58 protein-coding genes (2 of these 58 only partly in view) are annotated in these 54,603 nt (G+C 66.1%); 14 read left to right on the plus strand and 44 right to left on the minus strand.

Annotation, left to right across the window (positions count from 1 at the left end; all coding sequences use genetic code 11):
- From EYB42_RS09840 to EYB42_RS09865, 6 genes are all read right to left on the minus strand, one after another.
- Window positions 1-214 carry the 5' portion of a hypothetical protein gene (locus EYB42_RS09840; protein WP_135449929.1) on the minus strand. The gene continues 887 nt to the left of window position 1, outside the view, so 214 of the gene's 1,101 nt are visible here — the first part of the coding sequence; the start codon lies at window positions 212-214; its stop codon lies beyond the left edge, outside the window.
- A 61-nt stretch (window positions 215-275) separates the two neighbouring features.
- Complete coding sequence (locus EYB42_RS09845) at window positions 276-1,571, minus strand: homoserine dehydrogenase (RefSeq protein WP_135449930.1); 1,296 nt, start codon at window positions 1,569-1,571, stop codon at window positions 276-278.
- A gap of 67 nt (window positions 1,572-1,638) precedes the next feature.
- Window positions 1,639-1,869 (minus strand): hypothetical protein, encoded by a 231-nt coding sequence (locus tag EYB42_RS09850; RefSeq protein ID WP_240784075.1) that lies wholly within the window; start codon window positions 1,867-1,869, stop codon window positions 1,639-1,641.
- 68 nt (window positions 1,870-1,937) lie between these two features.
- Complete coding sequence (locus tag EYB42_RS09855; protein ID WP_135449931.1) at window positions 1,938-2,522, minus strand: hypothetical protein; 585 nt, start codon at window positions 2,520-2,522, stop codon at window positions 1,938-1,940.
- A 7-nt stretch (window positions 2,523-2,529) separates the two neighbouring features.
- Window positions 2,530-3,084 carry a TadE/TadG family type IV pilus assembly protein gene (locus EYB42_RS09860; protein WP_135449932.1) on the minus strand — a complete coding sequence of 185 codons (555 nt, stop codon included), beginning with the start codon at window positions 3,082-3,084 and terminating at the stop codon, window positions 2,530-2,532.
- On the minus strand, window positions 3,081-4,853 hold the full coding sequence (locus tag EYB42_RS09865) for a Tad domain-containing protein (RefSeq protein ID WP_167850983.1): 1,773 nt from the start codon (window positions 4,851-4,853) through the stop codon (window positions 3,081-3,083). The genes EYB42_RS09860 and EYB42_RS09865 overlap by 4 nt, the downstream gene beginning before the upstream one ends.
- Before the next feature lie 442 nt (window positions 4,854-5,295).
- On the opposite strand from EYB42_RS09865, the gene EYB42_RS09870 reads away from it, so the two are divergent.
- From EYB42_RS09870 to EYB42_RS09900, 7 genes are all read left to right on the plus strand, one after another.
- On the plus strand, window positions 5,296-6,729 hold the full coding sequence (locus EYB42_RS09870; RefSeq protein WP_135449934.1) for a Glu/Leu/Phe/Val family dehydrogenase: 1,434 nt from the start codon (window positions 5,296-5,298) through the stop codon (window positions 6,727-6,729).
- A gap of 131 nt (window positions 6,730-6,860) precedes the next feature.
- The gene (locus tag EYB42_RS09875; RefSeq protein ID WP_240784086.1) at window positions 6,861-7,883 is read left to right on the plus strand and encodes a glycosyltransferase family 8 protein; all 1,023 of its coding nucleotides are present in this window, start codon (window positions 6,861-6,863) and stop codon (window positions 7,881-7,883) included.
- 138 nt (window positions 7,884-8,021) lie between these two features.
- Window positions 8,022-9,272, plus strand: coding sequence for a sarcosine oxidase subunit beta family protein (locus tag EYB42_RS09880; protein ID WP_135449936.1), 1,251 nt, complete (start codon window positions 8,022-8,024; stop codon window positions 9,270-9,272).
- 173 nt (window positions 9,273-9,445) lie between these two features.
- Window positions 9,446-9,709 (plus strand): sarcosine oxidase subunit delta, encoded by a 264-nt coding sequence (locus tag EYB42_RS09885; protein ID WP_135449937.1) that lies wholly within the window; start codon window positions 9,446-9,448, stop codon window positions 9,707-9,709.
- Window positions 9,706-12,618, plus strand: coding sequence for a sarcosine oxidase subunit alpha family protein (locus EYB42_RS09890; RefSeq protein ID WP_135449938.1), 2,913 nt, complete (start codon window positions 9,706-9,708; stop codon window positions 12,616-12,618). Before EYB42_RS09885 ends, EYB42_RS09890 begins: the two co-directional genes overlap by 4 nt.
- Window positions 12,611-13,156: a sarcosine oxidase subunit gamma gene (locus tag EYB42_RS09895; protein WP_135449939.1), complete on the plus strand. Its 546-nt coding sequence runs from the start codon at window positions 12,611-12,613 to the stop codon at window positions 13,154-13,156. Before EYB42_RS09890 ends, EYB42_RS09895 begins: the two co-directional genes overlap by 8 nt.
- Window positions 13,157-13,250: 94 nt before the next feature.
- Window positions 13,251-14,438: a DegT/DnrJ/EryC1/StrS family aminotransferase gene (locus tag EYB42_RS09900; protein ID WP_135449940.1), complete on the plus strand. Its 1,188-nt coding sequence runs from the start codon at window positions 13,251-13,253 to the stop codon at window positions 14,436-14,438.
- A 92-nt stretch (window positions 14,439-14,530) separates the two neighbouring features.
- Here the strand turns inward: EYB42_RS09900 and EYB42_RS09905 are convergent, their stop codons facing one another.
- From EYB42_RS09905 to phaC, 4 genes are all read right to left on the minus strand, one after another.
- Window positions 14,531-15,469, minus strand: coding sequence for a LysR family transcriptional regulator (locus EYB42_RS09905; protein ID WP_135449941.1), 939 nt, complete (start codon window positions 15,467-15,469; stop codon window positions 14,531-14,533).
- Window positions 15,470-15,472: 3 nt separating this feature from the next.
- Window positions 15,473-16,024 (minus strand): polyhydroxyalkanoate synthesis repressor PhaR, encoded by a 552-nt coding sequence (phaR, locus tag EYB42_RS09910; protein WP_135449942.1) that lies wholly within the window; start codon window positions 16,022-16,024, stop codon window positions 15,473-15,475.
- Between the two features lie 123 nt (window positions 16,025-16,147).
- Window positions 16,148-16,597: a Phasin gene (locus tag EYB42_RS09915; protein ID WP_135449943.1), complete on the minus strand. Its 450-nt coding sequence runs from the start codon at window positions 16,595-16,597 to the stop codon at window positions 16,148-16,150.
- Window positions 16,598-16,752: 155 nt separating this feature from the next.
- Window positions 16,753-18,558: a class I poly(R)-hydroxyalkanoic acid synthase gene (gene phaC, locus EYB42_RS09920; protein WP_135449944.1), complete on the minus strand. Its 1,806-nt coding sequence runs from the start codon at window positions 18,556-18,558 to the stop codon at window positions 16,753-16,755.
- Window positions 18,559-18,654: 96 nt separating this feature from the next.
- Here phaC and phaZ point away from each other — a divergent pair, with 96 nt between their 5' ends.
- Window positions 18,655-19,923: a polyhydroxyalkanoate depolymerase gene (gene phaZ, locus EYB42_RS09925; protein ID WP_135449945.1), complete on the plus strand. Its 1,269-nt coding sequence runs from the start codon at window positions 18,655-18,657 to the stop codon at window positions 19,921-19,923.
- Window positions 19,924-20,482: 559 nt separating this feature from the next.
- Here phaZ and EYB42_RS09930 read toward each other — a convergent pair.
- The gene (locus EYB42_RS09930; protein WP_135449946.1) at window positions 20,483-21,232 is read right to left on the minus strand and encodes an alpha/beta hydrolase; all 750 of its coding nucleotides are present in this window, start codon (window positions 21,230-21,232) and stop codon (window positions 20,483-20,485) included.
- Window positions 21,233-21,393: 161 nt separating this feature from the next.
- On the opposite strand from EYB42_RS09930, the gene thrS reads away from it, so the two are divergent.
- Together thrS and EYB42_RS09940 are read left to right on the plus strand one after the other, a co-directional pair.
- Entirely contained in the window at window positions 21,394-23,340 is a 1,947-nt protein-coding gene (gene thrS / locus EYB42_RS09935) for a threonine--tRNA ligase (RefSeq protein WP_135449947.1), read from the plus strand.
- Window positions 23,341-23,551: 211 nt separating this feature from the next.
- A complete protein-coding gene (locus tag EYB42_RS09940; protein ID WP_135449948.1) occupies window positions 23,552-23,758 on the plus strand; it encodes a cold-shock protein in 207 nt (68 codons plus the stop codon).
- Between the two features lie 11 nt (window positions 23,759-23,769).
- Here the strand turns inward: EYB42_RS09940 and EYB42_RS09945 are convergent, their stop codons facing one another.
- From EYB42_RS09945 to EYB42_RS09950, 3 genes are all read right to left on the minus strand, one after another.
- Complete coding sequence (locus EYB42_RS09945) at window positions 23,770-24,102, minus strand: arsenate reductase family protein (protein WP_135449949.1); 333 nt, start codon at window positions 24,100-24,102, stop codon at window positions 23,770-23,772.
- 350 nt (window positions 24,103-24,452) lie between these two features.
- Entirely contained in the window at window positions 24,453-24,575 is a 123-nt protein-coding gene (locus EYB42_RS17725; RefSeq protein WP_256371625.1) for a hypothetical protein, read from the minus strand.
- Between the two features lie 251 nt (window positions 24,576-24,826).
- A complete protein-coding gene (locus tag EYB42_RS09950; RefSeq protein WP_135449950.1) occupies window positions 24,827-25,972 on the minus strand; it encodes an alpha-D-ribose 1-methylphosphonate 5-triphosphate diphosphatase in 1,146 nt (381 codons plus the stop codon).
- A 104-nt stretch (window positions 25,973-26,076) separates the two neighbouring features.
- Between EYB42_RS09950 and EYB42_RS09955 the strand changes: the two genes are divergently transcribed.
- Window positions 26,077-26,748 carry a DUF1045 domain-containing protein gene (locus tag EYB42_RS09955; RefSeq protein WP_346763306.1) on the plus strand — a complete coding sequence of 224 codons (672 nt, stop codon included), beginning with the start codon at window positions 26,077-26,079 and terminating at the stop codon, window positions 26,746-26,748.
- Here the strand turns inward: EYB42_RS09955 and phnN are convergent.
- From phnN to EYB42_RS09975, 4 genes are read right to left on the minus strand one after another with little or no spacing between them, the layout of a single operon-like run.
- Window positions 26,730-27,254: a phosphonate metabolism protein/1,5-bisphosphokinase (PRPP-forming) PhnN gene (gene phnN / locus EYB42_RS09960; RefSeq protein WP_135449952.1), complete on the minus strand. Its 525-nt coding sequence runs from the start codon at window positions 27,252-27,254 to the stop codon at window positions 26,730-26,732. The two genes, EYB42_RS09955 and phnN, sit on opposite strands and share 19 nt — an antisense overlap.
- On the minus strand, window positions 27,251-27,934 hold the full coding sequence (gene phnL, locus EYB42_RS09965; RefSeq protein ID WP_135449953.1) for a phosphonate C-P lyase system protein PhnL: 684 nt from the start codon (window positions 27,932-27,934) through the stop codon (window positions 27,251-27,253). Before phnL ends, phnN begins: the two co-directional genes overlap by 4 nt.
- 4 nt (window positions 27,935-27,938) lie before the next feature.
- A complete protein-coding gene (phnK, locus tag EYB42_RS09970) occupies window positions 27,939-28,700 on the minus strand; it encodes a phosphonate C-P lyase system protein PhnK (RefSeq protein WP_135450029.1) in 762 nt (253 codons plus the stop codon).
- A gap of 20 nt (window positions 28,701-28,720) precedes the next feature.
- The gene (locus tag EYB42_RS09975; RefSeq protein ID WP_135449954.1) at window positions 28,721-29,677 is read right to left on the minus strand and encodes an alpha-D-ribose 1-methylphosphonate 5-phosphate C-P-lyase PhnJ; all 957 of its coding nucleotides are present in this window, start codon (window positions 29,675-29,677) and stop codon (window positions 28,721-28,723) included.
- 44 nt (window positions 29,678-29,721) lie between these two features.
- Between EYB42_RS09975 and EYB42_RS09980 the strand changes: the two genes are divergently transcribed.
- Window positions 29,722-29,937 carry a hypothetical protein gene (locus tag EYB42_RS09980; protein ID WP_135449955.1) on the plus strand — a complete coding sequence of 72 codons (216 nt, stop codon included), beginning with the start codon at window positions 29,722-29,724 and terminating at the stop codon, window positions 29,935-29,937.
- A 2-nt stretch (window positions 29,938-29,939) separates the two neighbouring features.
- Here the strand turns inward: EYB42_RS09980 and EYB42_RS09985 are convergent, their stop codons facing one another.
- Genes EYB42_RS09985 through phnG form a run of 3 tightly spaced genes read right to left on the minus strand, consistent with a single transcriptional unit; the run spans window position 29,940 to window position 32,133 of the window.
- Window positions 29,940-31,112 (minus strand): carbon-phosphorus lyase complex subunit PhnI, encoded by a 1,173-nt coding sequence (locus EYB42_RS09985; RefSeq protein WP_135449956.1) that lies wholly within the window; start codon window positions 31,110-31,112, stop codon window positions 29,940-29,942.
- The gene (phnH, locus tag EYB42_RS09990; RefSeq protein WP_135449957.1) at window positions 31,112-31,693 is read right to left on the minus strand and encodes a phosphonate C-P lyase system protein PhnH; all 582 of its coding nucleotides are present in this window, start codon (window positions 31,691-31,693) and stop codon (window positions 31,112-31,114) included. Before phnH ends, EYB42_RS09985 begins: the two co-directional genes overlap by 1 nt.
- A complete protein-coding gene (phnG, locus tag EYB42_RS09995) occupies window positions 31,690-32,133 on the minus strand; it encodes a phosphonate C-P lyase system protein PhnG (protein WP_135449958.1) in 444 nt (147 codons plus the stop codon). Before phnG ends, phnH begins: the two co-directional genes overlap by 4 nt.
- Window positions 32,134-32,251: 118 nt before the next feature.
- On the opposite strand from phnG, the gene phnF reads away from it, so the two are divergent.
- Window positions 32,252-32,968 carry a phosphonate metabolism transcriptional regulator PhnF gene (gene phnF, locus EYB42_RS10000; RefSeq protein ID WP_135449959.1) on the plus strand — a complete coding sequence of 239 codons (717 nt, stop codon included), beginning with the start codon at window positions 32,252-32,254 and terminating at the stop codon, window positions 32,966-32,968.
- On the opposite strand, the gene EYB42_RS10005 is transcribed toward phnF, so the two are convergent.
- From EYB42_RS10005 to EYB42_RS10080, 16 genes are all read right to left on the minus strand, one after another.
- Complete coding sequence (locus EYB42_RS10005) at window positions 32,959-33,627, minus strand: LbetaH domain-containing protein (RefSeq protein ID WP_135449960.1); 669 nt, start codon at window positions 33,625-33,627, stop codon at window positions 32,959-32,961. The two genes, phnF and EYB42_RS10005, sit on opposite strands and share 10 nt — an antisense overlap.
- Before the next feature lie 172 nt (window positions 33,628-33,799).
- Entirely contained in the window at window positions 33,800-35,128 is a 1,329-nt protein-coding gene (gene phnE, locus EYB42_RS10010; protein ID WP_135449961.1) for a phosphonate ABC transporter, permease protein PhnE, read from the minus strand.
- Between the two features lie 185 nt (window positions 35,129-35,313).
- Window positions 35,314-36,192 (minus strand): phosphonate ABC transporter, permease protein PhnE, encoded by an 879-nt coding sequence (gene phnE / locus EYB42_RS10015; RefSeq protein ID WP_135449962.1) that lies wholly within the window; start codon window positions 36,190-36,192, stop codon window positions 35,314-35,316.
- Between the two features lie 63 nt (window positions 36,193-36,255).
- The gene (gene phnD, locus EYB42_RS10020; RefSeq protein ID WP_135449963.1) at window positions 36,256-37,152 is read right to left on the minus strand and encodes a phosphonate ABC transporter substrate-binding protein; all 897 of its coding nucleotides are present in this window, start codon (window positions 37,150-37,152) and stop codon (window positions 36,256-36,258) included.
- 37 nt (window positions 37,153-37,189) lie between these two features.
- Window positions 37,190-38,008, minus strand: a complete 819-nt coding sequence (phnC, locus tag EYB42_RS10025; RefSeq protein ID WP_135449964.1) for a phosphonate ABC transporter ATP-binding protein — start codon at window positions 38,006-38,008, stop codon at window positions 37,190-37,192.
- 109 nt (window positions 38,009-38,117) lie between these two features.
- Window positions 38,118-39,056 carry a lysophospholipid acyltransferase family protein gene (locus EYB42_RS10030; protein ID WP_135449965.1) on the minus strand — a complete coding sequence of 313 codons (939 nt, stop codon included), beginning with the start codon at window positions 39,054-39,056 and terminating at the stop codon, window positions 38,118-38,120.
- 15 nt (window positions 39,057-39,071) lie between these two features.
- Entirely contained in the window at window positions 39,072-40,307 is a 1,236-nt protein-coding gene (locus tag EYB42_RS10035) for an alpha-D-ribose 1-methylphosphonate 5-triphosphate diphosphatase (RefSeq protein ID WP_135449966.1), read from the minus strand.
- Window positions 40,304-40,972, minus strand: a complete 669-nt coding sequence (locus tag EYB42_RS10040; RefSeq protein ID WP_240784076.1) for a class I SAM-dependent methyltransferase — start codon at window positions 40,970-40,972, stop codon at window positions 40,304-40,306. The genes EYB42_RS10035 and EYB42_RS10040 overlap by 4 nt, the downstream gene beginning before the upstream one ends.
- Window positions 40,969-41,772: a phosphonate ABC transporter, permease protein PhnE gene (phnE, locus tag EYB42_RS10045; RefSeq protein ID WP_135449967.1), complete on the minus strand. Its 804-nt coding sequence runs from the start codon at window positions 41,770-41,772 to the stop codon at window positions 40,969-40,971. The genes EYB42_RS10040 and phnE (EYB42_RS10045) overlap by 4 nt, the downstream gene beginning before the upstream one ends.
- Window positions 41,769-42,542, minus strand: a complete 774-nt coding sequence (locus EYB42_RS10050) for a phosphonate ABC transporter ATP-binding protein (protein ID WP_240784077.1) — start codon at window positions 42,540-42,542, stop codon at window positions 41,769-41,771. The genes phnE (EYB42_RS10045) and EYB42_RS10050 overlap by 4 nt, the downstream gene beginning before the upstream one ends.
- A 37-nt stretch (window positions 42,543-42,579) precedes the next feature.
- Complete coding sequence (locus EYB42_RS10055; protein ID WP_135449969.1) at window positions 42,580-43,443, minus strand: PhnD/SsuA/transferrin family substrate-binding protein; 864 nt, start codon at window positions 43,441-43,443, stop codon at window positions 42,580-42,582.
- 101 nt (window positions 43,444-43,544) lie between these two features.
- Window positions 43,545-45,257: a cation:proton antiporter gene (locus EYB42_RS10060; RefSeq protein WP_135449970.1), complete on the minus strand. Its 1,713-nt coding sequence runs from the start codon at window positions 45,255-45,257 to the stop codon at window positions 43,545-43,547.
- Window positions 45,258-45,618: 361 nt separating this feature from the next.
- Window positions 45,619-46,674 (minus strand): hydrogenase expression/formation protein HypE, encoded by a 1,056-nt coding sequence (gene hypE / locus EYB42_RS10065; RefSeq protein ID WP_135449971.1) that lies wholly within the window; start codon window positions 46,672-46,674, stop codon window positions 45,619-45,621.
- Window positions 46,671-47,807: a hydrogenase formation protein HypD gene (gene hypD, locus EYB42_RS10070; RefSeq protein ID WP_135449972.1), complete on the minus strand. Its 1,137-nt coding sequence runs from the start codon at window positions 47,805-47,807 to the stop codon at window positions 46,671-46,673. The genes hypE and hypD overlap by 4 nt, the downstream gene beginning before the upstream one ends.
- A complete protein-coding gene (locus EYB42_RS10075; RefSeq protein WP_135450031.1) occupies window positions 47,804-48,085 on the minus strand; it encodes a HypC/HybG/HupF family hydrogenase formation chaperone in 282 nt (93 codons plus the stop codon). Before EYB42_RS10075 ends, hypD begins: the two co-directional genes overlap by 4 nt.
- 4 nt (window positions 48,086-48,089) lie before the next feature.
- Window positions 48,090-49,568: a sigma-54-dependent transcriptional regulator gene (locus tag EYB42_RS10080; RefSeq protein WP_135449973.1), complete on the minus strand. Its 1,479-nt coding sequence runs from the start codon at window positions 49,566-49,568 to the stop codon at window positions 48,090-48,092.
- 77 nt (window positions 49,569-49,645) lie between these two features.
- Here EYB42_RS10080 and EYB42_RS10085 point away from each other — a divergent pair, with 77 nt between their 5' ends.
- A complete protein-coding gene (locus EYB42_RS10085; protein ID WP_135449974.1) occupies window positions 49,646-50,110 on the plus strand; it encodes a hypothetical protein in 465 nt (154 codons plus the stop codon).
- 14 nt (window positions 50,111-50,124) lie between these two features.
- Here EYB42_RS10085 and hypB read toward each other — a convergent pair whose 3' ends face one another.
- From hypB to EYB42_RS10120, 7 genes are all read right to left on the minus strand, one after another.
- The gene (gene hypB / locus EYB42_RS10090; protein WP_135449975.1) at window positions 50,125-51,009 is read right to left on the minus strand and encodes a hydrogenase nickel incorporation protein HypB; all 885 of its coding nucleotides are present in this window, start codon (window positions 51,007-51,009) and stop codon (window positions 50,125-50,127) included.
- Window positions 51,009-51,350, minus strand: coding sequence for a hydrogenase maturation nickel metallochaperone HypA/HybF (locus EYB42_RS10095; RefSeq protein WP_135449976.1), 342 nt, complete (start codon window positions 51,348-51,350; stop codon window positions 51,009-51,011). The genes hypB and EYB42_RS10095 overlap by 1 nt, the downstream gene beginning before the upstream one ends.
- Window positions 51,343-52,230 carry a HupK protein gene (locus EYB42_RS10100; RefSeq protein WP_135449977.1) on the minus strand — a complete coding sequence of 296 codons (888 nt, stop codon included), beginning with the start codon at window positions 52,228-52,230 and terminating at the stop codon, window positions 51,343-51,345. The genes EYB42_RS10095 and EYB42_RS10100 overlap by 8 nt, the downstream gene beginning before the upstream one ends.
- Window positions 52,231-52,360: 130 nt before the next feature.
- Window positions 52,361-53,128 (minus strand): [NiFe]-hydrogenase assembly chaperone HybE, encoded by a 768-nt coding sequence (gene hybE, locus EYB42_RS10105; protein ID WP_135449978.1) that lies wholly within the window; start codon window positions 53,126-53,128, stop codon window positions 52,361-52,363.
- A complete protein-coding gene (locus EYB42_RS10110; protein ID WP_135449979.1) occupies window positions 53,125-53,958 on the minus strand; it encodes a hydrogenase expression/formation protein in 834 nt (277 codons plus the stop codon). Before EYB42_RS10110 ends, hybE begins: the two co-directional genes overlap by 4 nt.
- Before the next feature lie 8 nt (window positions 53,959-53,966).
- Complete coding sequence (locus tag EYB42_RS10115) at window positions 53,967-54,383, minus strand: thioredoxin domain-containing protein (protein WP_135449980.1); 417 nt, start codon at window positions 54,381-54,383, stop codon at window positions 53,967-53,969.
- 6 nt (window positions 54,384-54,389) lie between these two features.
- Window positions 54,390-54,603, minus strand: the 3' portion of a protein-coding gene (locus tag EYB42_RS10120) for a HypC/HybG/HupF family hydrogenase formation chaperone (protein ID WP_135449981.1). It continues 107 nt past the right edge of the window; only the last 214 of its 321 coding nucleotides appear in the window; its start codon lies off the right edge, out of view; the stop codon is at window positions 54,390-54,392.

The raw sequence follows: 54,603 nt of genomic DNA on the forward strand, positions 1-54,603 counted from the left end.
GGGGCGGCACCCATATCAGCGCCAGCGGCAGGGTGACGAGAGCGGCCGCATTGCCCGCTTCGGCCAGATCGCGCAGGGTGGCGACGGCGGCGGGGTCGTCGGCGGCCAGCAGCGTGGTCAGTGCGGCCCGGAAGGCCGGATCGTCGGCGCCGCCCAGCATCTCCGCCTGGACCGGGGCGGCGAGCAGGGCAAGGGCGGCAAGGCAGCGCAGCATGGGGACCCCCCGGACATCGAAAGACCGAAGGGTCCCGCGCGGGCCGGGGTCTGTCAAGCGGTCAGACTTCCTCGATCCGGATCGCCACCGGATTGCCGACCAGCACGCCGGTCGCGGCGAACCGGCTGGTGGCATGGGCCACATCGGCGGGCGCGGCCTTGTGGGTGACGATGAGAACGACAGCATCCTCAGCCCGGTCGCCGGGGCGGTGCAGCTGGCGCATCTGGTCGATCGAGATCCCGGCCTCGCCAAGACAGGTGGCGATCTTGGCGAGTGCCCCGGGTTTGTCGAGCAGCGTCATGCGCAGGTAATAGGGCGCGGGCGTCGCGGCGCTGGCCGGAACCGGTTCGGTCAACTGTGCGGCAGGCACGCCGAAGGTCGGCAGGCGCAGTCCTCGGGCGATGTCGATCACGTCGGCCATCACCGCGCTTGCGGTCGGGCCCATGCCGGCACCGGGACCGCGCAGGACGATCTGGCCCACACTGTCGCCTTCCAGCACCACCATGTTGGTGCCGCCCTGCAACTGGCCGAGCGGGCTGTCGGCCGGCACGAGGCAGGGGGTCATCCGCTGCTCCAGCCCCCGACCGGTCATCTGGGCCACGCCCAGAAGCTTGATCCGGTAGCCCATGTCCTCGGCCAGGCGGATATCGTCGATCGAGACATTGCCGATACCTTCCAGTTCCACCGCGCCGAAGGCGACGCGGGTGCCGAAAGCGATCGCTGAGAGAAGCGACAGCTTGTGCCCGGCGTCGATGCCGCCCACGTCCAGGTTCGGGTCTGCCTCCAGATAGCCCAGTTGGCGCGCTTCCTCGAACACTGCATCGTACGGCAGCCCGGCAGACTGCATCCGGGTAAGGATATAGTTGCAGGTGCCGTTCATCACGCCCATCACCCGCCTGATGCGGTTGGCGGCCAGCCCTTCGGTCAGCGCCTTGATCACCGGAATGCCGCCCGCGACCGCGGCCTCGAACCGCAGGACGCGACCAGCGGCCTCGGCCGCTTCGGCCAGCGCCTGGCCGTGATGGGCCAGCAGCGCCTTGTTGGCGGTCACGACATCCTTGCCTGCGGCGATGGCCGCCTCGGTCGCAGCTCTTGCAGCCCCCTCGTGGCCGCCCATCACCTCGACGAACACATCCACGTCCGGGCGGCGGGCCAGCGCCACGGGATCGGTTTCCCAGGCATAGGCCGACAGGTCCGCATCGCGGTTCTTCTTCGGGTCGCGCGCCGATACGGCGGTAATGATCACCGGGCGTCCTGCGCGCGCGGCGATCAGGTCAGCCTGAGACTGGACAATCCTGACGACGCCAATACCGACGGTTCCCAGACCGGCAAGGCCAAGACGCAGGGGGGCGGACATGGGAAGGACCTCGGGCTTTTGACGGACCCCCGTCTGTTAGCCGGAAGCCGGGCGGGGTGCAACGCCGTCAAGGCGCGTCAAGAGCCGCGGCCCGCGCCTTCAGACTTGCTGCCCGCGCGGAAAGATCCTGAGCCGGGTCGATCAAGCCGGTATCGGCCTGCGCCAGAAGCTGGTCGATGGGAAGGATGGCGGGATAGGGGCCGGGCGCACCGGACTGCGCCGCGACCTCGGGGAATGGTGCGCATGCTGCTGCGGCAAGGCCGGTCGCACAGACCAGGGATCGGAATGGCATGGGCATGAGCATCGTCCGCATTGCATCCGACGATACAGAAGGCCCGGGCACAAGGAAAGCGCCCAGGCGCTGCCTCAGCTGGTGCAGGCGGGTGCGCCCTCAAGGCAGATGCGCCGCCAGTTCCGCGGCCGGGTCACGATGAACTGCGTGAAGGTCTGGTCCGACACGCCGGGCGTGAAGTTCAGCACCCCGGTGTCGAACCGCGGCCGGTAATCGACCCAGGTTTCGACGATGATGACCGATTCGAGATCGGCCAGAACCGGAATTCGTGGTCGAAGCGTCTGGATCGTCGTCTGGGTATGTGCCGGCACCTTGCCGCCGGGTGAGCGCGAGAACAGAAGTTCATATCGGTCGTCGCGGGCATTGTACTCGATGCTGGTGATTCTGAGCCGCGAGTCGGGAACGCCCGGTGTCAGGAATTGCAGCACGTTGCTCAGCCCGTCGACGAACTGCGTGTTGACCACCCCCTGCCGCGACAGAAGATCGGAAATGGAATAGGCAGCCTTCTGGCTGACGTTGATCGTGCGAAACACGTCCCAGTACACCACCAGCGCGATGAAGCCCCAGATCAGCATGGGAAGCAGGATCAGTGCCTCGGCCAGAAGAGCGCCACTTTCATCCCTGGCGAAGGCGCGAATGCTGTTGCGCAGACGGGTCATGCTGGCGTCATCCCGGTTCGTTGACAAAGACGGACGTGGCAAGCAAGGCATAGTTGCCGTCGCCTTCCCCATCGGCGATCAGGGATGCCCCGACGGCAGTGGTGGGAAACATCGGCCGCTCTTTCAGGCAGATGCGCAGCAGCATGATGTCGTTATCCGCACCATAGGTAAATTCGGTGTCGCTCGGCTCTGGCGCCAGGGGGTCTATCGGTGCGCTGCGGTCCACGCAGTGGCGCGGCGGGGCGACCATGGCGAAATTCGCGGTGTTGATCGGCTGCATCCAGATGCGCATGGAATCGACGCATTGCTGCACCGAATTGACCAGCGCGCTGGTCTGGCAGATCCGCCGCTTCAGCTCGGCATGCGTCAGCCCGTCAAGCCTGCCCAGGCGTATGTCGCGCACCACGATGTCCACGCTGCGTTCCAGCATGACATAGCGGGCCATGTACAGGCTGCTTTCGACCGACGCCATGAAGATGATCAGGACGACCGGTACCACGAAGACGAACTCGATCGTTGCGGTGCCGCGTTCGTCTGCCAGGAAACGCGCGAGGCGGTTCATTGTGTCAGCCTCAGGGCAGAGATGTCGGTGGCGATGGCGCGGAAGGCGGCCAAAAGCGTGTCGCCATCGGTGGCGTTGAAGTAATAGCTTTCCTTTGGCGAGGAGGAACAGCCTCTGATTGCTGCCTGGCCTTCCGGCGGGGCATTGAACGCAATTCCATAGATCTCGATACCGGCATTGCGTGCCGCCGTGCAGTTGGTCTGCAACAGTGAATCCATCGTCGTTTCGTTGGTGTAGAAGGTGTCGCGGAAGACGTTGCGCACCGTTGTAGCATTGCTGGTCCCGCTCACATTCGAGCGCATGTAGAGCTGACGCACCACATAATCGAGGCGGAGATCCAGCCAGACCTCGCTCCAGTCAAGTTGGCGCACGGCACCGCTGCCGGTCCATGTGGGCGATGCCACCCAGGCCACCCGGCCGGCGCTGGAGGTGCTGCTGCAGCTGGTATCCGAGTTCGGCTTGAGGTGCGGCACGAAATAGGTGTTGGAGCCGGCACAGGCCGGGCGGGTTCCGCCCTGCAATCCCGGGCCGCCAGTCCAGAAACGGATCGCATAGCGCCCATCCGCGCCGCGCCAGATCGGCGATGGGCCTGACTTGTAGGCATCGACGATACGGGTGCTGGTCACATGGTCGCCGTCGGTCATCAGGATGATGATCTTGCGAGTCTCCCTCGCGCTGTTGTCCGCGGGCCGGCCCTGCACCGAAGCATCGCCAATGGCGGTGTAGATGGGCCGCGCGGTTTCGTCGATCAGAGCCGTGGCCCAGCGCATCCCCGTCACGATGTAGGTGTTCCCCGCTGCCTGCAGCTGCTGGATCCGGTTGATCACGGCGGCGCCGTTCTTCGTCGGCAACATGACATGGTTGTAGGTCGATTCATCGAACGGAGTGCTCGGCACATCGTTCAGTGTCGTGCAGATGCGGTAGCCCGCCCGGATGTCCGGGCGCACCACGTTGGCGTTCGAACTGAGCGTCGGGTCGATGAAGTTCGTCGTGGTGGTCGTCGTGCCGGTCGTGTCGGCGACAGACGCCATGGGCATCGGTGTCGTGCGCGACAGCGCGGTCTGGTTGTAGGTAGAGGTCGGCAGCTCGATGCAGTTGATGTTCGGAACGCCCTGGTTCGCCACGCCACCCCAGTGCGACAGGTTCGTTACCGTGAACTGCGCGCGCAGGTCGGCAGGCAGGTTCACCTGCATGTTGTAAGGCACCAGTCCGATCGAGACGCTGTTCTGGCTGTCGTTTTCCTTGACCACATTCACGAAGTCGGTCGCTGCGCTGCGCAGGGCCTGGATCTTCGACCAGGACGCCTCGTTCTGCGGCGTCTTGGGGTCGTCCTTCATACCTGCGGATCCGGTCATCGACCCTGTGATGTCTAGCGCGAGCATCACCTCGATGTCGTTCACGCCCTGGGTCGCCTCGGACACGGTCGAGCTTTCCAGGTATTCGTTATCGGAAAAGATGCCCATGAAGAAGTTGTAGGACCGCACCCTTGCCGAAACCGTCACCCGCCGCAGCCCGGCATCGGCGATGGCTGCTGTCGTCGGGTCGCTGAACCGGACCATTTCGAGATCGGCGCCGAGGCCGGCCTTGCCGAACCAGTCATCCACCACCTCTCGCGGCGTGCGCGTCTGCGTGAGACTGGCGGCCGCAAGGGCTGCCCTGTCCATCGTCTGCTGCAGCGCGACGCGCCGGGTCTCGAAGCGCATGACATCCACGGCAATCCCGCCGAAGATGATCATGAGAACGAAGATGAGCAGGAAGAAATACGACATCGAGCCGCGCTCATCCTCCCGAAAGCGGAGCAGCCCTGTGCAGTGACGATTGCGGACCAATGCGGAAGTCGGTTTCGGCATCGTGACACCTATGAAATGGCAGCAGCCCCGCCGGCAGACGGCAGGAAATCCGATAATCATTAAAATCGAAGATCGGGCAGAAGTGTGGCATTTGCCTCGGAAGAAGCCGAAATCTGCAGTTTTCGGAAACAATTCTTCGGGTTTCGCTGACGCTTTTCTCAAGCCGGGCGCAAAGCACGGGCGTCATGCGGGCGTCGGCAAAGCCTGGCGCCCTGATTCGCGCTGGTCGGTAATCGCCCGTCCGCCCCCTTTCGTGGCGACGGCTGGCGATGCGTGTGGAAGCGGGCTTCACAGACGCGGCCAGACCTGTAGGGTGCAACTGCGGCGCCGCGTGGCGCACGGCCAGACATGGAGGCATGGCATGAGGGTATCCGGCGAACCGAGTTTCCGGGAATCCGTCGATCTGATGTTCAACCGCGCGGCGAGATTGCTGGATCTGAGCCCGGGACTGGAACAGAAGATCCGCGTCTGCAACTCGACCTACACCGTGCGTTTCGGGGTGCGGCTGCGGGGAAAGATCGAGACCTTCACCGGCTATCGCTCGGTCCACTCCGAGCATATGGAGCCGGTCAAGGGCGGCATCCGCTATGCCCTCTCGGTCAGCCAGGACGAGGTCGAGGCGCTGGCCGCGCTGATGACCTACAAATGCGCGCTGGTGGAAACGCCGTTCGGCGGATCGAAGGGCGGATTGTGCATCGATCCGCGCCAATGGGACGAACACGAGCTGGAACAGATCACCCGCCGCTTCGCCTATGAGCTGATCAAGCGTGACCTGATCCACCCGGCACAGAACGTGCCGGCCCCCGACATGGGCACGGGTGAGCGCGAGATGGCCTGGATCGCCGACCAGTATGCGCGGATGAACACGACCGACATCAATGCCAAGGCCTGCGTGACTGGCAAGCCGCCGCATGCGGGAGGGATTCAGGGGCGGGTCGAGGCCACGGGCCGCGGCGTGCAGTATGCCATGCGCGAATTCTTCCGCCACATGGACGACATGGCCCGCGCCGGGCTGACGGGAGGGCTGGAAGGCAAACGGGTGATCGTGCAGGGGCTTGGCAACGTGGGCTACCATGCGGCGAAGTTCCTGTCCGAGGAGGACGGCTGCAAGATCATCGCGGTGATCGAGCGCGACGGCGCGATCGTGAACGAGGCGGGCCTGCCCATCGAGGAACTGCGTCAGTGGATGAACGCCAACGGCGGCGCTGTCGCGGGCTTTCCTCGTGGCACGCATGTAGCCGACGGCGCGTCGTTGCTCGAAGCCGCTTGCGACATTCTGATCCCGGCGGCTATGGAGGGGGTCATCAACCTGTCCAACGCCGAGCGCATAAGGGCGCCCCTGATCGTCGAGGCGGCGAACGGCCCCGTCACCTTCGGCGCCGACGAGATCCTGCGTCGCAAGGGCTGTGTCATCATTCCTGACATGTACGCCAATGCCGGGGGCGTGACCGTTTCCTATTTCGAATGGGTCAAGAACCTGTCTCACATCCGCTTTGGCCGGATGCAGCGCCGCGCGGAAGAGGCGCGGAGCCGTCTGCTCGTCGAGGAACTGGAACGGCTCAGCGCCGACAAGGGCCTGGGCTGGACCTTGGCCGAGGATTTCAAGGAGCGCTTCCTGACCGGCTCGGACGAGCTGGCGCTGGTGCGCTCGGGCCTCGACGACACGATGCGCACGGCCTACCAGGCGATGCGCGAGGTCTGGCATTCCAGGCAGGATGTCGAGGACCTGCGGGTCGCGGCCTATATCGTGGCGATCGACCGTGTGGCGAAGACCTATCGGTCGAAGGGGCTTTGACCCGGTTTCGCCAATGCCCGGTTGGGGTGCGTCAGTGACGGCTGCCCAGCGGAATTTGCCGGCTGGTCTTGAAAATCGCGGTAGCAAGGCAATTTGTGGTGTCCACACAGTGTGATCAGGACGGTCGGTTGGTGCGGAACAGTTCTATTGGTGAAGGCGCCGAAGCCGCAGTCGTGGTTTGCTCTGATGCGACGTGGGCTTGGCAGGGCGCTTATGTTTTGTCCCGTTCCATGGCGCTGGACCGTTCTTGCAGGCTGGACCACCACGCCTATCTCGTGGGTGATGTGCCTGACGATCTGATCGAGGTCTTTCCCGAAGGCGTGCAGGTCCATCATCTGCCAGAATATCCTCGCGCCATCCATTACAGCCCCACCACGCATGTGCCTCTTGCCGCAGTACTGCGGCTGTTCGCGCTTGAGGAACTGGCGAAGATCTATCACCGCGTGATCTACCTCGACGGCGACGTCTTCCAGGCTTGGGGTTCGCTGGCCGATCTTCTCGACCTGCCCGAAACTGGCAGGCCGCTGGCTGCGGTGCGCTCCCGGTCGCACTGGCCCGACCGGGAGCGGTTGCGCCACCAAAAGTCGTATGTTGCGGCGCTGAATCCCAAGATTGGCAGCAACTACTTCAACTCCGGTGTGCTGTTGGTTAACGGGCCGGTCTGGACCAGCGGCGGCTATTCCACTGCCGCGCTGGATTTCTTCCAGCAGAACCAAGGACTTTGCCGCTATGTCGACCAGTCGGCCCTTAATGCCGTAATTGAGGGCGACTGGGACAGCCTTTCTCCCGGGTGGAACTGGCAGATGTCCAAGACCAGCTATCCGTTGGTGTCGGGGCGGAGGCCGAGGCTTGTACACTTCACCGGGCCAATCAAGCCTTGGAACGACAGGCTTCGGCTGTTCGATCCGGCAATCTTTGCAGACATGAAGCAATTCTTGCGGAAGCGGGGCGCGGAGCATCTCCTGGACCCGGGGGTTGGTCCTGATGGCTTCACGCTGGAGATGGAGCGGCGTCGAATGCGTGAACTGGCTGTGTTGGTAGAGGATCCGCTAGGCAAGCGGGATAGCATCAAGCGGTTCCTTGATGCCGAGGAGCACATCGATCATGCAGCCGGTATTGCGGCCTATGGTGTCGGTGCCGCCGGGTCGGTCTGATCCGGTCTCCAGAAGCGCGTGATCGGGCGAAATCGGTTGCAACCGACATGTAATGTCGCAGATGGCCAAGGAACTGCTTGCACGGACTTGAATATGCCAGCGGTTCCGGTTTGATGGCCGGAACGGGAGGCAGAAGCGATGCGATATTCCGGGCTGAGGGTCATCACCGAGGGGCTTTTCGGCAACAGGGGCTGGACGCCCGCCTGGCGCGAGCCATCACCCAAGGCAGAGTATGATGTGGTCATCATCGGCGGCGGCGGGCATGGGCTTTCGACGGCCTATTACCTGGCGAAGAACCACGGGATCACCAATGTCGCGGTGCTGGAGAAAGGATATCTCGGCGGCGGGAACGTGGGGCGGAACACGACCATCGTGCGCGCCAACTATTTCCTGCCGGGCAATAGCGAGTTCTACAGCCATTCCCTGAAGCTGTGGGAAGGTCTGGAGGCCGAGCTGAACTACAACGTGATGCATTCGCAGCGCGGTCTCATCAACCTGTTCCATTCCGACGGCCAGCGCGATGCCTTCGTGCGGCGTGGCAATGCGATGATAAACCAGGGCGATGATGCGATCCTTCTGGACCGCGAGGGGGTGCGGGAGCATCTGCCCTACCTCGACTTCGACAACACCCGCTTCCCGATCTATGGCGGCCTGTTGCACCCGCGCGGCGGGTCGGCCAGGCATGACGCCGTGGCCTGGGGCTATGCGCGGGGGGCGGACAAGCGGGGCGTGGACCTGATCCAGAACTGCGAGGTCACGGGCATCGACATCGAGAACGGGGTGGTAAAGGGCGTGCAGACCACGCGCGGGGCGATCCGGGCGAAGAAGGTCGGAATCGTTGTGGCCGGGCGGTCGAGCCAGGTCGCGGCGATGGCGGGGATGCGCCTGCCGATCGAGAGCCATGTGTTGCAGGCTTTCGTGACCGAGGGGCTGAAGCCGGTGATCAACCATGTGGTCAGCTTCGGCATGGGGCATTTCTACATTAGCCAGTCGGACAAGGGCGGGTTGGTGTTCGGGGGAGACCTGGATTTCTACGCCAGCTACGCGGCGCGGGGGAACCTGCCGATGGTCGAGCATGTGATGGAGGCTGGCATGACGCTGATGCCGATGATCGGGCGGGCGAAGGTGCTGCGGTCCTGGGGCGGGATCATGGACATGTCGCCGGATGGCTCGCCCATCATCGACAGGACGCATGTCGAGGGGCTTTATCTCAACTGCGGCTGGAACTACGGCGGGTTCAAGGCGGTGCCGGCGAGCGGATGGTGCATGGCGCATCTGATGGCGACCGATCAGCCGCACGAGGTGGCGCGCAAGTTCCGGCTTGACCGCTTTGCCACGGGCCATCTTCTGGATGAAGAGGGCACCGGCAGCCAGCACAACCTCCATTGAGGGCGGGCGATGCGTGACCAGACGGCAGCCCCCCACCCCCATCCCCTCCCCACCAGGGTGAGGGGAGGCGCCTGGCATAGGGCGTCCGCGGGATCGGGTGCGCTGCGCCTGGCAGAGAGGGCGGATGCCTCTGGCGGGGATATTTGGGAACGGAAGAAGGCGGGGGCCGGCTCATGCGGTTGAGATGTCCGTTGTGCGGTGAACGCGACCGGCGGGAATTCTATTACTACGGGGCAGAGGACTATCTGCACCGCCCGGCCGCAGATGCGGCCCTGGCGGAATGGGACGCCTACCTGCACCTGCGGGACAATCCCGCCGGGGTGACGCGCGACCTGTGGTATCACGAGGCTGGGTGTTCCCAGTGGCTTCTGGTCACCCGGAACACGGTGACGCATGAGATTTCCGGCGTCGAACTGGTGGCGGAGCGCAAGGCATGAGGATCGACGGCAAGGGGCTGATCGACCGGACGAAGCCGGTCCGCTTCCGCTTCGACGGGAAGGATTACGCCGGTTACAAGGGCGACACGCTGGCCTCGGCGCTTCTGGCCAATGATGTTCGGCTGGTCGGGCGGTCGTTCAAGTATCACCGCCCGCGCGGCGTGCTGACCGCGGGGTCGGAGGAGCCGAACGCGCTGGTCGAAGTCATCGGGCCGAAGAACCAGACCCCGAACGTGCGCGCGACGGTGCAGGAGGTGTTCGAGGGGCTGGAGACGCGCAGCCAGAACCGGCTGGGCAGCTTGCGCTTCGATCTGCTGGCGGTGAACGATCTGCTCTGGCCTTTCCTCGGGGCGGGGTTCTACTACAAGACCTTCATGTGGCCGCGCGCCTTCTGGGAAGGGCTTTACGAGCCGCTGATCCGCCGGGCGGCGGGGCTTGGAAGCCTTTCGGGCAGGCACGACGAGGGCACCTACGAGAAGGCTTTTGCCTTCTGCGACGTGCTGGTGATCGGCTCGGGGCCCGCGGGGCTGATGGCGGCGCTGACGGCGGGGCGGGCGGGCGCGGACGTGATCCTGTGCGAGGAAAGCCATGCCTTCGGCGGGCGGATTCTGTCGGACGGAGGCACGATCGGGGGGATGCCGGCGGGCGAGTGGCTGGCGCAGGTCCTGGCCGAGCTGGAGGCCTTGCCGAACGTGCGGCTGATGCTGCGCACCACGGTCACCGGGGCCTACGACCACGGCACCTATGGCGCGCTGGAGCGGGTGGGCCTGCACAAGCCCGCCCGGCCCAACCTGTCGCGCGAATGTTTCTGGCGGATCGTGGCGAAACATGCGGTGCTCGCCGCGGGCGCGCTGGAGCGCCCCGTGGCCTTCCCCGACAACGACCGGCCGGGGATCATGCTGGCCTCGGCCGTGCGGACCTATCTGAACCGCTATGGCGTCAGCCTCGGCAAGCGGGTGACGCTGTTTGCCAACACCGACCAGGCCCGGGCCGTGGCGCGCGAGCTGATGGCGGCTGGGGTGACGGTGGCGGCGATCATCGACCCGCGTCCGGATGCCTTTAGCGTCGAGGACTGTCCGGTCCATGTGGGGGGCGAGGTGATCGGCACCCGCGGGCGGCTGGGGCTGACGGGGATCACGGTCCGCAAGGGGGCCGAGACCTTCGAGATCGAGACCGATTGCCTGGCGATGTCGGGCGGCTGGAACCCGACGCTGCATCTGACCTGCCACATGAACGGCCGCCCGCGCTGGGACGAGGATCTCGCGGCCTTCGTGCCGATGGAGGGCGCGGTGCCGGGTCTGGTCGCGGTTGGTGCGGCGAACGGCAGCATGTCCACCCATGGCGCGCTGGTCACCGGCCACGCGGCGGCGGTGCAGGCAGTGCAGGCGCTGGGCCGCAAGGCACCCGACCTGCCCTTGCCCGAGGCCGAGGATAGGCCCTATGTGCTGAAGGCGCTCTGGGCGGTCGAGGGCAAGGGGCGGGCCTGGCTCGACTTTGCCAATGACGTGACGACGAAGGACGTGAAGCTGGCCGCGCAGGAGGGTTTCCGGTCGGTCGAGCACATGAAGCGCTACACCACGCAGGGCATGGCGCCGGATCAGGGCAAGAACTCGAACGTGGCGGCGCTGGCGGTGCTGGCAGATGCCACCGGGCGTGGCATCCCCGAGACCGGGACCACGACCTTCCGCCCGCCCTACACGCCGGTGTCGATCGCCGCGATGGGGGCGGGGGGGCGGGCCGAAGGGTTCGCGCCGCAACGCTTCCTGACCAGCGACCAGGCCAGCCGCGACCGGGGCGCGCCGATGATCGAGGCGGGGCTTTGGTATCGGCCATCCTACTTCCCGAAGCCCGGCGAGACCACCTGGCGCGAGGCCTGCGACCGCGAGGTGCGCATGGTGCGCGAGGCGGTGGGCGTGGCGGATGTCTCGACGCTGGGCAAGATCGACATCCAGGGCAAGGATGCCGGAAGGTTCCTCGACTTCGTCTATACCAACACCTTCTCGACCCTGCCGGTGGGCCGCGTTCGTTACGGTCTGATGCTGCGCGAGGACGGGCATGTGCTGGATGACGGCACGAGCGCCCGGCTGGGTGAGGATCACTATCTGATGACCACGACCACCGCCGCGGCGGGGCTGGTGATGCGGCATCTGGACTTCGTGCATCAGGCCTTCTGTGCCGACTGGCAGGTGCGCTTCATCAGCGTCACCGAAAGCTGGGCACAGTTCGCCGTGGCCGGGCCGAAGGCGCGGGCGCTGGTGCAGTCCTTCCTGGAGGAGACGGTCGATCTGCCCTTCATGGGGGTGGCGCCGGTCCGCGTCGGTGGGGTCAAGGGGCGGCTCTTCCGCATCTCGTTCAGCGGCGAGGAGGGCTATGAGCTGGCCGTGCCCACCCGCTACGGCGAGGCGCTGTTCCGCGATCTGGTCGCGCGGGCCGAGACCATGGGCGGCGGACCCTACGGGATGGAGGCGCTGAACGTCCTGCGGATCGAAAAGGGCTTCATCACCCATGCCGAGATCCACGGCCGCGTCACCGCGCATGACATCGGCATGGAGAAGATGGTCAGCGCGAAGAAGGACTGCATCGGCAAGGCGGCGGCGCAGAGGCCCGGCCTCTGGGGGCCGGAGCGCGAGCAGCTGGTGGGCCTGAAGGCCAGCGCCCCGATAAGCGCCGGTGCGCATCTCTTCGTGCCGGGAATGGAGATTCACCGCGAAACCGACCAGGGCTATGTCACCAGTGTCTGCTGGTCGCCCACGCTGGGCGCCTGGCTGGCCCTTGCCTTCCTGAAGGACGGGCGCAACCGGCATGGCGAGAAGATCCGGCTGGTCGATCACCTGCGCGGCATCGACGTGATCTGCGAGGTATGCGACCCTGTATTCCACGATCCGGCGGGGGAGAAGCTGCGTGCCTGAACTGATCGCGAAATCGGCCCTGGACGGGCGCCGCCTGACGCTTGGCGGGTTGACGCTGGTGGAACTGGACCCCGGCCCGATCACCTCGGTTGCGCTGTATCCGGGCGGGGCGAAGCTGGCGGCAAAGGGGCTGAAGACCCTGGGTCTGACCTTTCCGCCCCCCAATACCTTCACCGAAAAGAAAGGTGCGCGCATTGTCTGGACCGGGCGCGAGCAAGCCTTCCTGATGGGGGTCGCACCCCCGGCTATCGAGGGAGCGGCGTTGACCGATCAGAGCGACGGCTGGGCAGTGCTTGGGATTTCCGGCGCCGCCGCCGTCGATGTGCTGGCACGGCTGGTGCCGGTGGACCTGCGGTCTTCTGCCTTTCCTGCCGGGCGGGTGGCGCGAACCCAGGTGAACCACATGAATGCCGTGATCCTGCGAACGGGGGATCATGAGCTTGAGATCATGGTCTTCCGGTCCATGGCACGCACCGCCTGGCACGAGTTGGAAGGCACAATATCCATGGTCGCGGCGCGACAGGCGGTGAAAATCTAGGCGGAGAACTGCAGACCGCCGAATTTGTCACTGGCGCGTCATCAATGCGGCGTTTACACCTTTCCTGAACCTGAGTTTCAGAAAAGGTGCACGAATGGCCCCCGACGGTCAGACCCTCGCCCCCAATGTCTTTGACGCCGAACCGATCCCTGAGGCCGCGCGGGCCGAGATCGACCGGCTTCTCGCATCGGGCGACCTGTTCCGCTATACCGCACCGTCGGATGCGCCGGTTGCCCTTTTGGAGCAGGAGTTCGCCGAGCTTCTGGGGGCGCGCTACGCGTTGGCGGTCTCGTCCTGTTCGGCGGCGCTGTTTCTGTCCTTGAAGGCGCTGGACTTGTCTAGGGGCGCGAAGGTGCTGATCCCTGCCTTCACCTTCGCGGCTGTCCCGTCCAGCGTGGTGCATGCCGACTGCGTGCCGGTGCTGGTTGAGGTGGGCGACAACTACCGCGTGGACATGGCGGATTTCGCGGCCAAGCTGCCGGGCGCGGATGCGGTGATGATTTCGCACATGCGAGGGCATACGTCCGACATGGACGCGATCATGGCGCTCTGCGATGCGGCGGGCGTCCCCGTGATCGAGGATGCGGCGCATTCGCTGGGCACGGTCTGGGGCGGGCGCAACATCGGCACCATCGGCAAGGTGGGCTGTTTCAGCTTCCAGTCCTACAAGCTGGTCAACGCGGGCGAGGGCGGGATCCTGATCACCGACGATCCCGAGATCGCGGCGAAGGCGATCATCATGTCGGGCGCCTATGAGACCAACTGGAAGAAGCATCCCGGTCTGACCAATTCCTGCGCGCACTGGCAGAACCGGCTGCCGCTTTACAATCTGCGCATGCAGAACCTGTCGGCGGCGGTGATCCGGCCGCAATTGCCCCTGGTGGCCGAACGCGTGGCCAAGGGCCGGGCCGGGCATGACCGGGTGGCGGCCAAGCTGAACCGATCGGCGCATCTGGCGGTGCCCGAGGCCCTGGGGCCGGAGGAGCGCGCGCCGGATTCGATCCAGTTCAACCTGGTGGGCGGATGGACGGACCAGCAGGCAGTCGATTTCCAGACCGCCGCCAAGGCGCGAGGGGTATCGGTGCAGGTGTTCGGCCTGAGCGAGGGCAACGCCCGTGCCTTCTGGAACTGGCAGTTCCTGGAGGATGTGCCAGAGCTGCCAAAGACCCGCGCGATGCTGATGCGGGCCTGCGACGTGCGCCTGCCGACACGGTTGACCGAGGCCGAGCTGGATTTCATCGCCGCCGCCATCGTGGATGCGGCGGTCGAGATTCGGGGCTAGCGGAAGGCGTCTTGCCCGATGCGCGTCGCCTCACGCGCAAGGCCAGGAGATGACTGACAGGCACTCGGGCACACTTGGGCAGGGGCGGTCGCCTATAGAACCCGTAGCGCCGGGGCGAGCCAGGGATGATCGGCCAGTGCCGGTCCGATGACATGGCCGGCTATCAGCGGCTTCAGCCTTGCGGTGATCTGCGACGGGATGTCCTTCAGGATGCCTGCGCGGGCGGACAGCGACAGCGTCCGGTGCAGCGGCGCAAAGGGCAGGGGGCGAAGCTCCACCCTGTCGCGGAAACCGCGGGCCTGATGCAGGGCCAGGGGCGTCAGGATCGTCCACCCTTCTCCGCCGGCTACCATCGCCAGGATCGCGGCGTAGCTGTCCAGTTCGAACCGATGTGCGGGACGCACCCCGTGCCGCGCCAGATGCGCGGCGATCTGACGGCCCATCAGGTGGCGGGCAGTATAAAGGATCAGCGGCAAATCCTCGACACGGGCGCCGACGGGTGCGACGGCGACGAAGGGTTCCGCCATCAGGGGATGCACCTCGCGCCAGTGGCCCTCGGCTTCGGCATCTGCGGCGATCACCACGTCCAGCGCGCGGGCCTCAAGCTGGTCAAGCAGCCGGTGGCTGGCACCGGTTTCCAGCAGGAACCGGCAGCCCTTCAACTCACGCGACAGTGCGCTGAGCAGGTAGGGCGTCACGTCGCTGTCGAAATCCTCGATCACGCCCAGCCGCAGCGTGGTCATCCCGGCAAGATCGGCCATGGCCAGTTCGGCACGCGCCTCGCTGGCTGCGTTCAGGATGGTCTGGGCGTGGCGGCGGAACATGGCACCGGCAGGCGTGACCGGCATCGGCCGGCCGGAACGGTCCAGCAGGACGGCGCCTAGTGCGGATTCAAGCCCGGAAAGCTGCTGGCTGACGGCCGAAGGCGACACACCCAGACGACGTGCGGCGGCCGAAATCGAACCTTCCTCGGCGGCGGCGACGAAGACTTCGATCCCCCACAGCGTGACGCGGCCCTCAGCCTCGGCCATGGGTCAGAGCTTGGAGAGTTTCTTCTGCAACTCGGCCAGTTGCTTCTTGATCTCGGCAATGTCGTCGGATGCGGCGGTGTCCTCTTCCCTTGCGGGCCCCGACCCGCCCCAGCCGGGCATGCCGCCCATCATCGACTTGAGGAAGGCTTCCTGCTGCTTGCGCATCGCCTCGAAGCCAGGGACGGCGGCCATCGGGTTGGGAAAGGCAGAGAGGTTCTCCATCATCTTGGCCTGGCTGTTCCGCAACATCTCGAAGCTGGCAGCGAGGAACTGCGGCATCACTGCTTGCATGCCGGTGGCATAGCTGCGCACGAGGTCGGTCAGCACGTCCACGGGCAGGACGCTTTCGCCTTTCGATTCATGTTCGGCCACGATCTGTAGCAGGTATTGCCGGGTCAGATCGTCGCCCGTCTTCAGATCGACGATCTGCACCTCGCGTCCGGCGCGGATGAACCCTGCGATGTCTTCCAGCGTGACGTAATCCGATGTCTCGGTGTTGTAGAGCCTGCGGCTGGCGTAACGCTTGATCAGAAGCGGCTTGTCGGTTTCGGCCATCGGTCCCTCCCCGGGGAATTTCGCGGTTGCAGAGAAGTCTAGGGGAGGGAAATTCAAAAAGAAAGGGCGGGCTGGGGTTAACCCGGCCCGCCCGCATCCTGAAGAGATGCTGCCGTTCTGCGATTACTTCGCAGCCGCAGCGGCCTTCTTGGCGGCAGAGGTCACCTCCGCGGTGGCCTTCTTGACGGCGGCGGTCGCATCTTCAGACATGTCCTTGCCGGCGGCCAGCATCAGCTCGACGGTTTCCATCTGAACCTTCTTCGCGACTTCGGCGAAGGCAGCAAGGTTTTCGGCGGTCATCTCGGCCGCGGCCGAGGCGAAGTCGGTCACCGCCTTGGTGTAGTCGGCCGGCTCGGCTTTGGCCTTCGACATGTCGGCAACCTTGGCCAGGGTGTCCTTGGCCCATTTGGCCGAAATTTCGGTCGATTTCTCGGCAGCTTCGATCGCCACTTTCGAAAACTTCTCAGCGAAGGCGGCCTGGGTCTTGAACGCGTTCTGGAACGCCGAGGCGTCAACCGGGAACGAGGCCATCATGTCCTGCACGACTTTGGTGAAATCCGGGGTCTTGGTCATCTGATCACTCCGATCTGGGGGCTTCGGTATCGGGGATGCTACCCCGTCTTGATGACAGAGATATAGATGCTGCGGTGCAGCATTGCAAGTCTTTTTCTGCAATGCAGCAAAACCGCAAGTTGCTGGCGTTAACCCTGCGTAAAGCGGCTGAAATGTCAGCTTGTCGGCTCGAGCACCGGCGTTGCGACCACATAGGTTCCCGGTGCCGGTGCCAGCGAATCGGCTGGTATCCTTGCCTTGACCAGCGGCCCCGAGTGCGCCTTGAGCCATTCGCCCCAGCGCGGCCACCAGCTGCCCTTGTGGAAGGTGGCGCCCTTCAGCCACGCGTCCGGGTCACCTGCCACGGGGGCATCGTTGGTGTAATGGCCATACTTGTCCTTCGAAGGCGGGTTGATGATGCCGGCGATATGGCCCGACTCCGAAAGTATGAAGGTCTTGTCCCCAGAGCCCATCTGCTTGATGCCGTTGAAACTTCCGCGCCAGTGGGCGATGTGATCAGTCTCGCAGGCGACAGCGCAGAGCGGCTGCGTAACGTCGGCAAGGCTGACCGGTTGGCCGAAGACCTTGAACTCGCGCTTTGCAAAGCCATCCTGCTGGCAAAGCCCGCGCAGGTATTCGACGGCCATCTTCGCGGGCAGGTTGGTCCCATCGCCGTTCCAGTACAGCAGGTCGAAGGCAGGCGGCGCCTCGCCCAGCATGTAGGACTTGATCGCCGGCGTGTAGATCAGGTCGTTCGAACGCAGGAAGCTGAAGGTGCGGCTCATGAAGAATTTTGACAGGATGCCGTCACGTTCGGTCTGCCGTTCGATTCCGTCAACGAAATCGTCATTCAGGAAGACGCCCACTTCGCCAGGGTCGGAGAAATCGGTAAGCGTGGTGAGGAAGGTGGCACTTTTGACCGTCTTGTCCCCGGCCTTGTTCAGATGCGCCAGCGTCAGGGCCAGGGTGGTGCCGGCAATGCAGTAGCCGACCGCGTTGATCTGCTTTTCGCCGGTGATGCGCCGGACCTCGGCCATCGCGCGCAGATAGCCATCGCGGATGTAGTCGTCCATTCCGGTCCCGGCGTAGCTCGCGTCGGGATTGACCCAGGAAACGACGAACAGGGTGAAGCCCTGGTCCACGATCCATTTGATCAGCGAATTCGCGGGCTTCAGATCCAGAATGTAGAACTTGTTGATCCAGGGCGGAAAGATCAGCAAGGGCGTCTTGTGGACCTTCTCGGTCGTCGGTTCGTACTGGATAAGCTCCAGCATCCGGTTGCGGTAGACCACGGCGCCCGGAGTGGTCGCGAGATTTTCGCCGACCTTGAACGCCTCGCGGTCAGCCAGCGTCACCAGTAGGTCGCCCTGATTGGCCTCGATGTCGCGCACCAGGTTCTCCAGCCCCTGCACCAGGCTTTCACCGTCGGTCTCGACCGCGCGTTCCAGCGCCTCGGGGTTGGTGCCCAGGAAATTCGTCGGGCTGAACATGTCGACGATCTGTCTGGTGAAATACTCCACCCGGCGGCGGTCCTCGGGCGAAAGCGTCTCCAGGTCGCCCACGGCGGTCGATATTGCCTCGGCGTTCAGCAGATACTGCTGTTTCAGGTAGTTGAAGAAGGGATGCGTGTCCCAGAGCGGATTGCTGAACCGGCGGTCCCTGGGGCCGGGGTCGGGCGGGGCCCTGAACTCGCCCTTGGCAAGGGTCTGCTGCGCCTCGACATAGTGTTTCAGCGTCTTGCCCCAGTAGTTGACCTGATGTTCCACCATCTTGGCGGGGTTCTGCATCATCTCGGCCAGCCAGGCGGCCGCAGCCTTCATGTAGACATCGGGCGCGGGGCCGTGCAGGGCGGGGTCAACATGGCGGCGCCGGGTCAGGGCTGCCGTCAGGCGCTTTGACAGTTCCTCAACCCTGGCCAGGTTGGCATTCAGCCGGGCGGTGCGGGCCTCGGGGCTGTCGGGGGTCTTCTCTTCTGTTGTCATGCCAATGTTTCCCCCCTATCTTCGCCGCCGTGCAGCATTGCGCCACCCTCCCGGGCAGTGCCATGCGACATTTGCCCGCCCTGGCGAGGAGACGCCATGAAGTATATGTACACCTACGACCTGATGGAAAGCGCCCGCAACACGAATGAGTGGCTGGGCGCCTCGGCCCGGGCCTTCGCCAGCTATCCCGCCTTCGCCATGTCGGTGAACCCGATGTTGCCGTTGATGGCTGCCTGGGGCGAAGTGACGGAGCGCACCTTCCGCCGCATGATTGCCAAGCCCGACTGGGGGATCCGGTCGATCGTGGGCCCGGATGGTACCGATCATCTGGTGGACGTGAATCCGATCGTGCAGAAGCCGTTCGGCGATCTGGTGCAGTTCTTTGTGCGCCGCCGGGCACCGATGGCGCGGAAGGTGCTGCTTGTGGCGCCGATGTCGGGGCATTATGCGACGCTTCTTCGGTCCACGGTCGCCAGCCTTCTGCCGGATGCTGACGTCTATGTGACCGACTGGCACAACGCGCGCGACATTCCCGTTTCGGCCGGCAAGTTCGACATCGAGGACTACACGCTTTACCTTGCCGAATTCATCAAGGTGCTGGGCCCCGATACCCATGTCATCGCCGTCTGTCAGCCGGTGCCGCTGACCTTGGCCGCCACAGCCTTTCTGGCTGCCGAACACCCGGAAGCGCAGCCAAAAAGCCTGGTTCTGATCGGTGGACCGGTCGATCCGGATGCTGCTGCCACCGAAGTAACGGATTTCGGCCGCCGGGTCACCATGGGCCAGCTGGAGCATCTGGCAATCCAGCGTGTGGGCTTCAAGTACAAGGGCGCGGGGCGGCTGGTCTATCCGGGGCTGTTGCAGCTGCAAAGCTTCATGGCGATGAATGCCGAGCGCCATTCCAGGGCCTTTGCCGAACAGATCTTCCGCGTTGCGCGCGGTGAAGCCTCGGATCACGATGCGCATAACCGCTTCTACGATGAATATCTGGCCGTGATGGACATGACGGCGGAATTCTACCTGTCCACCGTCGAACGCATCTTCAAGAACCGCGAGATTGCCCGCAACGATTTCGTGGTGGCGGGTCGCAAGGTGTATTTCGATGCTATCACCAACGTGTCGGTGATGACAGTCGAGGGCGCGAATGACGATATTTCCGCGCCTGGTCAATGTGTTGCAGCCTTGGGCCTGCTTACTGGGCTTTCGCAGGACAAGAAGGCCCACCATGTCGAACCGGGCGCCGGCCACTACGGCATATTCGCCGGGAAAAGCTGGCGGTTGAACATCCGCCCCCTGGTGCTGAACTTTATCGACCGCGCAGCGGGCAAGCCGAAGCCGCGCATCGCGCTGGCCTCGGGACAGTAGGTTCGCGCACGGGGGTATTCGGCAGTTCGTTCGCTGCCGGCACGGGTGTCGCTTGCCGCTCGCGAAGCGTGGCGATCAGGTGCAGTCGGACATGACCATGGCCGGCAAGTGCCTGGATGCAAGGATTTCCAGTCGCAGGTTCGCACGGTTCCTGCTTTGCTTTGCTTTGTCAGCGGCCTTCCCAGCAACCTTTACGAAACCCTTCGGCGCAGTTCCAGCTCGGCGCCTGTCCTTGACGCGACAGCAATGTGGCCCGCCCTTCCGGGATCCGCGGCGCAACCCACTGCGGTCGATCGGCAAGAACTAGTCAGGTGGCGTCGCCACGGCTGCTGCGATCTGCGCGGCATCAACTGCCGACCTTCGACCATGAAGTCAAAGGCAGCCGCGCGGAACCGGTCACTTTGGACCGATGGATCAGGATGCTTGGTAATGAACATGATCATGTTGCAGAATTCTGGGAGGTTGGCTGCTTAAGTATTTATTTTCAAAAAAGTAATTATAGAAATGATCAGATGGATCTTCGGACGTGAAATCTCAAAGCATGTTCGATTTATTCAACTCATCCTGATGCTGCCAGAACCTGATCCACCGCTGTCACGATCAGGTCCAGGCATGTGGGAGAGGAAAAACGATGGTCCGCGTCCTTGACCAGCGTAAGGCTCAGGTCGGGGCTGTCGATGTGGTCGAACAGGCGCAACGCCACACCGGGCGGCACGTCGCTGTCGGAGCTGCCCTGCAACAGGCGGACTGGCATCGGCAGGGGCAGCGGCCGGTCCAGCACCAGATTGGCGCGACCGTCCTCGATCAGGCGACGGGTAATCGGGTAGGGGGCATCGGAATAGGCAGATGGGCGGTGAAGAAGCCCGGCTTCCAGCAGACGGGCCCGTTCGGTCGCACCGAATTCTTCGTGCCACATCCGTTCGGTGAAGTCCGGCGCTGCGGCAATGCCCACAAGCCCTGCTACGCGCCGGGGCATGTCGCGGGCGACAAGCAGGGCAATCCAGCCGCCCATTGACGAGCCGACCAGAACCTGCGGCCCTTCGGTCAGCGCCTCGATCACGGCCAAGGCGTCTTCGCGCCAGTCGGTGATTGCCCCATCTTCGAAAGCGCCGCGTGATGCGCCATGGCCGGAATAGTCGAAGCGCAGGAAGGATCTGCCCGTGGCCTCGGCCCAGGCTTGCAGATGAAGAGCCTTGGACCCGGTCATGTCCGATCGGAAACCGCCAAGGAAGACGACACCGGGCCCCTTCCCGGGGGTCTGGTGATAGGCGATGTGGCGGCCTTGCGGGGTGCTGAGAAAGGTTGTCATGGCGCTGATATAGGCGTACTTCGCGGCAAGCGTGAGGCCCCTTTAACGCGCCGGGCAAGGAACTGCACATGACTTGACTTCCCGGAAGCCGCCGGGCAAGAACGCGCGACCTTACCCGCAACCGGGCGTTTCGTAGGCGCCAAACCGACGAGGAGCCGGCCATGAGCCAGATTTCCCTGACATTTCCTGACGGCAACAAGCGCAGCTACGCGGCGGGCGTAACGCCGGCCGAGGTGGCGGCGTCGATCGCCCCCTCGCTGGCCAAGGCGGCAATCTCGGCGCAGGTGAACGGGCGGCACTGGGATCTGCAATGGCCGATCCATGAAGACGCCACGATCAGCCTGAACACGATGAAGGACGAGGGCCCGGCGCTGGAGCTGATCCGGCATGACCTGGCCCACATCATGGCCCGCGCGGTGCAGGAGCTCTGGCCCGAGGTGAAGGTCACCATCGGGCCGGTCCGGGACCAGGGCTGGTTCTACGACTTCGACCGGGAAGAGCCCTTCACGCCCGAGGATCTGGGCGCGATCGAGGCGCGGATGAAGCAGATCATCAACGCGCGCGATCCGGTGCGGACCGAGGTCTGGGACCGCGCCCGCGCCGTCGAATACTACCGGGGCCGGGGCGAGCCCTTCAAGCTGGAGCTTCTGGACCGGATCCCCGAGGGCGAGGACATCCGCATGTACTGGCATGGGGACTGGCAGGACCTGTGTCGGGGGCCGCATCTGCAACACACGGGCCAGGTTCCGGCCGATGCCTTCAAGCTGACGCATGTCGCGGGGGCCTACTGGCTGGGCGACGCGAGCCGTCCCATGCTGCAACGCATCTACGGCGTGGCGTTCCGCAACCGCGACGATCTGAAGGCGCATCTGACGATGCTGGAAGAGGCCGCCAAGCGCGACCACCGCAAGTTGGGGCGCGAGATGGAGTTGTTCCATCTGCAGGAAGAGGCGCCGGGAATGGTCTTCTGGCACCCGAACGGCTGGACGATCTACCGCACGCTGGAAGACTACATGCGCGGCCGGCTGCGGCAGGCGGGTTACAAGGAAATCCGCACCCCTCAGGTCGTGGACCGCATCCTGTGGGAGAAGTCGGGCCACTGGGAGGCCTACCGCGAGAACATGTTCATCGTCGAGGTGGACGAGGAAGGCGCGAAGGAAAAGCGCATCAACGCGCTGAAGCCAATGAACTGCCCTTGCCATGTGCAGGTGTTCAACCAGGGCCTCAAGTCCTACCGCGACCTGCCCTTGCGGCTGGCGGAGTTCGGATCGTGCCACCGCTACGAGTCTTCCGGCTCGATGCACGGGTTGATGCGCGTGCGTGGCTTCACCCAGGACGACGCGCATATCTTCTGCACGGAAGACCAGATCGAGGCCGAATGCGCCGGGTTCATCTCGCTCTTGTCCTCGGTCTATCACGACCTGGGGTTCGAGAAGTTCGACATCAAGCTGTCCACCCGGCCCGATGTGCGGGTGGGCAGCGACGAGATCTGGGACAAGGCCGAAGCCGCGCTGGAAAAGGCGATCCAGTCGCTGGGTCTGCCCTACGAGATCAACCCCGGCGATGGCGCCTTCTACGGTCCGAAGCTGGACTTCAAGCTGACCGATGCCATCGGCCGCGAATGGCAGTGCGGCACCTTCCAGGCCGACTTCAACCTGCCGGTTCGGCTGGGCGCGGAATATGTCGGCGAGGACGGGATGAAGCACCGCCCCGTCATGCTGCACCGCGCGGTGCTGGGGTCGTTCGAGCGGTTCATCGGCATCCTGCTGGAAAACTACGCCGGGAAACTGCCCTTCTGGCTGGCGCCGCGCCAGGTGGTGGTGGCGTCTATCGTCTCGGACGCCGACCCTTTCGTGCATGAGGTAGTGGCGGCGCTGAAGAAGGCAGGGGTCCGGGCCGAGGCGGACGTGCGCAACGAGAAGATCAACTACAAGGTCCGCGAACATTCGGTCGGCAAGGTTCCCGTGATCCTGGCGATTGGGATGCAGGAGGTCGAGGCGCGGACGGTTTCGGTCCGCCGTCTGGGCGAGACGCGGACCGAGACCATGTCGCTGGATCAGGCTGTGGCGACCTTTGGCTTCGAGGCGCTGCCGCCCGCAGCTGCCTGAAGGCCTCTGGCCGGAATTTCAGCACGGACGGGTGGAAGCGCCCCGTCCGACTGAGTCCACTTGCCATGTGGCTTGATTTTCGGCGAATCCTTGGCATCATCGCCTCAGTGACGACAGATTTCCTGGCCGGCTCTCGGATCGAAGCCTTGGAAGACCTGGTGGCACGGCCTGCGGCAATGTCGCCGCAGGGGGTTCTGAGAGGAGAAGCGGAATGCCGACGGGCACCGTGAAATGGTTCAACGCGACGAAGGGCTACGGTTTCATCGCGCCGGATGATGGTGGCAAGGACGTGTTCGTGCACATCTCGGCGGTCGAACGTGCCGGGCTGAAGGGGCTGAACGACAATCAGAAGATCGGCTACGAACTTCAATCCGGCCGCGACGGCAAGATGTCGGCCGGCGACCTGCGCCTGTTGTAAGCCTTGGTGGATCAGCGCGGCCCCAGCATAATGTCGGCGGTCGCGCTGTCCCAGCCCAGAAACCAGCGATCCCCGTCCTGGATGACCGGCCGCTTCATCACGGTCGGTTGTGACATGATCTGCACCTCGGGATCGGATGCCTTCAGGAAATCGTTGAAGCTGCGATATGTGGTGGACTGCCGGTTTACCGCAAGGTCGCCGAATTCCTGCACGATCCGGCTTACCTCGGCCTCGCTGAGCGGGTTGGCCCGAATGTCGCGGAAGGTGACCTCGCGGCCGGCGGCTTCAAGCGCCTTCAGCGCCTTTTTGCAGGTATCGCAGGTCGGGATGCCGTAAAGGATCATGGCGGGGTCTTTCGCTGTGCGTCCGGTTTTGATGCTTGTTTTTCAAGGGCTTGCTAGCATATCCCGAAAGCGCCGGAAAGGGGGAAGGGTGCGCGCTGTTAATGCCGGGCCCGGATTTGTGCACAGGCGACTAGCATGGCGCCGGTCGTTGCCGGCCGACTTCTCGTGTTGCATTCCGATCTTTCTCAAGTGCTTGAGCCTGTTGAAGAAGCCTTCCACGGGCGGTGCGCCGGGGACAGATGTCAATATCGACGGAACGTTGCAACTTTTGCTAGCACGGGGTAGGGGTGTGGCCGCGCCTGGCGCGTGCGGCAATCAGCACAAGGATGGTGCGGGCGTCACAGCATCGATCAGCCATAAACCACATCCCCGGAGGGAAAGTGGTTGGCCATCAGTTCCGCCACACCTGCCTTGTCCCAGGTCCGGCCGGGCGAAAGCGTGATCGGCAGCGGCAGGTCGCAGTGAACGACCATGGCGCTGATCCTGAAGCCGAATCCCCCGACCGGAACGGCCAAATGTCTGATCCGTGCCCGTTTCTGAGCTGCGTCCGGCAGAGGGTGCGGATGACCGAACTGTCGATGAACAGCAAGTGATCACGCGATCTTTCCGAAGGCGCTTCGGGGGGCTGGACCCACAATTCCGTCTTCGCCCCCTGTCGAAGCGGTTGCACGCGCTTGTCGCGGCCCATTTTGCCCGACACCGCTTCTTTCTCCAGGCAGAGGGATCAGCCCACCCGGCAGCCTTGCACCCAGACCCCGCGAACTGCGCCGGCCGGGCCAAGCCGCGTGACCCGGATGACATCCGCCCGCGCGCCCGGCACCAGATGGCCACGGTCCGGCAGGCCTGCCGCATCGGCAGGGGCCGCAGTCACCGTCGCGATGCCACGGGCCGTGTCACCCCAGAGATCACCCAGCATCAAAGCCGCCGACAACAGCGACGAGGGCACATAGTCCGATGACACGATATCCAGAAGGTCCGCCTCGGCCAGCTCCTGCGCGGCCACGTTGCCGGAATGGCTGCCGCCGCGGATCAGGTTCGGCGCGCCCATCATCACCTTGATGCCGTGATCCTGGCAGGCCCGTGCCGCCTCGACCGTTGTCGGGAACTCGGCGAAATGCGCGCCGTGGGCGGCGGATTGCGCTACATGCTCGGGTTCGGTGTCATCATGGCTGGCCAGCACTGCCCCATAGCGGCGGGCGGCTGCGACGGCGGCGGCCTCGTGCGCCGCGCCCAGCCGGTCGCGCAGCGCCTTCTGGGTGGCAACGTGTGCCTCCCAGTCAGCCTCGGAAATCCCGTATTTGCCCACGTAGTATTCCTTCAGCTTCGAGATGTCGCGGAACTGCCGCGCGCCCGGCGTGTGGTCCATCAGGCTGACGATTCCGATGCGGTCATTGGGGCCGAACTTGTCCAGCTCCTCGATCAGGGTTTCGGAACAGACCTCGGCGCGCAGGTGCAGGAAATGGCTGATCCGCAGGACACCCTGTGCCCGCAGGCCCAGGATCTCGTCGGCCAGCGCCCGGGCATATTCGCCGTAGTTCATCTTGGCGTTCGACACGACCGAACCCACACGCAGCGCATCGAAGACCGTGGTGATGCCGACGCTGGCCAGCTCTGCGTCATGGGCGATGATCGCGGCGGCATGGGGCCAGTCCACCTTCGGCCGCGGCTGGATGTGGCGTTCCAGGTTGTCGGTGTGCAGCTCGATCAGGCCGGGCATCACCAGGTCTCTGCTGCAGTCCACCGCACCCGCCGGCACGGCTGCCCCCTCGGCAATGTCGGCAATGCGGCCATCCCGGATGCGGAGCTGTCCCCGCAGGGTCTCGGTCGGCAGGACCAGGGTGGCATTGGCCAGGATCGTCTCGGTCGTCATCTTCTACTCTCTTGTCTTGCGGCCCACGTACGCCTGGCGTCTGCTGACACGGATACGTCACACGGATGTGACATTGCCCCGTTACGCCCGCGCCCATGGACCAGATGAAACGTTTCGCCGTCTATTATACCCCGCGCCCCGGCGCCTTTGCCGACCGCGCGAATGAATGGCTCGGATGGGATCCCGCGACCGGCCAGGCGCTGCCGCAACCCCGGGTGCCCGGCATCGCCGATCCCGCCGCGATCACCGCCGACCCGCGCCGCTACGGCTTTCACGGCACGATCCGCGCCCCCTTCAGGCTGGCCGAGGGCGTGACGCCTGACCTTGCCGCCGCCACCGTCGCCACGCTCGCCGCGCGCCTTGGCCCCGTCACCTGCGAGGGGCTGATTCTCGAAAACCTGCACGGCTTCCTCGCGCTGACGCCGCGGGGCTGCGAGGCCGCGCTTCTGGAACTCGGCGCCGCCGTGGTCGAGGGCACGAACGACCTGCGCGCGCCGCTCAGCGAGGCCGAGATCGCCCGCCGCCGGCCCGAAGCCCTCTCGCCCCGCCAGCGCGAATTGCTGCACCGCTGGGGCTATCCTTACGTGATGGAAGAATTCCGCTTCCACCTGACGCTGACCGACCGTCTGGCCGACCCGGACCCCGCCATGGCGGCGCTGGGGGCGCATTTCGCCGATGTGCTCCCCCGGCCCTTCGAGATTCAGGATCTGTGCCTGTTCGGCGAGGATACGGCGGGCCGGTTCCATCTGCTGCACCGCTATGCCCTGACCGGCTGAAGCGCGGCCAGAAGCCGGGCCACGCCGGCCTCCTGCGAGCCATCGTTGACCACCGTCTCGGCGGCGATGCCCTCCGGCAGGGTGAAGGCCGCCCGGGCCAGCCGCGCGCGGATGTCGGCCTCGCTCTCGCGCCCCCGTGCGGCCAGCCGCGCGGCCAGCACCGCATCGGGCGCGGTGACAAGGATCACCCGCAGGTCGGGAAAGACCCGCACCGCCTCGGGCAGCGCCGCGCGGCTGCCGTTGAAGATCACGTCGCCCGGCCCTGCGACCTGCGCCCTGGGGATGCCGTAGGACAGGCCATGCGCCTCCCACCACAGGGCGAACTCGCCCCGGCCGCGGCGCAGGGCGAACTCCGGCGCCGAGACGCCTTCGAAATCCTCGCCTCCCGCCTCGGCGGGCCGGGTGATGACGCGGCGCACCAGCCGCAGGTCGGGCCGCGCGGCCATCGCGCCCCGGATCAGCGTGTCCTTGCCCGCCCCCGATGGACCGACCACCGCGAAGATCATGCCGCGGCCTTCGGAGTGAACCCGGTCACATCGACCAGCCGGTCGCAGACGCGCGCGCGTGCCGCCTCGTCGTGGAAGATGCCCAGGATCGCCGCGCCGCGCGCCTTGGCTTCCTCGATCAGGCTCAGCACCACCTCACGGTTGGCGGCATCGAGGCTCGCGGTCGGCTCGTCCAGCAGAAGCGCCGGATAGGCATGGGCAAAGCCGCGCGCGATGTTCACCCGCTGCTGCTCGCCGCCCGAGAAGGTGGTGGGCGACAGCGGCCAGAGCCGTTCGGGGATGTTCAGCCGCCGCAGGAGAGACGCCGCCCGCGCGCGCGCCTGATCGGCCGGGGTGCCAAGGGCCAGAAGCGGCTCGGCCACGACTTCCAGCGTGGGGACGCGGGGAACAACGCGCAGGAACTGGCTGACATAGCCCAGCGTTTGGCGGCGCAGCGCGATGATCTGGCGCGGCTCGGCGGTGGCGACGTCAAGGTCGCCCACCATCAGGCGTCCCCCGGCGGCAAGGTAGTTGCCGTAAACCATGCGCATCAGCGTGGACTTGCCCGCGCCGGACTGCCCGGTCAGCCCCACGCATTCGCCGGGGCCGACGCTCAGCGCCGCGCCGGCCATGACCGGGATCACCGCGCCGCCCTGGTTGTGCAGGGTGAAGGACTTCGACAGGTTCTCGATACGGATCATGGGCTTACACCTGAAGGACGGAGGAGACCAGCAGTTGAGTATAGGCGTGCTGCGGGTCGTCCAGCACCTGGTCGGTCAGGCCCTGTTCCACCACCCGGCCCGATTTCATCACCATCAGCCGATGCGCCAGCAGTCGCACCACCGCAAGGTCATGCGTCACGATGATCACCGAAAGGCCGAGGTCGCGCACCAGCCCGCGCAACAGGTCCAGAAGCCGCGCCTGCACGCTGACATCGAGGCCGCCGGTCGGTTCGTCCATGAACACCAGACGCGGCCCCGTCACCAGGTTCCGCGCGATCTGCAACCGCTGCTGCATGCCTCCCGAGAAGGCCGAGGGCCTGTCGTCGATCCGGTCGGCGGCGATCTCGACCCGGCCCAGCCAGTCCGCTGCCTTGCCCCGGATCTCGCCATAGTGCCGCGCGCCGACGGCCATCAGGCGTTCGCCCACATTCCCGCCCGCAGAAACACCCATCCGCAGCCCGTCGCGCGGGTTCTGGTGGACATAGGCCCAGTCGGTGCGGGAAAGCCGGCGACGCTCGGTTTCCGACATCTCTAGCACGTCGCGCCCGTCGTAGGCGATGCGGCCTAGGTCCGGGCGCTGGTGGCCGGCCAGGCAGGACAGAAGGGTGGACTTCCCCGAGCCGCTTTCGCCGACGATCCCCAGCACCTCGCCGGGGTAAAGATCGAAGGAGACATCCGCGCAGCCGATCCTTTGGCCATAGCGTTTCGTCAGCCCCTCGACGCGCAGAAGCGGCTGGTCGGTCATGGTCATGCGCTCCATCAGGGTCATGCCGCGCCCTCCGTCCCGGCGCCCTGCGCGACGCTCTCATGTCGGGCGCATCCCTCCCTCCTCGTGGGGGAGGGATGGGGTGAGGGGGCCACTCCCTCGCCGGAAAGTCGGCCCCGATGCCCCTTCGCCCGCCGCCCGGCGCAGAAATCGGTGTCGGAACAGACGAACATCCGCCCGCCCGTGTCATCAGTGATCACCTCGTCCAGATAGCTGTCCGTCGCGCCGCAAAGGTCGCAGTCATGCGGGGCCTTGGAGGCGGTGAAGGGATGGTCGTCGAAATCGAGGCTCACGACCTCGGTAAAGGGTGGGAGCGCATAGATCCGCTGCTCGCGCCCCGCGCCGAACAGCTGTATCGCCGGGCTGTTGCCAAGCTTGGGGTTGTCGAACTTGGGGATCGGCGAGGGGTCCATGACATAGCGCCCTTCGACCTTGACCGGATAGGCGTAGGATGTGGCGATCTGCCCGTGTCGGGCGATGTCCTCGTAAAGCTTCACATGCATCAGCCCGTATTCTTCCAACTCGTGCATCTTCCGCGTCTCGGTCTCGCGCGGTTCTAGGAACCGCAGGGGTTCGGGGATCGGCACCTGATAGACCAGGATCTGACCTGCCTTCAGAGGGGTTTCCGGGATGCGGTGGCGGGTCTGGATCACCGTCGCCTCGGCGGTGGCCTCGGTCGTGGCCACCCCGGCCGTGCGCTGGAAGAAGCGGCGGATCGACACCGCGTTCGTCGTGTCGTCCGCGCCCTGGTCGATGACCTTGAGCCGGTCCTCGGGGACCAGGCAGGCCGCCGTTACCTGCACCCCGCCCGTCCCCCAGCCGTAGGGCATCGGCATCTCACGGCTGGCAAAGGGGACCTGGTAGCCCGGCACCGCAATCCCCTTCAGGATCGCGCGGCGGATCATCCGTTTGGTCTGTTCGTCAAGATATGCGAAATTGTAGGCCTGATCTGTCACGATATGCTCCTGCAGGGGGGCAAGGCCGGGGAAGGAGGCAGGGAATGCTCTGGATCGCGCTCGCCGCAGCGGTCGGCACGGTTCTTGTCGGTCTGCTGACGATGCGTCAGCCGGCGGTGTCTGGCCGGCAACGGCGCCGCGGCAAGTCGGGCGACGGGGGCGACGGGGGCGCGACAATGGCGGGGGCAGACGATGGCGCCACCTGTGATGCCAGCGCCAGCTGCGATGCCGGCGGAGGCGACGGGGGCGGGGGCGACTAGGGTCATTCCGCCGCCTCCTGCATGGTCTGCGCCTCGGCCCGCAGGCGGCGGACCAGTTCCAGCTCCGCCTGGAAATCGACGTAGTGCGGCAATTTGATGTGTTCGAGGAACCCCGTGGCCTGGATGTTGTCGCAGTGCATCAGGACGAATTCCGCGTCCTGCGCCGGGGCGCCGGTGAAATCCTCGCCCAGTTCCTGCCAGCGGAGCGCGCGGTCCACGAGGCTCATCGCGATGGCCTTGCGTTCCGACTGGCCCATCACCAGCCCGTAACCCCGGGTGAACTGCGGCGGCTCGGTCTTCGAGCCCTTGAACTGGTTCACTGTCTCGCATTCGGTCAGTTCGATCTCGCCGATCTCGACGGCGAAACCCAGTTCCGGGATATCGACCTCCACCGCCACCCGGCCGATGCGCAATTCGCCGACGAAGGCGTGGGTGCGGCCGTAGCCGCGCTGGGTGGAATAGGCGAGGCCGAGCACGAACCCCTCGTCCCCCCGCGCCAGTGCCTGAAGCCGCAGGGCGCGGTCAGCGGGCAATTCCATCGGCTCTCGCGTCAGGTCCGGGGGCGTTGCGTCGGACGGCTGCGCTGCCTCGATCAGCCCGTCACGGTTGAGGAAGCCGGTGACATGGGGCATGTGGGGTGCCCCCCCTCCCCATCCCTCCCCCACCAGGGGGGAGGGAGGCGCGTCTAATCCCGTCCCGCCCTCGGCTTCTGCGCCGGGTGCCTCCCCTCCCCCTTGTGGGGAGGGGACGGGGGTGGGGGGCTCGCCCTCGGCCATCAGCGCGAAATCCAGCAGGCGATGCGTATAGTCGAAGGTCGGCCCCAGCACCTGACCGCCCGGCAGGTCCTTGAACGTGGCGCTGATCCGCCGGTCCACCGCCATCGCGGCCGTGTCCACGGGGCGCGACCCGGCGAGGCGCGGCAGCGTGGTGCGATAGGCGCGGATGAGGAACACCGCCTCGATCAGGTCGCCGCGGGCCTGCTTGATCGCCAGCGCGGCGAGGTCGGGGTCGTAGAGCGAGCCCTCGGCCATGACCCGGTTGACGGCCAGCTTCATCTGCTCGCGGATCTGCGGGATAGTCAGTTCGGGCACCGCGCGGTCGCCCCGGCGTTCCTCGGCCAGCCAGCCATGCGCATTGTCGATGGCGCGTTCGCCACCCTTGACGGCGACATACATCAGATCTTCTCCACGCGGGTGGACCGGGGCAGGCCGGCGATCCGGTCGCCGGCGGCGAACAGGCAGTCGAAGCCCAGCGGGAACAGCGCGCGGTTGGCACGGAAGGCCGCCGTCTCGGGCAGGTTCAGCCAAGTGGCCAGTTCAATGCCGGGGCCGGTCAGGGCGGGGCCGTGGTTGACCAGCCTCTCCATCTCGACGATCAGCGTGGCCGACCGGTCGGGATAATCCGGCTGGCCGATGCGGAACCGGGTGACGGGCTGCAGCGCCTCCCAGGTGCCCAGCGCGAAATCCGCTGCCTCGGCGGCGACCAGCGGCGCGCCAATGTGGAAAGCCACCCAGTCGCGCACCATGGGGCAATCGGCTGCGCCCGCCAGATGCAGCCCCGTCGTCGGATCACAGAGCGTCAGAAGCGCCACCCCCGCCGCGACAGACAGCCGCGCTGGAGGTTCCGCCCCTGCGACGCGGCGAATCGTGCCGGGGCGCGCCATCGCCTCGAGGATCTCGCGGAAGGCGCGGGCGGACTGGACGGGGGCCTCGGCGAACCCGCCTGACAGAGCTTCGGCATGGGGTGCCGTGATCATTTGTCCTCTCCCCGGACCATGGTGAAGAATTCGACCTTCGTCCCCGCAGCCTTTTCCGCGCGCGCAGCGCGGTGTGCCGCTGCCTCGGCCTGCAAGGGGGCGATCACCCGCGCGGTCAAATCCTGCGCCGCGTCGGTCTGCATCAGCGCGTCGATCACGGCCGCGCGGCGGGCGTGGGCCTTGTCGCGGCCCTGCACCCAGGCATGGCCCACCGGCCCGGCCGGCAGCCGCACCGAACAGCGCGTCACCGTCATCTCGCCCAGGTTGAAGGCCGCGCCTGTGCCCCCCGTGCGCCCCCGCACCATGACGGCGCCAATCTCGGGTGACCGCAGCACGTCGTGCGGCGGCAGTTCGGGCATCAGCTCGGCCAGACGGGCGGGGGGCGCCTTGGCCAGTGTCGCAATCCAGGCCCGTCGGGCTTCGGCATCAGGAGAAGGCATGGCGATCTCGACAGATTCAGGGGGTTGTCCAGTGTTCTATACAACTATACAAATTCTAACGCAGACCCGGCCCTTGGCCAACCGGAGATTTGTGAATTTTCCATGACAGGAGGCAGACTTGCCGCGTGACACGATCTGGTCGGCGATTGCCGGCACACTGCGAGCGGAAATCGCGGGCGGGCATTATCCGCCTGGCAGCAGATTGCCGACCGAGGCAGCGCTGTCGGCCCGGTTCGGGGTGAACCGCCATACGGTTCGCCATGCCTTGGCGACGCTGGCGGAAGAGGGGCTGGTACACGCACGTCGGGGGGCAGGGGTCTTCGTGACGGCACGGCCGACCCATTACCGGCTGGGTCGGCGGGTGCGTTTTCACGACAATGTGCTGGCGGCCGGGCAGACCCCTTCGCGGCAGATCACACGCAGCGAGACGCGGCCATGCGATGCAGCCGAAGCACGGGTGCTGTGGCTGAAGCCGGGCGATCCGGTCCTGGTGGTGGAAGGCCTTTCACTGGCAGACGGCCAGCCCCTGGCGGCCTTTCGGTCGGTGTTCCCGGCCGCGCGCTTCCCCGGCCTGGCACAGGCGATCCGGGCCGAGGCTTCGATCACACGGGCGCTGTCGGCCTGCGGGCTGGCAGACTACATGCGGCTCGAGACGCGGATCAGAGCCGAGGCCGCCGACCCGGTTCTGGCGTTGGCCTTGCAGGTGAAGGCCGGTGCCCCTGTGCTGCGCAGTGAAGCAGTGAACGTGGATGCCGAAGGCCGACCGGTCGAGCAGGGGACGACCTGGTTTGCCGGTGATCGGGTGACGCTGACCGTGGCGGCAGATCAGCCCTGATATTTCTCGAGAAATGCCTCGGCCTGCAATTCGCGGAAGTCGGCCAGCGCGGCGCGCAGCCTTTCGTGCGGCCAGTCCCACCAGGCCAGCGCAAGCAACCGGTCGATCACGTCTTGCACAAAACGTTTGCGCATGGGCCTGGCGGGGCAGCCGGCGACGATCGTGAACGGGGACACATCCTTTGTCACAACGGCACCGGCGGCGATGATGGCGCCGATTCCGATCGTCACCTCGGGCTTGACGATCGCCCCATGGCCGATCCAGCAATCGGCGCCCAGACTGGTGCGCCGTGCTGCGCGGGCGGCGAAGAAGGCGTCGTCATCGGTTGCGTCCTCCCAGTAATAGGAGGAACGGTAAAGGAAATGGTGCTGCGCGGCATGGGCGAAGGGGTGGTCGGTCGGCCCGATCCGCGTCATCGCGGCGATGTTGGAAAAACGGCCGACGGTCGTGTTCGCGATGTCGGCGAAGCGGTCGCAATAGGCATAGGCCTCGAAGGTGGAATTCAGGATGCGCGAGCCTTCGCCGACCTCGGTCCAGGGGGCGAAGCTGGAATTCGCAACCTGTGCCGAAGGGTGGATTACCGCCCCGTCGGGCGACAGGAGGGGGCCGGTCCGGTGCGAGTGCTGCGGTTCGGTAGGTAACGGGCTGATGGCAGTCATCTTAAGCGTGAGTCCGCTGGTTTTCGCGTGGGGCAAAGTGTGGGCAATCGCGCTGCTTCGCGGGCGCAAGCCTTGTATCTGGCCTCGGTGCTTTCGGCCCGACCAGCTGAGGCGAAGGGGGCATTCTGCCCCCGAACCCCCTGAGAGTATTTGGCAATGAGCAAGCGCGCAGTCATTCGCCCTTGATCAGCTTGCGGCGGATCCAGCCCGAGAGGCTGTCCATCAGCATGACCATCAGCACGATCAGGACCATGTAATAGGCCACTTCCTCCCAGTCCTTCTGGGTGATGATCGCCTGGGTCAGGAGAAGCCCGATCCCGCCGCCAACGATGGCGCCGATCACGGTGGCGCTGCGGGTGTTCGACTCCAGGTAGTAGAGCACCTGGGCCAGAAATACCGGCATGATTTGCGGGATCACCCCGAAGCGCGCCCGCTGCACCGCATTTGCGCCGGTCGAACGCACGCCCTCGACCTGCTTCTCGTCGATGTTCTCCAGAGCCTCCGAGAACATCTTGCCGAAACTGCCCGTGTCGGTCAGAGCGATGGCGATCGCCCCGGTCATCGGTCCCGGGCCGAAGGCGCGGCTCAGCACGATGGTCCATATCAGCCCGTCCACCCCGCGCACGAAGTCGAACACCCGGCGCGCGGCAAAGCGCAGGGGTCCGAAGGCCATGAAATTGCGCGCGGCGAGGAAGGACAGCGGCAGGGCGACAAGGGCTGCCGTCATCGTGCCGAGGAAGGCCATCAGGATCGTCTCGAAGATCGCCCAGGCCACATCGCCATGGCGCCACATCCTGTTGGTCCAGAACTCCGACGCGATCAGCGCCAGGTTCGACCGCGCCGGATCGAGCCTTTCGACCGAGACGGCCAGGGCGGCCAGTTCGCCGAAGGACTTGCCGTAAAGGGGGCTGTCGAGGGTGAAGAACCACAGCTCCCAGCCGGGCTGGTACCTGAAGGTCTCGACCTTGGACCGGGTATAGGTGAACCGGCCGGCATCGGTGGTGACACCGATGCGGTTATCGCCCACGCTGATCCAGTCGGGAATCGGTTCAGGCGCCGTGAGGGCCGGGCGGCCGCCCTCCTCGCGGATGTCGATGGTGCCATAGCCGGGCACCACATAGCGCGCGCCGTTCGCGTCGTAGGTGACGATGTGGCCTTGCCCAAGGTCGATGGTCGTTACATCGTCCGCGACCGTAACCCAGTCGGGCAGGCGGCCTTCGGGGTAGGTGGCCTTGGCCTCGCCCTCGATGGCTACGGTCAGATTGCCCGTGCGGTTGTCGCGGGTGACATGGGTCTTGTGCGACCAGAAGTCGGATAGAAGGATCGCCGCATTGTCGAAACGCGCCCGGGCCATCAGGCCCGCGATGTCGAAGCTGATCGCGGCATAGACAAGGTAGGCAAGGATGGCGGCCGGAATGGCAAAGGCGAGCCGCTGCTTGCGGTCGAAGGCGCGGGTGACGGTCTCGGCCAGCGCGGGGCCGGCAAGGGTGGCATCGGTCATGCGTCAAGCTCCGGGCTGGCGGCCCCCCCACCCCCTCCCTCCCCCACGCGGGGGGAGGGAGGCGCGGGATGGCGAATGAAGGGCCGGGGACGGGCCGGGTGGCTCCCCTCCCCCTGCGTGGGGAGGGGATGGGGGTGGGGGGCGCCTGCCGGACGGCGGGCTTTGGAGGGGCAGTGTTGCATCGGTCAATGCCCCTTCACCAGCTTGTGGCGGTAATGGTCGGACGCCCGGTCGATGAGGACGATGGTCAGGAACAGCAGCAGGAAGATCGCGACGACCTGGTCATAGCGGCCTTGGCCCCATTGCATTGCGATCTTCAGGTCATGGCCGATCCCGCCCTCGCCCACGAAGCCCAGGATGGCCGAGGCGCGCACGTTGATCTCGAAGCGGAGAAGCGCATAGGACAGCCAGTTCGGCGCGACCTGCGGGATCACCCCCAGCCACATCCGCTGCGACCAGTTGGCGCCCACCGAGGCCAGGCCTTCGACAGGTTTCAGGTCGGCATTCTCGGCAACTTCCGAGAACAGCTTGCCCAGCGCGCCGCCCGTGTGCAGCGCGATGGCGATGACGGCGGGCACCGGGCCGCCGCCGAGGATGTAGATCAGCACCAGGGCGATGACGATCTCCGGGATCGCTCGCAGTGCGTCCATCGTGCGGCGGAAGATCGGGATCAGCCGCGGCCAGCGCGCAAGGCCCCGCGTCGCCAGCAAGGACAGGCCCATGGCCGCCAGCGCGCCGACCAGCGTGGCAACGGCGGCGATGTTCACCGTCTCGATCAGGGCGGGGACATGGTCCCAGAAGATGCCCGGCAGGTTTGCCCGTTTTTCCCAGGCTTCGGACAGGACCTCGGAAGGAAAGTCCAGCACCTGGTGCAGCCCGTTCCAGAACCCGCCCGCGTTGCGGTGGTCGGCCAGCATCCAGCCCGAGGCCATGAGCGCGACGAAGATGACCAGCAGGATGCCGCCATACATCCGCTTGCGGCGAACCATGTCCAGATAGGCCTCGCGCGGGTTGGCAAGGTTCGGGCGTTGGCCCGGCTCGGGACCGAAGGCAACATCGACCATGGGATCATCCGGAAATGAAAAAGCCGGACCCCGGGGAGCGGCGGGGTCCGGCGAGGGTGTGGCTTACATGCCTTCCTGCAGCTTGCGGGCGGCGATGATGCCCAGATAGTCCTCGTGCTTCACCGGAACGAAGTCCTTCGCCTCGCCCGCGGCGACGTTGTAGGCGCACTCGGGATCGTCCTGCCACATCGTGTCCATCATGGCATAGATCTTGTCCTTCACGTCCTGCGGCAGGGCCTTGCGCACCACCAGCGGACCTTCCGGGATCATCTTCGACCGCCAGATCTCGACCAGGTTGTTCATGTCCACGAGACCCGCATCGGCCGCCTTGCGGAAGGCGCCCGAGGCATAGCCGTCTTCCCAGTTGCCCAGACCGTCGGCCCAGGCCACGCCTGCGTCGAAGTCGCCGTTGGCCACGCCGACGATGGTCTGCTCATGGCCGCCCGACATCTTCACTTCCTTGAAGTAGTCCTCGAGCTTGCCGTATTTCTCGGTCAGTTCCGCGCCCGGCACCAGGTAGCCCGAGGTCGAGTTCGGGTCGGCGAAGGCGAAGACCTTGCCCTTGGCATCGTCCATCGAGGTGATGCCGCTGTCGGCGCGGGCGAAGCCGATCGAGTAGTAGCCGGTGGTGCCGTCCACGTTCTGCTTGGTCAGCATGACCTCCACGGCGTCCGGGTTGGTCAGGTAGGTCTTGGCATAGGCCGAGGCGCCCAGCCAGGCATAGTCGAGCGACCCGCCCAAGAGGCCCTGGATCACACCGTCATAGTCGGCCGGGGTGAACAGCTTCACCGGCACGCCCAGTTCGGCTTCGACCTTGGCGCGCAGGCACTCGGTCGAGGCCAGGCGGTCCTGGGCGTTCTCGCCGCCGAGGATGCCGATGTTGAATTCCTTGATGCCTTCGGCCATCGCCGACGAGGCGAGGACGGCAGTCAGAGCGGTTGCAGTCAGCAGCTTGTGCATGGGGGCTCCATGGGGTTGTGGCCTTGGGGGCCGGTGGTCACGACAGCATCAGGTCGGCGTAGGACCGGTCGGCTGCGGTGTCGGTGGGGATCGAGGTCGAGGTGGCGGCCTCGTTGAAACTGTCGTCGGCACCGTAGATCTCGCGCGCGACGCCGGTGGAAAGCTGGTCGGGCGTGCCGTCAAAGACGATGCGGCCGTCGCGCATGCCGATCACCCGGTCGCAATAGCGCCGCGCGGTGTCGAGCGTGTGGAGGTTCGCAATCACCATGCGCCCGTCCTCGACGTTGATCCGCTTCAGTGTGTCCATGACGACCTGGGCGTTCATCGGGTCGAGGCTGGCGATGGGCTCGTCGGCCAGGATGATCTTCGGGTCCTGCATCAGGGCGCGGGCAATGGCCACGCGCTGCTGCTGGCCGCCCGACAGCGCCTCGGCACGCTTCGGGGCCTGCTCGGCGATGCCGAGGCGGTCGAGGATCTCCAGCGCCTTCAGGATGTCGGCGCGGGGCCAGAGGTTGAACATGGTCTGCAGCGTGGACCGGCGGTTCAGGATGCCGTGCAGCACGTTCGATGCCACATCCATTCGCGGCACCAGGTTGAACTGCTGGAAGATCATCGCGCATTGCGACTGCCAGGCGCGGGCCTCGGCGCCCTTCAGCGCCAGCACGTTCCGGCCCTCGACGCGGATTTCGCCTTCAGTTGCGTCAATCAGTCGGTTCATCAGCCGCAGGAAGGTGGATTTTCCCGCGCCGGACCGGCCGATGATGCCCACAAAGGCAGGTCCTTCGACGCGAAAGCTGACATTGTCCACAGCGGCCTTCTGACCGAACATCCGCGTCACGCCCTGCACATCCAGCATCGGTCTCCCCCGCCTTGCGTTGCCGGGGTCGTAGCTGCGCCGTGTGACACTGCATCGAACCTTGTGTGAAACTTGCATGACGCGGGGCTTGTGCAGGCTGCAATCGGGTTTACCAGCGGATATGGCGCGGCCAGACGTAGTGCTCGTCGGGGTCGGCCAGCGCTGGTGTTGCCAGCGCCATGGTCCGCCGCCGCAGGTCGGGGGCAACCTGATCACGGGGCAGGCGCCGCAGTTCCTCGGCCATGACCGGCGCGCCGATGGTCAGGTCCACCGGTCGGCCCATCCGGCGGCAGGTTTCGTGAAAGATCAGTGCGACCCGAAGCGGGTAGGAGGTGTGGCTTGCGATCTGGAACAGACGGGAATTCTGTCCGGCCACATGCACGGGCAGGACCGTGGTGCCCGGCACGGTCGCCAGCCGACCCACAAAGGGATGCCAGGGTGAATCCACCGCCCGACCGGTCAGTGGCCTGTTTGCGGTCGCCACGCCCCCTGCCGGAAAGATCGCCACAACCTGGCCCTGCGCCAGCAATTCTGCCGCACGCCGCCGCGTCTCGCCAGTCAGCCGCCGCGCCTCGGGCGTGCCTGAAAAGTCGACCGGCAGAAGGTAGGGGTCCATTTCGGGCACCCGGCACAGAAGGCTGTTGGTCAGGATGCGGACATTGCCGCGCAGCCTGATCCCCAGATGCCCGAGCGTCAGCCCGTCCACCACACCAAAGGGATGGTTCGACACCAGAAGTAGCCCGCCGGACTGTGGAACGCGGGCAAGATTGCGGGCACCCCCGACGATACGGGGGCGGATCTTCAGCTTGCGCAGCGCCGCGTCGAACACCGGCTCGCCCGGCCGCTTGTCGCACAGCACCCAGTCCAGATAGAGCCGCTTCAGCTTCGGTTGGCCCGTCGCGACCTCGACCGCGCGGATCAGGCTGCGACGGATCAGTGACTGCCCGGAATGCGAATAGCTGAAATGGACGGGCGCAGAGATCGGCCCCCGGTCAAAGGCGGGGGCATCCTCGGTGAAACAGTCGGCGGGAAGGATGTCGGCGGACATGGGGCCTCCGGGGGTTCAGAAGGCAGGTTCGGCAAGTGGCCGGGCCGGCAGGGCGGAATAGCCGCCGCGGCCGGCGACAAAGGTACGCAGGGGGGCGGGGGGCTGACCTGCAGGCCAGTCGATCAGGATCAGGTCGGCGCGCAGGCCCGGCGCGATGCGACCCCGGTCGTTCAGGCCCATGGCGCGAGCCGGGTTCCGCGACACAAGATTCCACAGCACCGGCAGTGGTGCCACGCGGTCGGCGTGAAGCCGGGTCACCGCGCCCAGCATGGCCGGATAATAGTAGTCGGACGCCAGAATGTCGCACAGGCCCCGCGCGATCATCTCTGCCGCGCCGGGGCTGCCCAGATGGCTGCCGCCGCGCATGGCGTTCGGCGCGCCCAGCACGATCGGGTCGCCCGCCGCGCGCGCGGCAAGAAAGACGCGTTCGTGCATCGGGAACTCGGCCACCCTTGCGCCGAGCGCCCGGTAATAGTCGCGCGTTTCAACCTGGCTGTCGTCGTGGCTCAGCATCGGGGCACCATGGGCGCGGGCAAGGGCTGCCACCCGCGCGATGTCGCCCGGAACCTCGGCCCGACGCGCCCAGACCCGGGCGATCAGCTCCACGAAGTCGGCCGTGGTCATGCGCGAACGCCTGGCCCGTTCACTCATCTTTTGCATGAAGGCAGCCGTCGTCATGTCGGTCACGGGATAGTCCTTCACATGATCGAAGGGCCGGTCGTGAACGGCGATTTCGGGATGCAGCAGCGCCGAGGTGGTGTGGTCGTTGAAGGCCAGCGCCGGGCGGTCTGGACCGGCAAGGACATGGGCGATAAGGGGCTCCGCCTCGGGGCAGAAGGTTTCCCAGCGCAGCTGGATCCGGTTGTCCGCGGTCAGACGCCCGCGCAGGCCCTCCAGCGCGCGGACGACCTGCCAGCCGGTTTCGACACTGCGCAGGCCGGGTTCCCAAGACAGCGTGAGGGCATGATAGGCGGTCGCGATGCCGTTCGCCGCAAGCTGGCGGTCGGTTTCCAGAAGCGCGGCCTCGGTCGTGACCATGACCCCCGGGCGCGGCATCAGCTGGCGCTCGAAGGCATCGCCATGGATATCGACGAAGGCCGGGGCCAGGATGCGCCCCTTTGCGGGAAGCACAGTGGCGCCGTCCCGGGCAACGTCGATCCCGGTGATCCGTCCGCCCTCGATGCGGACCGAACCCGTTTCTACCCGGTCCTCCAGGATCAGCGTCGCGCCTTCGATCAGCTCCGCGCTCATCCCAGCCGCTCCGCCAGAAGGTGCCAGTGCCAGGAGCCGGGCTTTTCATGTGGACGGTCGTAGAGGGTGAGGAGTTCAAAGCCCCACAGAAGGCCGGTCAGTTCGGCAGCGGTGCAGAAGTAATGCGGATGGACCTTGTCGCCGGGGCCCTCGAAAACCCAGGTGTTGCGGCTGATCTCGCGCCCCGGGGCACGGGCCTGTTCCACGGGCAGGCGGCGGGCCGACAGCATCGTGGCCATGAAGGTTCCTCCGGGTCTGATGATGCGGGCGATTTCCGCCAGGGTGCGACGCACGATCGTCTCGTCCCCGTGGTAGATCACGTTCCAGGCCAGCACATGGTCGAAGCTGGCCGAGGCAAAGGGCAGGTCGGTCATTGGGGCCTGAACGGTGTCCACGCTCAGCCCCTGGGCGAAGGCGGCAGATGCGGTGGCGGCCACCGCGGCCTCTGAGGCATCAAGGGCGGTCACTCGATGCCTGCCCCGAGCGTAGGCCAGCGCATGCCGCCCGATGCCGCAGCCAAGGTCCAGGATGTCCGATCCGGGTTTCAGCGTCGCCGCATGTTCGGCCACCCAGGGCTCTGCCCGGGCCCAGGGGCTGGTGCCGTCAGCCTTCTGCCATTCGGCGTTCCAGTAGAGATGTGCGGTATCGGTGGTCATCATGGTCATATCAGCTTCCTGCGGATCCAGCCCGAGCCCTGCTCGACTGCGATGACTAGGGCGAGCATCATCAGGATGATCGCCAGGGCTTCGTCATAGTTGAAAAGGTCGAAGGCGACCTTCAGGTCCACCCCTATTCCGCCGGCGCCAACCAGGCCAAGGGCGGCGGACCCGCGCACCGATTTCTCTAGCGCGAACAGCGAGGTGGCGGTGAATGACGGCAGGCAGGCGGGGAAGACCGACGAGACGATAACCCCCAGGCGGCTGGCCCCGATGGCGCGCAGCGCGTCCTGCGGGCCGGGATCTGTTTCCTCCATCGCCTCGGCGAAGAAGCGGCCGGCGAAACCGATCTTGTCCACCATGATCGCCATGACGCCGGCGGCGGGGCCAAGGCCCACGATGATGATGAAGATGATTGCCCAGACCAGATCGGGCACGGTGCGGAACAGCGCGATGATTGCGCGGGCAAGCGTGCGGACGATGGGGTGGGGCGACAGCCGGTCGGTCGCAAGGATGGCGAAGGGTACGGCGAGGAGCAGCCCCAGGAAGCAGCCCGCCACGGCCATCTGCAGCGTTTCCAGCAGCTTCCAGGAAATCGGCCCGATCCGGCTGAAGTCTGGCGGGAACATCTGCGTCAGCAGCCCGGAAGGCGAGACCAGCCGCGCCAGTCCCCGCGCCAGCTTGTCGGTGGCCGGAGCTGTGGCCGCCAACGACGACACGACCAGTGTCAGCACAACCAGCAGCCCGACATAGCCGGGCAGACCCAGGTGGCGAAATCGCGGCGGAGCGGGCACGGCGGTGTCGGTCATGCAGTCACCTCATGGTCGAAGAACCTGCGCAGCGCCTGCGCCGTCGCCTGCGCAGTGGACTGGTCAAGCGCGATCCGCCCCGAAGCGAGGCCGAGGATGCGGTCGGAATAGGCCAGCGTGTGTTCCAGCCGATGCGAGATCACCAGAAGCGACAGCCCGTCCTGCCGGACGAGGCCGAGCAGAAGCTCCATGACCTCCTGCCCGGTCTGGGGGTCCAGGCTGGCGTCCGGCTCGTCGGCCAAGATGAAGACGGGACGCTGCATCAGCATCCGGGCGATCGCCACGCGCTGCTGCTGGCCCCCCGACAGGCTGTCCACCCGGGCCGAGGCGCGGTCTGCGAGGCCCACTCGGGACAGGCAAGCCATCGCCTCGGCGCGCACCTCGGCTGGCGCCAGCGACTGGAACCAGGCGCGCGGCCCGGACAGGCGCGATTGCACGCCATGGACGACATTCGACAGCGCCGACAGGCGGGGCACCAGGTTGTGGCGTTGCCAGACGATGCCCACCTGCGCCCGAAAGCGGCGCAGCGCCCGGGGTGCAAGTGCCGTCACGTCCTGGCCCAGCATTTCGATGCGGCCCGAACTCGGCTCTACCAGCCGGACCAGGCATCGCAGAAGGGTCGATTTGCCCGACCCGTTTGCACCGATCAGCGCGGTGGACTGACCGGGCGGCAGTGCAAAATCCAGACCCGACAGGATTTCGCGGTCGCCGAAGGTCTTGCGAAGCCCGGCAACGGCAAGGACCGGCTCCACCGACGTGGAACCGGCCATGGCCCGGGCAGGTAGGACGGGCGCGTTCATCGGCGGATTACTGGCCGATGAACTGCGTGAATTCGGTGATGCCGATGTTCTGGTACATCTTGCGGACCACGTCATAGTCGGCATCGGTGACACCGGCATCGAAGCTGCCGCCAACGTACTTGGCGTTCTCTTCTACCGAGGTCACGGCGGCGAGCAGCGCCTCGCCCTGTTCCGCAAATGTCTTGCGCACCGTCTCGACCACTTCGGGCGCTACCTTGGCCGAGGCCAGCAGGATGTCGTCCGGCAGCTGCTCGCCCTTGAGCAGGACGCGCAGCTTCACATCGGGGAACTTCTTGGCGAAGCTTTCGATATGCGTGCGGTTCACGCCGATGCCGGCGATCTCGCCAGCCACCAATGCCTCGATCGCGACGTTGCGGTTCAGGAAGACGGGCTCATAATCGACGGCATAGCCCAGCCCTGCCTTGGCCAGCAGATCCACCGGACCCAGGTGCTGCGAGGTCGAGCCGATCTCGCCGAACGAAATCTTCTGGCCCTTCAGATCCTCTGGCGTCCTGATCGGGCTGTCGTCCAGCACGACCACGGTCGAGTAATAGTCGGGGCGCTTGAAGGTCACGACCGGCTGGGCGTCGAGCCGCGCGTTGAAGACAACGTATTCCGCCGGGCCGGTCAGCACGAAATCGACCTGATCGGCGGCCATCGCCTCGACCGCGACCGTGCGGCCCGAGACCGGGAAGAACTCGACCTTCAGGCCCGAGGCTGCCTCGAAGGCGTCCTTGAACGGCCCCATTTCGCGCTGCAGCGCCTCTAGCCCGTCGATGTCGGTCACGGCGAAGCGGATCGTGTCCTGGGCCAGGGCGGGGGCGGCCAGCAGGCTGGCGGCAAGAAGAGCGGGTGCAAGAAGCTTGGTCATGGTTGCAGGTCCGTTGCTGAAGTGACGGGGCAGCCCCTAACACCCCAGCATGACGGCCGGACGACCACAGCATCACAGATTTGCAACGAACGGACGTGTGGTCAGCCCGCCGCTCGACCTTCCGATGCGATCTCGGGGATCTCGGTCCGCGCTTCGGCCTGCGCCCCGCACAGCAGCTCCACAGCGCGGTCGGCAGCGTCCTGGAACGGTTCCAGCACCAGGTCGGCGCCGGCCCGGGTCAGCGCCTCGGTTTCGGACGGGTTGTGCGACGTCACTGCGACCCTTCCCTCGAAGCCCGCGGCCCGGGTCAGCTGGATCAGCGTGAACCTGGCATCGTCGTGACTGACGCCGGTGACATGGACAGGCACCGACGAAGCCAGCCAGTCTGCGCGGGACAAGGGCAGGGTGGCGACGAATTCGGGATCGGTGCCGTCGCCGAACTCGGCATCGATTCCCAGGGCACGCGCCCGGCGCACCGCCTGCGGGTTGAAATCCACCCCAAGCACCCGGATGTTGCGCGCCTTCAGGCGCAGCGCGATGGCGGTGCCGAAGCGGCCGAGACCGAACAGGATGACCGGATAGCCCGCTTGGGCCTGCGGCGCGCTTTCATGGGGTTCGCGCGGGGTGCCCTTGCGTTCGAAGACCCCGAGCCAGGGTTCGAACACCAGGTAGAGCTGATGCGAAAAGGTGATCATGTATGTCGATGCGGCAATGGTCACCAGGCCGACCATCGTGACCAGCCCCAGCGCATCCTCTGCCACATGGCCAAGCGAAACACCCATCGCGACGAAGATCAGTGAGAATTCCGAAATCTGCGCCACGGTCAGGCCAGCGAGAAACCCGGTACGTTTCCGATAGCCCATGGCGCCCATGATGATGAGAACTATCAGCGGGTTACCGATAAGAACGAACAGCGAAAAGATCACCGCGCCGGTGACGTGGCTACCCAGAAGCGTCAGGTCCAGCGTGGCGCCGAGGCCGATGAAGAAGAACAGCAGCAGGAAGTCGCGCAAGGGGGCCAGCCGCGCAGCGATGGTCTCGCGGTAGGGGGTTGAGGCAAGCGCGACGCCGGCCAGAAGGCCACCGACCTCCTTTCCCAGTCCTACCGCGTCGCCGATGGCCGCAATCGCGGCGGCAAGGGCGATTGCGAAGATCACCAGCAATTCCGGTGCATGGGCCAGCCGCTCGGTCAGGGGTGTCGCGGCGTAGCGGACGAAGAGGATGACCGCCGCCACCAGCGCAATTCCCGCTCCAAGGACAGTGATGACCGACCCGCCATGCCCATGGTCGCCGGCGCCGATGCCGATGGCCGACAAGACCACCATGGCCAGGACCACCACCAGATCCTGCACGATCAGGAAGCCCAGTGCGATCTGGCCGTGCAGCGCGTCGATCTCGCGTTTGTCCGACAGCAGCTTGACGATGATGATGGTCGAGGAAAACGTAAGCGCGACCGCGACATACAGGCTGGTAACATGGCCAAGGCCAAGAGCCAGACCGATCAGGTAGCCGAAGAAGGCCGTGAAGACGACCTGACCCAGGCCGGTGACGATGGAGACGATGCCGAGCGAACGGATCAGCTTGATGTCCAGCTTGATGCCGACAAGGAACAGAAGGACCGCGATACCCAGTTCGGACAGAAGCGCGATCTGTTCGTCTGCCTTGACGATGTCCAACGCCGAGGGACCGGCAAGCAGGCCCACTGCGATAAAGGCCACGATCAGCGGCTGACGCAGCATGAGGCCCAGGGTGCCAAGGCCGGCGGCCAGCATCAGAAGAAGCGCGAGTTCGGTGAACGGGGTCAGCATCGGCATCGGACTCTTCGGTGGCGGGTCGGTGGATTTGCGGTCAGCTTAGGGCAGGGCGCGGGGAAGGGGAATTGTCGCACAGCGGTTTCGCCGGATCGGGGGGACATGGCGGCATGACGCAGGGCAAGCGCAAGGGCTTTGATGGCAGGCAGAACTGCCAGGGTTGGCGGGCAAGTGGTTTCTTGCCTTCAAACCCTGTCTGGGTCAGTTCGTTGCGTCGTCTGCCTGTCCTCACCGCGTTTTCAGCTGTCGCAGGCTGACAGACCGTCAACCCCTGGTCACGAATCGCCGGAAGATCCGATCAGTCCGATCGAAGCCTGACAGGCTCCGCAGCGGAACCTTCAAGATCCCGCATCACGCACGGCTGTCAGCAGATGCGCGGCAACTGTTCGCCCACCAGCATGTCCACGATTCGCGCGCCGCCGAAAGCCGTGCGCAGGGTGACGCGGCCGGGCTGACCCGCCTGCGCGCGTCCGATGATTGCGGCCCCTGCGCCTTCGGGCATGGCGTGCATCGCGGCGAGCGCGGCCTCGGCCTGGTCGGGCGGGCAGAAGACAACGAGGCGACCCTCATTGGCGAGGTAAAGCGGGTCCAGGCCCAGGATCTCGCAGACGCCCACCACTTCGGGGCGAAGGGGAAGGCGGGTTTCCTCGACCTCGACGGCAAGGCCGGCTTCGGCTGCCATTTCGTTCAGGGCGCTTGCCAGCCCGCCGCGGGTGCAGTCGCGAGCGGCGGTGATGCCGGGGGCGGCGGTCAGGGCGGCCTGCATCAGATGGCCGAGCGCGGCGCAGTCGGATTGCAGGTCGGTCGAAAGTGCCAGGTCGCCGCGCGCGGCAAGGATGGCGGCACCATGGTCGCCGAGGACACCGTTGACGATGGCAACGTCGCCGGGGCGGATCTTCGCGGCGCCGATGTCGATGCCCGGCGGGATCACCCCGATCCCGGCGGTAGTGATGAAGACCCCGTCGCCTTTGCCGCGCTCGACCACCTTGGTGTCGCCTGTGACGATGCGGACACCCGCGCGTTCTGCCTCGTGCGCCATGGTGGCGACGATCCGGCGGAGGAGCGCGATCTCGCAGCCTTCCTCGATCACGAAGGCGGCCGAGAGCCAGAGAGGCCGCGCGCCCCCTACGGCAAGGTCGTTGACCGTGCCGCAGACCGCCAGCTTGCCGATGTCGCCACCGGGAAATTCGAGCGGTGTCACCACGAAGCTGTCGGTGGTGAAGGCGAGGCGCGCACCCGGTTCCTGAAGTGCTGCGGTCATCAGGCGGGCCTGGTCCTCGTTGCCCGGGGGCTGGAAGACGCTGGTGAAGACCTGATCGATCAGGTCGCGCATGGCGCTGCCGCCGCCGCCGTGGGCGATCGTGACGTGGCTTTCGCGGACGAATCTTCTGCGAAACGTCTGGGGTGGGGCGGCGGTCATTGGGCGGCGACCCTTGCTCCGGCATATTGCCAGTAGGCCGCGCAGGCGCCTTCCGAGGAGACCATGAGCGCGCCGAGCGGCTTGTCGGGGGTGCAGCCCGTGCCGAACTGGGGGCACCCTGTGGGTCTCAGTTTGCCGGTCATCACCTGGCCGCAGGCGCAGCCCGGGGTTTCGGGGTGATTCCGGCTGGCAGCGCCGTAGCCGATGCCGAACTTTTCTTCCGCATCGAAGGCGGCGTATCTGGCGCGGATTCGCAGGCCGGAGGCATCGATCTCGCCCAGGCCGCGCCATTCGAAGCTTGGGCGGCGTTCGTAGACATCCGCGATGGCGGCGAGCGAGACCGGGTTGCCATGTTCCGGCACGACGCGGGCGTACTGGTTTTCAACCTGCGCCCGGCCTTCGGCGATCTGTGTCAGGAGCATGAGGGCGGATTGCAGCAGATCCGTGGGTTCGAAGCCGGCCACGACGATGGGCTTGCCATAGTCCCGCGCGATGAAGTCATAAGGCCGGATACCGATGACCATCGACACATGGCCAGGGCCGATGAAGCCGTCGAGCAGCATGTCGGGGTCGTCGAGCAGCGCCCTGATCGGCTCGGGCACAGTGATATGGTTGCAGAAGACCGAGAAGTTCGTCACCCCCTCGCGCGCGGCCTGCTGGATGGACAGGGCGGTGGAGGGGGTCGTCGTCTCGAAGCCGAGGCCGAAGAAGACGACCTGGCGGTCGGGGTTGCGGCGGGCGAGTTCAAGCGCGTCGAGCGGGGAATAGACCATGCGGATGTCGGCGCCGTCGGCCTTTGCCTGCATGAGTGATTTCCGATGGCCGGGCACGCGCATTGCATCGCCGAAGGTGGTGAAGATCACACCGGGGCGTTCGGCGATTTCGACGCATTCATCAACCCGGGCCATGGGCAGGACGCAAACCGGGCAGCCGGGGCCGTGGATGAACTCCACCCCTTCATGGATCAGCTTGTCCAGGCCGTAGCGAAAGATCGAATGCGTATGGCCGCCGCAGATTTCCATGATGCGGACCGGATTGGCCCGGGAGGCGCCAATGGCCTCGGCCTTTGCGGCAACGGCGGACAGAAGCGCGCGTGCCGCGGCTGGGTCGCGGAATTCACTGGCAAACTTCATTGCAGCGCCTCCTGGCTGGCGGCGATCTGGTCGAGGGTTTCCTGCGCCTCTCCAAGGTCGCGTAGCGCCTGAAGGGTCTTTTCGGCCTCTTCCTCGTCGATGATCGACATGGCGAAGCCGACATGAATCAGCGCCCATTGGCCGACAAGGGCGGAAAGGTCGCTGCCCGCGACGCAGGCGACGTTCACCTCGCGTCGAACGCCCGAGACCTCGGCCATGGCCATCTGGCGTTCAGGGTCGGTGATGGCCATGATGCGGCCGGGGATACCGAGGCACATGGGGTCAGTCTTCCTCTTCTTCATGGGCGCGGCCCGAGGGATTGGAGATGCCATAGCGGTCGAGCTTCGCCCGCAGGCCGACGCGGCTGAGGCCCAGTTCCACCGCTGCGCGCGACTTGTTCCAGCGATGGCGGGTAAGCGTTTCACGAAGGATGCGCATCTCCATCAGGTCCGTCCGGTCCTTGAGCGTGCCGCTGGAGGTCAGCACTGCCTCGGCCGTGCGGTCGGCGCCGCTGTCCGAAGGCGGGGCCTGAAGGATCGGCCGGCTGATCAGTTCGGCGCCAAGCATCGGGCCACGGGCAAAGACCAGCATCCGGGTGATCTCGTTGCGCAGTTCCCGCAGGTTCCCCGGCCAGTCCCAGTTTTCAAGGAATTCCAGTGCCTCGGGGGTAAAGCCGTGGGCAGCCTTGCCGTGGCGCGCAGCGAGATCGTCAAGAAAGCTCTGCGCCAGGATCGCCACGTCGCCACGGCGCGCGCGCAGGGGGGGCAAGTTCAGTTCGGCGACAGACAATGCATAATGCAGATCGGGGCGGAACCTGCCCTCGGCGACCGCGCGGGCAAGGTCGGCGCCCGCCCCGACGATAAGGCGAAGGTTGGTGGTCAGCGTCTCCTGTCCTCCGACGGGCGAGAAGCTGCCTTCATCCACCAGCCGCCATAGGGCAAGCTGAAGTGCGGCGCTGGCATGTTCGATGCCCTCGATGAACAAGGTTCCGCGGTCGGCCTTCTGGGCAAGGCCTATTCGGTTGACCCCGCCCGGGAGCACGCCGCGTTTGGCGCCGAACAGTTCTATCAGGGCAAGATCGTCGGGCAGTCCGGCCAGAGACAGGGCATGAAAGGGGCGGTCCGACCGCAGGCTGGACAGGTGCATCGCCCTGGCGAGCCGACCGCGGCCGGTGCCGGGTTCTCCGGTCAGAAGCACGGGGATGTCGAAGCTGGCATAGTGGCGCGCGGCTTCGACCGTGATGTTCATCGGGCTTTGCGGGCTGCGCAGGATCGATTCGAACCCGAGGCCATCGCGCAGGGCGGCGCGGCGTTTGTCCAGCCTTGTCTGGGCCGATGACGCCAGGAAGCGCATCTCGAGTGCCAGGCGTTCGTTGTCTCGGGCAAGCTGGAAGAGGCGGGCACCGTTGCGAGCGGCCATCAGCAGCTGTTCGGGGTGCCAGGGCTTGGTCAGGAACTGATGGATGCCGGCATCATTGATCGCGGCCTGCATCGCGGCGGGGTCGGTGTAGCCGGTGATGATGATGCGGACGGCATCGGGCCAGCGTTCGCGCAGCTCGGTCAGCAGCTCCACCCCCGTCCGCCCCGGCATGCGCTGATCGCAGATCACGACCTGGACCCATTCTTCCTCCATCCAGCGGGCGGCGGTCTCGGCGTCGCCGGCGGTGATGCAGTGGAATTCATCCTCCAGTGCCATGCGCATGGCGGCCAGCGAATGGGGTTCGTCATCGACAAGCAGGACGGTGGGCCGGGGTGCGGTCATGGCCTTGGCCCTTCGGAAAGGGTTGTGCGGTGCCGGTCGATGTCGCTAGGGTCTGCGCAAAGAGGGGGGACAAGACCATGCGCAATCTGATCCTTGCCATTCTGGTGGCGGCCGTCGCGATCCTGGGCTTCTTCGCGTATCAGTCCGGCCGGCAGGTCGCGGGGCTTCAGGCGGAACTTGCCGCACGAGGCGAGGCCATCGCGGGACTTGAGGCCGAGAAGGCCGCGCTGAGCGCGGAAGTGGCTGCCTTGCAGGGCCAGATCGATGCGGCGGCGCAGGCGGTCTCGGAGGCCAGTGCCGCCGTGGAAGCCGAAAAGACGGCACTGGCCGAAAAGGTGGCTGCGCTCGAGGCCGAGCTGGCCGCCCTGACGGAAAAGGCCACGGCCCTTGAATCGGGCAACGAGGTGCTGGCCGGGCAGGTTGCCACGCTGGAGGCCGACAAGGCCGCCCTGGCCGACCAGGTGGCCGAACTGCGCGCGGAACTGGAGGCGCTGGCCACGCCGGTCGAGGCCCCGGCCGTCGAGGGCGCGACCAACCCCTGAATCCGGGCGGGCGGTCATGCTGCCTTCTCCGCCAGCCGGGCGCGCAGCCAGTCCAGCCAGTCCTGCATCCCTTCGCCGCTTCGGGTGGACAGGCGCAGGACGTGAATGGCGGGGTTCACGCGGCGCAAGTTCGCCTCGTAGGCGGCAAGATCTGCGTCGCAGTGTGGCGCGAGGTCGAGCTTGGTCAGGATCGCCAGCTGTGCCGCAGTGAACATGTCGGGGTATTTCAGGGGCTTGTCCTCGCCTTCGGTGACCGACAGGATCGCCACCTTGGCGTCCTCGCCCAGGTCGAAGGCAGCAGGGCAGACAAGGTTGCCCACGTTCTCGATGAAAAGATAGCTGTTCGGGCGGGGGCGCAGGTCGTCGATCGCGTGTCCCACCATCTGCGCGTCCAGGTGGCAGCCCTTGCCGGTATTGATCTGGATCGCCCGGGCGCCGGTCGCGCGGATCCGGTCGGCGTCTGCACTGGTCTGCTGGTCGCCCTCGATCACCGCAAGGGGGACATCCCCCAGTTCCTCGATGGTCCTGCACAGCAGCGTCGTCTTCCCCGAGCCGGGGCTGGAGACAAGGTTCAGCGCCAGGACGCCAAGCGCTTTCAGCACGCGGCGGTTGGCGGCAGCAATGGCATCGTTCTTGGCCAGGATCGACGTTTCAACCTCGATCAGCCGGGCCTGGGACATGCCGGGAACCGAGACACCGGCCGGCCCGGTGCCGTAGTGGTGACGGTTGCCGTGGTGCGGGGCGGCGGTTGCCTGCACATGCGGGAACGGCAGAGACACTGCCTCGGACGGGAAGGCGCGGGCATGGGAATGGGCAAGGCCCAGCCGGTGCGCTTCGTCGTGTGTCATCACCTTGCCGTCTGCCGTCACCAGGTCGGAACATCCGCAGACCGTACACATCACGCCACCTCCATGTCCTTGATCCGCATCTCGTCGCCACCTGCGGGAAGAAGCCGGCCGCTTCCGCACAGCGGGCATGGGTCGAAGCGGTCGGCGATCTCGACGGTCATGCGGCAGTCGTAGCACAGTGCCCGGCCAGGCAGGTCAATCATCTCCAACCGGGCGCCCTCGGCGGGGCTGCCCCGCATCACGACGTCGAAGGCGAATTCCAGCGCGGGCTTTTCGACCCCGGCGAAGCGACCGATCTCGAGCCTGAGGACGGTGACGCGAGCAAAGCCGTGCAGGCGGGACTGGTCCCAGACGATGTCGCGGATGCCTTCGGCGAGGCTCATCTCATGCATGTTCTGCCTCCCGGACGGTGACGGGGATGCAGGGATCGTGAAGCGCAATCACTTTTGGCGCAAGCGCGCGATGGGTCGCAGGAAGGTTGGCCAGAGATTGCAGAAGCGCCCCGCCCGGGGCCAGCTGGTGGTCGGTCGGCGTGCGGCGGCAAAGTCCGGTAACGACGCCATCGCGCTGCGTCACCCGCAGGGCATAGATGCCGCGCGCGGCCGGGACCGTGGCGGTGCCATCGGCGGAAAGGGCCGGGGCGGGCAGACGGTTGTGGCTGACAGCCTCGAGGTCGGCCATCAGACCGGCCAGACGCCAGAGCGGCCCGCGGCCATGGGTCTGTTCGATGCGGCGCAGTAGCGGATGGTGCGACTGTCGCCCGGCGGGCGAATTCTCGAAGGCGCCGTCCGCCAGCGGGGCAGACGGCAATGGCAGCGCTGCGCAGGTCGCCATGCCGGGAGGGAAGGTGGCGGCGACCCGGTGGAAAAGGGGGGCAAGCGGGCCTGCAAGGCGCGATGGCATGTCGGGCAGCCCCTCGGGGCCCAGAAGGGCGGCGGCGTCCATCGCCCCGGGCAAGGCCAACGGCTGGTGGGGCCGCGTCGGTTCTGGCAGCGGGATCGGGTCCAGGCCGAAGGCGCGGGGAAGCATGACGCAGAGTTTCAGCCGGTGGTCGCGCAGTATCTCGGCGCGCGGATCATCGGTTGCCGGCAAACCCAGCGACAGCCGTGCCGCCATCGCCTGCGCCCCGCGGCACAGGTTGAAAAGCCGCGGCAGAAGGTCGGCCGCCATGGCGACGGGCTTTCCGATCACCAGCGCCTCGACCGGCAGGGCTGGGCCCGCACTGATGCCGGGTACGGGGCCGAGGGTGACACTGGCGGCCGAGAGGGTCATGGGCCGGCCTCGCCTGTCGGGCGGAAGGGCCGCAGGCCGGGAATGCCCGCCTTTCCCCTTTCTCCCAAAGGCGGGGAGAGGCGGATGCCCGGCGGAGTGGGCGTGGCGAAGGTGCGAGCATGGCGCCGGATCATTGCCCGAGGCCCCCGGTGATGAGCCTTCGACGGGAGGGGGCGGCGTCGGGTGCGTTATCCGGCGCGGGGGCGAGGGCGGCCTCGCGTGCAGCGCGGATTTCGGCGGCGCGGTCGGTTTCAGCGCGGTTCTCGGGCTTGAATAGTTCAGCCATCACCGCCCGGGCGACCTCGACAGCCTGTAACTGGCTGATGAACTCTGCCATGGGCGAGAACAGCGAGCAGGCAAGGTAGGGGCCGGTCAACTCGCGTGCATTGTGAAGGAATTCGTAGTCCCCCGAGGGGAAGGCGATGACCTCCCTTTGCGTCGGGGCCATTGCAGGGCGGTCGGCGGGCGGAAGGAAGACGAGGTTCATGAACCAGGGCGCGACAAGGACGCCAAGGAAGCCGCCTTCCCAGGGGCGGAAGTCCACCGCCTGCACATGGAGCGCGCGGTTGACCATCGGCAGGTCGCGCATCCTGCCGTTCAGGATCTCGGTGAAGTCGGCAACCAGCGCGCGTGTGCGGCGGTCAATCTCGGCAAAGATCGGGGCTGTCGCCGCGCCAGGGTCGTCGCGGACCAGGAACTGCGCCTTCGGGGCAGAGCAGCCGGGGCAGGTCCAGTCCCCGGGCAGGTCGAGGAACGGGGTTCCGGGGTCGATCTGGCGCGTCTCGTCGCCCTGTGCCGGGTCATAGGGCGTCCAGCAGATCTTGCATTCCATCACCGCAAGCGGGCTGATCTTGTCGGCCGCGCCGAGGAAGCTGCCTTCGAAGCCGGGCGCGATCATCGGATCGCCTCGATCACGGCGCGCAGGCGCTGCGCGCTGTCCGCGAGGTCCACATCCGCGGCAAGGGCGACCTCGGGCAGGGCGGTGACCTCGTAGGTGTCGAGGATCAACGTGTCCATCGAGTTGAAGAACTGCACCTTCCAGACGCGCGGCAGGGCGGTCGCGGTGATCCGGCAATTGCCATAACCGCGCGACAGGATGCTGACCGCGCCTTCACCCAGCGCGGTGTCAAGCCAGGCGAGGTCTTCAGGCGTATGCGGCAGCAGGGAAAGGTTGATGACATGCGGTGGACCGCCCGCCGGGTGGGTGGCGGATCTGTCGGTCAGTTCGGCCAGCAGGGCGGGCGCATTCGCAAGGCCGGGCACTCGCGCCGTGCGCGGGCCCAGGGCGGGGCGGTGCGGCACATGGGCGCGAGAGAGCGCAAGCGCGGGGGCAGGCGCGATCTCTACCCGGTCGATCGCTGCGCCGGCTAGCAACCAGACGCCGGCAAAGACGCTTTCCTGTACCAATATCGCCGGCTTTCCGCGCAGCTTCATGCTGACCTCCCCTTGGCCCAGTGCATCGGCAACCACGATGCGGGCCTCGGGTGAAAGGGGGGCAAGGTCGAATTCCTCTGCCGCCGCGCCGGTAGCCACGCGGTCTGCTGCCGCGGCGAGGGCAGCAAGGAAGGCCAACGCCTCGGCCAGTGCGGCGGGGTCTTCGGCCCTGGGGAGGTGGGGTTCGTAGGTGCGCATGCCCGAAGGCAGGGCGATATACTGCAACCTATCGTCGGGCAGCGGCTGCGATCCGGGGCCGAAGCCCATGGGCGGAAGGGTGAATGGGCTGACCATGCAGGGCCTCAGGCGGTTTCGTGCGACAGGATGTGGGTGATGCGGGCGAGGTAGTCGGACCAGTCGCGGACCTTTTCGATCGCGCCAAGGAAGCGGGGGCCGTGGAAAAAGAGAAGCCCAGGCGTCTTGAGTGCGCGATGCTGTTCACGCACGGCGGCCTCGATGGCGTCGTCGATCAGTGCGCAATCGAAGCGGTGCTGAAAGGTCTGCGCCAATTCGGGCAGGATCACGGCGGCGTCGGCGGTTTCGAGGTTGCGGCGCGGGTCGCCGGGGATGAAGAGGCAGTGCAGACCGGGGCGGGCCAGATGGTCGGCCAGCGCCTGTGGTGTTGCCAGGCGGGGATAGCGGTGTTCGGTTTCCAGCCGTGCGATCAGGGGATGGATTGCAGGTGCCGGGGGCAGGATGGGCGGGGCGTGGTCGTGCATGGGGTATCAGCCTTTCGTCTGGCCTGCGGAGTGCGCGGCCTGGAGATGCGGGGGAAGCTGGGGCGGTCGTGCCTCGAGGTCGGCGAAGGCGTCGCCGAGCGTGCCCCCCTGCATCAGCGAAGCCACGCCCTGAAGGGCGGCACGGATCTTCAGCGCCTCGTACTCGGGCAGGATGGCGCGGGCGGTGCCAAGGAAGGTGAGAAGCCAGTCCCCCGGCTGC

Source organism: Tabrizicola caldifontis (assembly GCF_004762095.1).
Taxonomy (GTDB): Bacteria; Pseudomonadota; Alphaproteobacteria; order Rhodobacterales; family Rhodobacteraceae; genus Tabrizicola; species Tabrizicola caldifontis.

Bases quoted from the DNA above. Each gene is read 5' to 3' on its own strand.
- EYB42_RS09845 (WP_135449930.1), bottom strand. From the start codon at position 1,571: ATGTCCGCCCCCCTGCGTCTTGGCCTTGCCGGTCTGGGAACCGTCGGT.
- EYB42_RS09850 (WP_240784075.1), bottom strand. From the start codon at position 1,869: ATGCCCATGCCATTCCGATCCCTGGTCTGTGCGACCGGCCTTGCCGCA.
- EYB42_RS09855 (WP_135449931.1), bottom strand. From the start codon at position 2,522: ATGACCCGTCTGCGCAACAGCATTCGCGCCTTCGCCAGGGATGAAAGT.
- EYB42_RS09860 (WP_135449932.1), bottom strand. From the start codon at position 3,084: ATGAACCGCCTCGCGCGTTTCCTGGCAGACGAACGCGGCACCGCAACG.
- EYB42_RS09865 (WP_167850983.1), bottom strand. From the start codon at position 4,853: ATGTCGTATTTCTTCCTGCTCATCTTCGTTCTCATGATCATCTTCGGC.
- EYB42_RS09870 (WP_135449934.1), top strand. From the start codon at position 5,296: ATGAGGGTATCCGGCGAACCGAGTTTCCGGGAATCCGTCGATCTGATG.
- EYB42_RS09880 (WP_135449936.1), top strand. From the start codon at position 8,022: ATGCGATATTCCGGGCTGAGGGTCATCACCGAGGGGCTTTTCGGCAAC.
- EYB42_RS09885 (WP_135449937.1), top strand. From the start codon at position 9,446: ATGCGGTTGAGATGTCCGTTGTGCGGTGAACGCGACCGGCGGGAATTC.
- EYB42_RS09890 (WP_135449938.1), top strand. From the start codon at position 9,706: ATGAGGATCGACGGCAAGGGGCTGATCGACCGGACGAAGCCGGTCCGC.
- EYB42_RS09900 (WP_135449940.1), top strand. From the start codon at position 13,251: ATGGCCCCCGACGGTCAGACCCTCGCCCCCAATGTCTTTGACGCCGAA.
- EYB42_RS09905 (WP_135449941.1), bottom strand. From the start codon at position 15,469: ATGGCCGAGGCTGAGGGCCGCGTCACGCTGTGGGGGATCGAAGTCTTC.
- phaR (WP_135449942.1), bottom strand. From the start codon at position 16,024: ATGGCCGAAACCGACAAGCCGCTTCTGATCAAGCGTTACGCCAGCCGC.
- EYB42_RS09915 (WP_135449943.1), bottom strand. From the start codon at position 16,597: ATGACCAAGACCCCGGATTTCACCAAAGTCGTGCAGGACATGATGGCC.
- phaC (WP_135449944.1), bottom strand. From the start codon at position 18,558: ATGACAACAGAAGAGAAGACCCCCGACAGCCCCGAGGCCCGCACCGCC.
- phaZ (WP_135449945.1), top strand. From the start codon at position 18,655: ATGAAGTATATGTACACCTACGACCTGATGGAAAGCGCCCGCAACACG.
- EYB42_RS09930 (WP_135449946.1), bottom strand. From the start codon at position 21,232: ATGACAACCTTTCTCAGCACCCCGCAAGGCCGCCACATCGCCTATCAC.
- thrS (WP_135449947.1), top strand. From the start codon at position 21,394: ATGAGCCAGATTTCCCTGACATTTCCTGACGGCAACAAGCGCAGCTAC.
- EYB42_RS09940 (WP_135449948.1), top strand. From the start codon at position 23,552: ATGCCGACGGGCACCGTGAAATGGTTCAACGCGACGAAGGGCTACGGT.
- EYB42_RS09945 (WP_135449949.1), bottom strand. From the start codon at position 24,102: ATGATCCTTTACGGCATCCCGACCTGCGATACCTGCAAAAAGGCGCTG.
- EYB42_RS17725 (WP_256371625.1), bottom strand. From the start codon at position 24,575: ATGGTCGTTCACTGCGACCTGCCGCTGCCGATCACGCTTTCGCCCGGC.
- EYB42_RS09950 (WP_135449950.1), bottom strand. From the start codon at position 25,972: ATGACGACCGAGACGATCCTGGCCAATGCCACCCTGGTCCTGCCGACC.
- EYB42_RS09955 (WP_346763306.1), top strand. From the start codon at position 26,077: ATGAAACGTTTCGCCGTCTATTATACCCCGCGCCCCGGCGCCTTTGCC.
- phnN (WP_135449952.1), bottom strand. From the start codon at position 27,254: ATGATCTTCGCGGTGGTCGGTCCATCGGGGGCGGGCAAGGACACGCTG.
- phnL (WP_135449953.1), bottom strand. From the start codon at position 27,934: ATGATCCGTATCGAGAACCTGTCGAAGTCCTTCACCCTGCACAACCAG.
- phnK (WP_135450029.1), bottom strand. From the start codon at position 28,700: ATGACCGACCAGCCGCTTCTGCGCGTCGAGGGGCTGACGAAACGCTAT.
- EYB42_RS09980 (WP_135449955.1), top strand. From the start codon at position 29,722: ATGCTCTGGATCGCGCTCGCCGCAGCGGTCGGCACGGTTCTTGTCGGT.
- EYB42_RS09985 (WP_135449956.1), bottom strand. From the start codon at position 31,112: ATGTATGTCGCCGTCAAGGGTGGCGAACGCGCCATCGACAATGCGCAT.
- phnH (WP_135449957.1), bottom strand. From the start codon at position 31,693: ATGATCACGGCACCCCATGCCGAAGCTCTGTCAGGCGGGTTCGCCGAG.
- phnG (WP_135449958.1), bottom strand. From the start codon at position 32,133: ATGCCTTCTCCTGATGCCGAAGCCCGACGGGCCTGGATTGCGACACTG.
- EYB42_RS10005 (WP_135449960.1), bottom strand. From the start codon at position 33,627: ATGACTGCCATCAGCCCGTTACCTACCGAACCGCAGCACTCGCACCGG.
- phnE (WP_135449961.1), bottom strand. From the start codon at position 35,128: ATGACCGATGCCACCCTTGCCGGCCCCGCGCTGGCCGAGACCGTCACC.
- phnE (WP_135449962.1), bottom strand. From the start codon at position 36,192: ATGGTCGATGTTGCCTTCGGTCCCGAGCCGGGCCAACGCCCGAACCTT.
- phnD (WP_135449963.1), bottom strand. From the start codon at position 37,152: ATGCACAAGCTGCTGACTGCAACCGCTCTGACTGCCGTCCTCGCCTCG.
- phnC (WP_135449964.1), bottom strand. From the start codon at position 38,008: ATGCTGGATGTGCAGGGCGTGACGCGGATGTTCGGTCAGAAGGCCGCT.
- EYB42_RS10030 (WP_135449965.1), bottom strand. From the start codon at position 39,056: ATGTCCGCCGACATCCTTCCCGCCGACTGTTTCACCGAGGATGCCCCC.
- EYB42_RS10035 (WP_135449966.1), bottom strand. From the start codon at position 40,307: ATGAGCGCGGAGCTGATCGAAGGCGCGACGCTGATCCTGGAGGACCGG.
- EYB42_RS10040 (WP_240784076.1), bottom strand. From the start codon at position 40,972: ATGACCATGATGACCACCGATACCGCACATCTCTACTGGAACGCCGAA.
- phnE (WP_135449967.1), bottom strand. From the start codon at position 41,772: ATGACCGACACCGCCGTGCCCGCTCCGCCGCGATTTCGCCACCTGGGT.
- EYB42_RS10050 (WP_240784077.1), bottom strand. From the start codon at position 42,542: ATGGCCGGTTCCACGTCGGTGGAGCCGGTCCTTGCCGTTGCCGGGCTT.
- EYB42_RS10055 (WP_135449969.1), bottom strand. From the start codon at position 43,443: ATGACCAAGCTTCTTGCACCCGCTCTTCTTGCCGCCAGCCTGCTGGCC.
- EYB42_RS10060 (WP_135449970.1), bottom strand. From the start codon at position 45,257: ATGCCGATGCTGACCCCGTTCACCGAACTCGCGCTTCTTCTGATGCTG.
- hypE (WP_135449971.1), bottom strand. From the start codon at position 46,674: ATGACCGCCGCCCCACCCCAGACGTTTCGCAGAAGATTCGTCCGCGAA.
- hypD (WP_135449972.1), bottom strand. From the start codon at position 47,807: ATGAAGTTTGCCAGTGAATTCCGCGACCCAGCCGCGGCACGCGCGCTT.
- EYB42_RS10075 (WP_135450031.1), bottom strand. From the start codon at position 48,085: ATGTGCCTCGGTATCCCCGGCCGCATCATGGCCATCACCGACCCTGAA.
- EYB42_RS10080 (WP_135449973.1), bottom strand. From the start codon at position 49,568: ATGACCGCACCCCGGCCCACCGTCCTGCTTGTCGATGACGAACCCCAT.
- EYB42_RS10085 (WP_135449974.1), top strand. From the start codon at position 49,646: ATGCGCAATCTGATCCTTGCCATTCTGGTGGCGGCCGTCGCGATCCTG.
- hypB (WP_135449975.1), bottom strand. From the start codon at position 51,009: ATGTGTACGGTCTGCGGATGTTCCGACCTGGTGACGGCAGACGGCAAG.
- EYB42_RS10095 (WP_135449976.1), bottom strand. From the start codon at position 51,350: ATGCATGAGATGAGCCTCGCCGAAGGCATCCGCGACATCGTCTGGGAC.
- EYB42_RS10100 (WP_135449977.1), bottom strand. From the start codon at position 52,230: ATGACCCTCTCGGCCGCCAGTGTCACCCTCGGCCCCGTACCCGGCATC.
- hybE (WP_135449978.1), bottom strand. From the start codon at position 53,128: ATGATCGCGCCCGGCTTCGAAGGCAGCTTCCTCGGCGCGGCCGACAAG.
- EYB42_RS10110 (WP_135449979.1), bottom strand. From the start codon at position 53,958: ATGGTCAGCCCATTCACCCTTCCGCCCATGGGCTTCGGCCCCGGATCG.
- EYB42_RS10115 (WP_135449980.1), bottom strand. From the start codon at position 54,383: ATGCACGACCACGCCCCGCCCATCCTGCCCCCGGCACCTGCAATCCAT.